We start from the raw sequence: 57,671 nt of genomic DNA on the forward strand, positions 1-57,671 counted from the left end.
TAAGAGTTTTCGAAGAAAACTTGCTTCGGAAGCATAAGCACAGAACCCCGAGAACAACGGGAAAAGCACTAAATCGCACATTGTTTCGTATCTAGTTTTCAGGGAGTAAATCCTTGTAAAGATTTGAAGCTGCATGTCCTTTCTAAGGTCTGATATTTTGCTGGTGATGGTTCACCGAAGATATCACAGCGCAAAAATCATGTTTGGTGGCGATAGCGGAGGGGTTCCACACGTACCCATCCCGAACACGACCGTTAAGCCCTCCAGCGCCGATGGTACTTGGACCGCAGGGTCCTGGGAGAGTAGGACGCCGCCAAGCAAACATCCTTACTCAGTTTTATACTGAGAGATGTGTTGACTACTAGTTAATATTCCCTGATAGCTCAGTTGGTAGAGCACTCGACTGTTAATCGAGTTGTCACAGGTTCGAGTCCTGTTCGGGGAGCCATATGCTCTCATAGCTCAGTAGGTAGAGTGCATCCATGGTAAGGATGAGGTCACCGGTTCGATCCCGGTTGAGAGCTTAGATATTGCAAGGCCCGTTGGTCAAGGGGTTAAGACACCTCCCTTTCACGGAGGTAACAGGGGTTCGAATCCCCTACGGGTCACTTTAGTATGGAGACTTAGCTCAGCTGGGAGAGCATCTGCCTTACAAGCAGAGGGTCGGGGGTTCGATCCCCTCAGTCTCCACCATTATTTATTTCGTAAATATTGGATATACTATATATGAAGATAATACTCATCATATAAAAATGTTGGGGATTAGCCAAGCGGTAAGGCAACGGACTTTGACTCCGTCACGCATAGGTTCGAATCCTATATCCCCAGCCATTTATATGAGCCATTAGCTCAGTTGGTAGAGCACCTGACTTTTAATCAGGGTGTCGAAGGTTCGAGTCCTTCATGGCTCACCAGTTAATCATATGCGCGTGTGGCGGAATTGGCAGACGCACTAGACTTAGGATCTAGCGTCCTTGACGTGGGGGTTCGAGTCCCTTCACGCGCATTGATTTTTTGCGGACGTGGCTCAGCGGTAGAGCATCGCCTTGCCAAGGCGAGGGTCGCGGGTTCGATTCCCGTCGTCCGCTCCATATTTTGCGCCCTTAGCTCAGCTGGATAGAGCGTTTGACTACGAATCAAAAGGTCGGGAGTTCGAATCTCTCAGGGCGCGCCATTTACTATCGGGATGTAGCTCAGCTTGGTAGAGCACCTGGTTTGGGACCAGGGGGTCGCATGTTCAAATCGTGTCATCCCGATTGTATTTGCGGGTGTAGTTCAATGGTAGAACTCCAGCCTTCCAAGCTGGTAGCGTGGGTTCGATTCCCATCACCCGCTTCATTATACTTATTGTAAAGCCTGATCTTATGGATGGGCTTTTTTTTGTATATCTACTCCCCGTCGGGTCACGCACGAGGTCTATTTTTCATATGCACTTGTTGTAAAAAATATCTATAATTAGAATTAGAATGGATCTCTTCTCAAGGCGCGTTTGATGTGATGATAAAGGTGTAGAAATACGAAGTATAACTGAATATTCTATTCGAAAATTGTCAAAAAACCTGTATTTTCTATCACAAAACTAAAGATTTTACCTGATTTTTATTGTATCATGTTATGAAGGTGTCAATTATGACGGACGATTAACTTTGTATTCAGCTGGAGATAGGAGGATATGCATGACAGAACTTATGGCAACCGCGAACAAAAACAATTCAAATAATTTGTTGCGTCGGGATGTGAGGTTTCTAGGTAATATACTTGGTGAGGTTCTGGTACATCAAGGAGGGAACGAACTCCTGAACGTTGTTGAGAAGATTCGCGAGACGAGCAAGGCTTTACGTGCTGAGAATACGCCTGAATTGTTCCAGGAGTTTATGAGCATGATACAGGGGCTTGATTCGGATCGACGTCATCAAGTTATTCGTGCTTTTGCGATTTATTTTCAATTGGTGAACATCGCAGAGCAGAATCATCGGATCCGCCGTAAGAGGGATTACGAGCGTTCTGCGGGAGAGGCTGTACAACCGGGTTCTATTGAGAAGGCTGTACAAACATTGAAGGATAAAGGTTTTGGCTATACTGAGGTACAGAGCATCTTGGAAACAATGTCCCTGGAGCTAGTCATGACCGCGCATCCAACCGAAGCTTCCCGCCGAGTTATTCTTGATATACATAAACGTATATCTGAGGATGTTATGCTCTTGGATAATCCAACCCTTACGCATCGTGAACGTGAACAGCTGCGTGAGAAGCTCCTGAACGAGGTCATAACACTCTGGCAAACAGACGAACTGCGTGATCGTAAGCCAACCGTGCTCGATGAGGTAAGGAATGGAATGTACTATTTCCATGAAACGCTGTTCCATGTACTGCCGGATGTTTATGAAGAGCTGGAGCGCTGCCTAGAAAAGTATTATCCAGAACATCGCTGGCATGTGCCTACTTATTTACGTTTTGGCTCCTGGATTGGCGGAGACCGGGATGGGAACCCTTCCGTAACGGCTGACGTTACCTGGGAGACCCTTAGAATGCAGCGTAAGCTTGCTCTGCGTGAATATCAGCGTATTTTGATTGAATTAATGGGTAAACTGAGTTTCAGCACGAATATCGTTACCGTTTCTGAAGAGCTCATGTCTTCTATTGAAGAGGATCGTCAGAAGGTAGTTCTGAAGAAGGCGGATATTTGGCGGAATGAGAAGGAACCTTATCGCATTAAAATCGCCTACATGCTTTCCAAGCTGAATAATGTGCTTGATGACAACAAAGTCGGCCAGTCAGACCGTTACGCTTCACCGGAGGAATTGATTAACGACCTGAAGCTAATTGACCGCAGCTTGAGATATCATTATGCGGATTATGTCGCAGACACTTATGTGAAAAAGATTATTCGCCAAGTGGAGCTGTTCGGCTTCCATACCGCGACTTTAGATGTTCGTCAGCACAGCCAAGAGCATGAGAATGCTATGAAGGAAATCTTGGCTCATATGAACATTGTAGATGATTATTCTGCTCTATCTGAGGAAGAGAAGATCGATTTGCTAGCCGGCTTGTTGAGCGATCCACGACCATTAACTTCTTCACATTTCAGCTATAGCGAGAGCACGCAGGAATGTCTTGAAGTATATCGCACGATCTACAGAGCTCAGAAGGAATACGGCAGAAACTGCATTAACAGCTATCTGATCAGTATGACCCGAGGTGCTAGTGATCTTCTCGAAGTAATGGTCTTTGCCAAAGAAGTAGGTCTCTACCGCAGAGAACCAGATGGCACTGTGATTTGTACCATTCAATCTGTGCCACTATTCGAGACTATTGAAGATCTACATGCAGCACCAGCGATCATGAAACGCTTATTCGAATTGCCGGTATATCGCAATTGTGTATCCGCGATGGAGGATCTGCAAGAGATCATGCTGGGTTACTCGGATAGCAACAAAGACGGTGGAGTTGTTACAGCAAACTGGGAGCTGCTCGTAGCCATGAATGAAATTACTGCAGTAAGCCAGAAGTACAATATAAAACTCAAGTTCTTCCACGGACGTGGAGGAGCGCTTGGTCGCGGCGGTATGCCGCTAAACCGCAGTATCATGGCACAGCCGCCTCATACCATTGGTGGAGGCATCAAGATTACGGAACAAGGAGAAGTTCTCTCCTCACGTTATTCCCTGCAAGGAATCGCGTATCGAAGTCTTGAACAGGCGACGTCTGCTCTTCTGACAAGTGCTATGGTTGCCAGTGTGGAGGCACCGGCTGAAGAAGAGGCTTGGAAGGAGATTATCGTATCGATCTCAGAAGCTTCTCTGAAGAAGTACCAAGATCTTGTATTTAATGATCCTGACTTCTTCAATTTCTTCAAAGAATCTACCCCGCTGCCTGAGGTTGGTGAGCTGAATATTGGATCCCGACCTTCTAAGCGGAAGAACAGCAATCGCTTTGAGGACTTACGTGCCATTCCTTGGGTATTTGCTTGGACACAGAGCCGTTATCTCTTCCCTGCATGGTATGCTGCTGGTACAGGCCTACAGAGCTTCTATCAGGGCAAAGAGGAGAATCTGAGGGTGCTTCAGGATATGTATAAGAACTTCCCGTTCTTCAGTACATTGATTGATACCGTACAGATGGCGGTAGGCAAGGCAGACATGAACATCTCGAAGCAGTACACATCTATGGTACAGGATGATGTGATTCGTGCACGTGTCAAAGGCAAAATTCTTGAAGAATATGAACTAACAAAGGATCTACTTCTAAAAATTACAGGGCAGCAGGATATCCTTGATAATGTGCCTGTGATTCAGGAATCCATTCGCTTGCGTAATCCGTACGTTGATCCGCTAAGTTACTTGCAAGTGCAGCTGCTTACTGAGCTTCGTGCATTGCGTGAACAAAACGGAGACGATTCTGAATTACTCCGGGAAGTGCTGCTTACCATTAACGGCATTGCCTCAGGGATGCGGAACACAGGCTGATAATAAACATCTAAACATTGAACTGGGTTCAATCTTCGGGAGCTCTCTTATCTTAAGTAGAGAGTTCCCTATTTTTTTGACAATTGAAGTGGAAATGATTGATTTTTAACTGCACATGAATTACGATTTGAATGATGTATTTTTTGGGATATGAGCGGTACGAAAGACCCATCAGCAAGTCTGGGGGAATATATGGTGGATAATTTGGAGAATAGGTTGGTCAATCTAATACTTAAGGGTGATCAACGGGCTTTCGCTGAGCTTGTGGAATTGTATAAGGATAAATTGTTTCATTTGGCTTATCGGATGCTGAACAATAGACATGAAGCAGAAGATATTGTGCAGGAAACTTTTTTGAGAGTATACCGGAATATGGAGAAATATGATCCAGAGCAGAAATTCTCGACTTGGATCTATCGGATTGCAACGAATTTATGTATCGATAGACTCCGGAGAAAGAAACCTTCCTACTCGCTCGATGCCGAGCTTGGAGATCAGGAGGGGACTGATGGATACGCCATGATTCCAAGCGATAACCGGACCCCTGAGAGTGAAGCGCTGTTGTCTGAGACGCAGCGGATTATTCGTGATGCAATTGAAACGCTGCCTGCTAAGTACAAGTCGATCATGGTACTACGCTATTTACAGGATCTATCTCTACAGGAGATCAGTGATATATTAGGGATGCCTGTCACAACCATTAAGACGAGAGTACATAGAGGCCGTGAATTTTTGCGTAAAAAGCTAGAGTTCAAATTGTAGCCGATCAATTTTGTATAGCACGATAAGTTTTATGAAATTGATCCGGCTCGTTTTTTTAAAAATGATGCATAAATTATTGAAACGTTCTTAAATATGCTTCGTATTTAATGGAAGCAAGTCTTATGTCTGTATAATTCATACGGCAAATAAGACTTAAAGATCTAGAGGAAAGGATATGCTCATATGGACTGCAAGGAAAGCACCTCTTTAATGCATGAATATTTAGATGATGAACTATCGGTGTCCCAAAAGAGCGGGCTCGAGAGTCACCTGTCGACATGTCCCGACTGCCGCATGCGGTTTAAAGAGTTGGAACAGACGGATATGCTGTTATACGCAATGAGACATTATTCACCGTCTGCTTCAGATGAGCTGACTGATCGGATCATGAGTGCTGTACCACAACCCAAGAAACAGCAGCCATGGCTGAAGTGGGTCAAAAGACACCCGGCCCTAACTGCTGCAGCCATTTTTGTAATCGTGATGTTTTCCAGTACGATCAGCTTTTGGGACCAGAGTAACCAGTTGATTGTCAGTGGAGATGATCTAGATCAGATTGTGATCGAAGGGAACGATGTCATTGTACCTGAGGGCAAGTCGATTACAGGGAATTTGACGGTCGAGAATGGGACTGCAAAAGTATACGGTAATGTGGAGGGTAACCTCACGATTATTGATGGTCATTATATGACGGCCTCTACAGCTCATATCTCAGGACAAATCAAGAGTATAGATCAAGCGCTGGACTGGATTTGGTATAAGATAACAGACGTGATGAATGTCGTAGCTTACCGCTAATAAATGCTTACAATAGTAGAACATTCCTTTATAAAACCAGAGAGCCTCTGTTATGAGGGCTCTTTTTTTAATATTTTCAGGGTATAATGATAATAATTGGGAAAGGAATAACGAGCTCGCTTGCAACTTGCACTTTATCGTTATAACCTAGATATGATGAAGAACATACTACAACTAACTCTATAGAATGAGCGAATGATCAGGTCACCTATCATGCCAGAGCCCTTATAAACCATAAAGGACCATGAAGAGCTTAGTTCGATCTATCTTACAGATATATGAATGTGGACATTTACTCAACTAGGGAATATCGGGGGCAATCGCATGAACTATTTTGCGGATTTGACATGGCAAGAGGCCATTAAGGATATTATAGATATTTTAATTGTAGGGTATATCATATACCACATTATCCTGCTTGTTCGCGGGACCCGTGCTGTACAGCTGTTGAAGGGTATACTTCTGCTCGTTGTCGTGTGGGTAGTCAGTACCTGGTTTAACCTCTACACGCTGAAGTGGCTCATGAACCAGTTGTTTACATTCGGGGTGCTGGCACTATTTATCATCTTCCAACCGGAGCTTCGTCGTGCACTCGAGCAATTGGGCCGCGGCAAATGGTTTAACCGGATTACAGCGGATGATGAGGAGTTCAGTCGTTTTACGAATGAAATTATTAAGGCTGTGAATTATTGCTCTCGTCGCAAGATCGGAGCACTCATTGTGTTCGAACGGGAAACGGGACTGAATGAATATACAGAATCAGGGATCAAGATGAATTCAGTTCTTAGCTCCGAGCTGCTGATTAACATCTTTATTCCAAACACACCGCTTCATGATGGAGCTGTTATTTTGCAAGGGAAACAGATTGCAGCCGCTGCCTGCTATTTGCCTTTGTCAGAGAATCCGTTTATCAGCAAAGAGCTCGGAACGCGGCACCGTGCAGCGATAGGGGTAAGTGAAGTGGCAGATGCTGTAGCGATTGTCGTGTCTGAGGAGACAGGACAGGTATCCTTAGCGATTAACGGACAAGTGGTGAGGGATATAAAAGAGGAATCCTTGATCTCTAAACTGCATGAAGAGCTACGTCCTTCTTCAACACTGAAAGAAAAGAGGCACTCGATCTGGAAACGGAAGGGGGGCCAGGGTAATGGATAAATGGTTCAACAATAACAATTTTACCAAAATATTGGCGCTGGCTATCAGTTTGCTGCTGTGGGCGATGGTTCATTCGAACGATGTTACACCTACTCCGACAACGACAGCATCTGTAGAGCCTCGAGTGATAGATAATATTACGATTGAGCCTTATGGCATCGATTCATCCAAGTATGTTCTTACGTCAGTAGATGCAACCGAAGTCGAGATGCAGGTCAGGGGACAACGCTCGGTACTGACTTCTGTTTTTACAGATGAATATAAAGTCCGGCTGGATCTCAGCAATGTGGGTCCAGGAACGAGCACGCTACCGCTAAGCCATGTGGTACCAAACGGAGTGGAGTTTGTTAAGATGGAGCCTTCTACGGTGACGGTAACTGTCGAAGAGCTGGGAACGAATACATTTGATGCGAGTATCGTACCTACAGGTGAGCCAGCTGCAGGATATTTGGCAGGAGACCCGGTAGTTACGCCTGCGGAGCCGGTTAAGGTTACTCTTCCCGAGAGCCAGCTGGCAGCCGTAGGCAAAGTCGAAGGGACAATCGATATTGAAGGGGCAACGGATACGGTAAGTGAGAAGAGAGTGCGCCTCAAAGCCTTTGATCTCGATGGAAATGAGATTGAAGGAGCTGTAATCGAGCCTGAGTCGGTGGCTGTAGAAGTGCCGATTACGGAGCAGTTTACCAAGGTCCCATTTAAGGTGCATTACACCGGACAGCTTCCGGATGGCCTGACCTTATCTCAAGTGAAACCGAATGTAAATGAAGTAACTTTGTATGGAAATCAGGAGCTGCTGGCAGGAGTCGAGAACTATAATGGAGTGACTTTGGACCTTAGCCAGATCTCGGAGGCGGGGACACATACAGTTAACGTGGACTTGACGCCGCCCTCCGGTTTTGAGAAAATCGAGCCGAGCTCCGTGCAATTAGAGGTGACGGTTGCATTATCCGATGAAGTGCAGGATACGGAAAAGGTGATACGGGATGTCCCCATCGTAATTAAGGAGCCAGGCGGCAGTCTGGAAGCAAGTGTTACGAGGCCAAGGGACGGGTTGAAGGATATCACCATTTCCGGACCCAGTAATATGCTGGATAACATAGACGCGACGGATCTAGAGCTAATTGCAGATGCGAGTGATTTGGCGGAAGGATCACATGAAGTGACCTTGCAAGTCAATGCACCGGATTATGTAACGGTCAAGAATTCATCGGCTGACCTCACCATCGAGGTTCAGGTGAAGGACACCTCTACCGAAACGACCACTCCGCCAACCGAACCCGATGCAGGATCGGGAGAGGAAGAGGAGAACAGTGGTACAACGAATGGGGAGGACAATGAGGACGAGTCAGATCCGAGCCAGGAAGGGAACGGTGACCCGGATGATTCCGGTGCAGATACCGATGCATCCAATCCAGCATCTTAACAAGAGCTTACTGCCATTTTTACAGTAACAATGTATCAGCCATTATTATTTAATATTATGAATTGCACGAATTTGAATTAGATTCACATTTTTTCTAAAGCAAGCTTGCTAATTGACTATTCACATATGACAAAAAGGAGTTCAGGAGAATGGGGAAATATTTTGGTACTGATGGAGTCAGAGGGGTTGCTAATAAAGAATTAACGGCAGAGATGGCCTATAGCATTGGACGCTGTGGAGGATATGTACTCGCTGGAGGCGTAGACCGTCCGAAAGTGGTCATCGGGATGGATACACGTATTTCAGGGCTCATGCTGGAATCGGCGCTCGTTGCAGGCCTCCTGTCCATTGGTGCGGATGTTATTCGTCTTGGTGTGGTTTCGACACCAGGCGTAGCATATCTAACACGCACACTCAAAGCAGACGCAGGAGTCATGATTTCTGCATCTCATAATCCGGTGGAAGACAATGGAATCAAATTCTTTGGGGGAGACGGCTTCAAGCTGTCTGATGAGACAGAGAACAAGATTGAGGAATTGATGGATGCTTATGAAGACACCCTTCCTCGTCCGATCGGCAGCGGTCTGGGCACGGTTACGGTCGACGAACAAGCGAAGTTTACTTATCTTGAGTACCTCAAAACAACGGTATCTTCCCAATTCGACGGTTTGAAAATTGTACTGGATTGCGCTAACGGTGCTGCGTATGAGCTGGCTCCGAAGCTTTTCGCTGATCTTGGAGCCGAAGTGATTACAATCGGTGTTGAGCCAGACGGACTTAACATCAACGAGCAATGTGGCTCTACACACCCTGAGAAGCTCAAGGAAGAAGTGATTCGCCATGGGGCGGATGCAGGTCTTGCCTTTGACGGCGATGCAGACCGATTGATTGCGATTGATGAGACGGGAGCCGAAGTGGATGGCGACTTTATTCTGTGCATTTGCGGCGATGCAATGAACCGTGCAGGTAAGCTGCATGATGGAACGATTGTATCCACCGTAATGAGTAATATCGGTTTCTACAAGGCAACTGAAAAATTAGGACTTAAAACAGCAAAGACTGCGGTCGGTGACCGTTATGTGATGGAAGAAATGCGCCGCGGGGGCTATAATCTGGGCGGTGAGCAGTCGGGCCATGTTATTTTCCTAGACTACAACACGACGGGTGACGGTATGCTAACCGCAATCCAGTTAATTAATACGCTTAAAGAATCGGGCAAGAAGCTGAGTGAGCTGAAAGGCCTGATGAAGCAATATCCGCAAGTGCTGGTCAATGTTCGTGTCGAAGACAAGAGCAAGTATGAAGGCAATTCGGTTATTGAGGAAGCAATCGCTATGATCGAGAGCAAGCTGGGCGACAATGGACGTGTACTGGTAAGACCATCCGGGACAGAATCTCTGATTCGTGTTATGGCAGAAGGACCGGACCGTATAGAGCTTGAGCAGTTCGTTGAGCATATCGCGGGTGTAGTTAAGAAGGAACTGGCAGGATAACCTGGTTGTCCTGCTCTTAAAATAAGCCCGTGTGACTAGTGTCTAGTTTCACGGGGTTGTTTTTTGGGTATTTATGATGAAATTTGCTTGGAGGTATATTGCTCCATTGCAAAACTGACATCAGATGCATATAATGAGTTGTGTGATTCAGACATAGAAAGTGAGGATCGAGGTTACAACAGCATTACAAGCGCCAGAACTTGTTCCAGTGTACGGAACCATTGTTATGTAAAACAATGGACAATGGTCAAGTTGACGAGGTGGGGGTGTTCGAATTGTTCGGCGGGGACCTCCCGGTAATCCACCATACCGTAAATCGAGAACGGAAAAGAAACAGGCGACTGTTTTTACAACGAATCGATAGGTGAAACAAAATTAGAATGTGCACGAGGAGAGCATACTTCAGCTTTACATGAGTGATGATATGCGTCATCGTGACATTGATCATAGGATAAGACGGAAGTCATTTCATACGATATTAAGGCCATCTATTGAGCTGGCCAGTTCCAGAACAACATACTGGTTCGTGCTATGTAGCTTGCCGTATAGGGTTAGTCACCCGCATATCAGACTATTGTTTACTCATGTCTATTTGCATGCTGTTGGTGCATTTCTCCCGTCATGTTCAAACATTCGAATCGGAGGAATTTTACCTATGTGTGGAATCGTTGGATATATTGGAACTAAGAATACGCAAAATGTGTTGATCGAAGGACTGAAGAAGCTGGAATACCGTGGTTATGACTCTGCAGGTATTGCCGTGTTCACTCCAGAAGGTCTGCAAATTACGAAATCTATTGGTCGTCTTGCGAACCTTGAAGCTAAGCTGGAAACAGCTCCGCTGCAAGGAAGTGCAGGAATTGGACATACACGTTGGGCAACTCATGGTAAACCATCGGATGAGAACTCTCACCCGCATACAGACAACAGCCTTAAATTCTCTGTAGTTCATAACGGGATTGTAGAGAACTATCTGGAGCTGAAGGATGAGCTGATCAGTCAAGGCTGTGTATTTACTTCGGAGACAGATACTGAAGTTATCTCTCACCTGGTTGCTCGTGAGTACGATGGTGATATCGTGAAAGCTGTTCAAAAAGCGATCACATACATGCGTGGTGCATTTGCACTCGGCGTTTTGACAGAATATGAGCCGGATAAATTGGTTGCTGTTCGTCAAGCAAGTCCGCTGATTATCGGTCTTGGTGAAGGAGAGAACTTTATTGGCTCCGATATTCCGGCTATTCTCGAATACACTCGTAACGTGTACATCCTGAATGACGGTGAAATGGCAGTCCTGACACAGGATTCTGTCGAACTGATGACAATTGAGGGGAATTTTATTTCTCGGGAAATGATTCGTGTCGACTGGGATGCGGTTACAGCTGAAAAAGGCGGATTCGATCATTTCATGCTGAAAGAAATCTATGAACAGCCTAAAGCTTATCGTGAGACGATGCTGGGCCGGATTTCTGCAGATCACAAACAAGTATTGCTTCCTGATCTGAACTTGACGGAAGAGCAAATTAAGAATATTAAGAACATCCAAATTATCGCCTGTGGTACGGCTTACCATGCAGGTCTCGTTGGCCGCAGCATGATTGAGCATCTGGCTCGCATTCCAGTAGAGACCGATGTTGCTTCCGAGTATCGTTACCGTTCACCAATCGTGAACTCTGATACACTCGTTATCGTAGTCAGCCAATCGGGTGAAACAGCAGATACCCTTGCAGCGCTTCGTGAAGCACAGGCTAATGGTGCCCATGTACTTGCGATCACTAACGTGGTGGGCAGCTCCATCGCTCGTGATGCAAACGACGTGCTTGCAACACTGGCAGGTCCTGAGATTGCTGTTGCTTCTACGAAAGCTTACACTTCTCAGCTGATTGCATTTGCTCTGTTCAGCTTGTACCTCGCTCAAGTGCGTGGCACTCAAACAGAAGAGACGGTAGCAGGCATCATCGCTGCGATGCAATCTCTGCCTGAGCAAGTGGAGAAAATGCTGGATCAAGCGGAGACTATTAAGGATTATGCTGAGCAAATCTCCAGCCATAAGAACCTGTTCTTCATCGGCCGCGGCGTAGACTACGCTGTTGCTCAGGAAGGTTCCCTTAAGCTGAAAGAGATCTCTTACATCCACTCTGAGGCGTATGCAGCAGGTGAATTGAAGCACGGTACGCTTGCATTGATCGAAGACGGTATTCCGGTAATTGCCCTGGCAACACAAGAGGATGTACTTGAGAAGACAGTAAGTAACATCAAGGAAGTAAAAGCACGCGGTGCAGACGTTATGGTGATTACGCATGAAGAGCATGTTGCGAACCTGCTTAAATCCGTAGACCAAGCATATGCAATTCCGAAAACATTGCCGATCCTGACACCAGCACTTTCCGTAGTGCCGCTCCAGCTTCTGGCATACTACGCATCTCTTGCCCTCGGTCTTGATGTGGATAAACCACGTAACCTGGCGAAGAGTGTAACAGTAGAATAATTTATTTTATTAAATAAATTCACCACACGCTTTTTTTAATACAGTTAGCAGCAAAAACAGTTGTCCCGAAAGGGGTAACTGTTTTTTCTTTTATCTTATAAAGCATTTTCTCCCGAATATCTAGCTTATGGTCCGACTGACATGCGCAAAGCCATTGACGGTCGACAGTCTGGTAACCCCCATGTAAATCGAAGGCTAGCTGCAGCTAACGGGCAGGGCATTATCTCTGATATCGTTAATTTAATTTGTGGTCGATAAGATACCTTTAAGGAATAAAAAGAAACCTTAGCGATATAACCGTCGGCTAAGGTTTTTGCAGTTGAATACTATTGAATACCTCTTACTCTTTCTGATGTTCGAGAAGTTCAATGAGCAGCTTCAGCTTGGAGGACGTATCCATATAAGCATAGATGTATTGTCCAGCGGCATCTTCCCCTTTTTGCAGAACGGGCATGTGCTCACGCTCCATCAGGAGGATCTTCTCTTGCATTCCTTCAACGAAAAAGGCGATATGATGAAAGCCTTCGCCATGACGGTCCAAGGATTCACGCCAAGTGGACGGATGATCGTCCGGCTCGATGAGCTCCAACTGAATCGATCCCATATCCAAGAATGCAAGCTTGGCACGTCCCTCGGTCGGCTTCCCTCTGAACTCCGTAAGTGTAATTCCAAACTCATCTGACCAGAACCAACTGCGATTATCGATGCCGAAGAAATCGGCATACGCTTGACTCGCTGATTCAATATCATGGACGAGCAACGCTATTTGCGCAACGGCAGTTGTGCCTAACATGCTTTTAGTCATGCTAAATGTCTCCTTCGTTACCGTCAGAACCTTTCGTTAATCACGATTTGATCCGCTGAAAAACGGTTCGTAGCGTACGCAGGTTGTTCCGCATATCCTGTTGCCACCATAACGACAGGAATAAAGCGTTCTGGGATATTTAATTCTTCTCTAAGTGCATCCGCGCTGAAGCCACCAATAGGGCATGTGTCAATCCCGTGAGCTTTTGCTGCCAGCATGAGCTGCATCGCTGCAAAAGAAGCATTTCGTATGGCATCGTGTACGCCGGCGGTTGCGACATTCTCGTAATAATTGTTGATATCATTCACCATATTGTTCACGACGTCTTCCGTCATAGCCCCCGACCGAACCATTTCGTCATATACAGCTTCCGCATTTTTATTCGCCTCCATGTCACCCAAGACAATAATGACGGCTGAAGCGTCCGCCACTTGCTGTTGATTGTAGGCTGCGGGCAAGATGCGGTTCTTATTATCCTGATTCTGAATCACGACAAATTTCCAGTGCTGAAGATTCCATGCCGATGGTGCTGAACCCGCGGCTTCTATAATGGTTTTTAAGGTAGCTGGTGGAATCTCCACACCCGGTTGATACTTTCTTACGCTCCCGCGTTCTTTCATCACTTGAATAACACTCTGCTCCACAGCGTTTACCATAACCGTTACACCTCATCATTTTATTATATTAAAATAGTTTTAATCCGACGAAACATCCCGTTAAGCTGGTTTCCGACAGTATTCCAAACCTAACTGGTAAGCTTGCTGCAGCAAACCTTGACGATACTCTGCATTCTCATTCAAGGTATCGTACAGGATTTCGACTCTGGAGTCCGGAATGCCCGAATAGCTGGCGATCCCTACATTCAGATGCTGGCTGAGCATCTTGTCGTACTGTCTTTTCTCAAAATGTTCCGGCGGAGCTCCTGCAAGACCGAGCCATAAAACTTGCCGATGATGCAACTGATTCGCTCCGTATGCAAAACCATTATTCCAAACCCGATCGATATACCCCTTGAGCATGGCCGGCATGCTGTACCACCAGATCGGAAAGATATACGCGAGCGCATCATGCTTCCTCATTCGTTCCATTTCCGCTTCCACTTCGGGCGAATAGATTTTGCGGCTGTCTGACCAATCTGGTTCGTCGGCTTCCCCTAATACCGGGTTAAACCCGTGCCGGTGCAGATCCAGCACCTCCGATTCATGCCCAGCGTCCTTCAATCCTTGGACGAAGCGCTCCGCGACTGCAAAAGTCAAAGAACTTGTTCTCGGGTGGCATACAACCGATAAGATCCTCATCGTGAAATGAACCTCCTTTCTTAGGATGTGTGCTGCAGAGAAGCTAACCCATAACAAGCTAGCCACACTTATTACTTTACTTATGGTAAGTTATAATTTTACAAAGGTCAAGTTAAAATTACCAAAGAATCAATTCAACTTGACTAATTGTTCATTTAAACTTTATGATCATGGAGATTATGTCTCACTCATTTATAAAAATACTGGAGGTAATAAGCGTATGGGGGAGATTCGTAATGCCGAACGTACGCGAAACAATATATTCGCTGCGGCACGTAAAGAATTTTTCGAAAAAGGATATACAGGAGCTCGTTTGGAGGCCATAGCGGCGGGCGCCGGCGTGAAAAAGCAATTGCTTTATCACTACTTCAAAGGTAAAGAAGACCTGTTCGAGGCCATGTTAGAGCAAATGCCGGATAAAGAACCGGGGTGGGCTTCCATGAATCCTACCGATCCTGTTCATATTGCGGAGCACCGGTTTAAAGTCAATGCCCAGCTTAGGATGGATTTTTTAAGATTTACCACCTGGGAAGCTCTCGAGAAACAGCCCGAACAGCCTAACCGAAAGAAAAAGAGAGAGGCTGCGCTTCAAGCCTATGTGGACGATATGAAAGCCAAGAAGGCGGCCGGTCTGGTTCCCGAAGATCTGGATCCGGTTATGCTGACGCTAGCTCTTATTTCTTTATCCAACTATCCTCTGATCTTAGGCGATGTTACTAAAATGGTTACCGGGAGCGAATCTACCGACCCGCAATTTCAAGAGAATTGGGCGAACTTCCTTACGCAGCTCAGCGCGCGAATTTTTAGGGAATAGATCCGTTTTTAACGTCTCACTGACACAAATGAATGTGAACAAGCCTTGATGACGACCGCTGTTCAGAATATGAGAAAGATGGCCCTACACTTGGCCAAGCAGGCTATTTGAGGGCGATCTTTACGATTTGGTCTACCAATTCAATCATTCTCCATCACTTGCAGGAGTGTCTAACTAAAAACTCTCACAAGAAGCTTTTTTCTCTTCAGTCTGGGACACAACCTCAAGGTTGTGTCTTTTATATGCTTGGCGTGTCCAGAGGCACGCATCTCCAAGGTGGTGAAAATCCGGTCGCGGGAGGGGCAAGGTGTTCGTTCAGAATGAAAGGGGTATTTCATGAATATTACGAAGTATATTGAAGAAATTCTAGTTGATAGATTTGCTCAATTTGGATTTAAATATGAGAAATCGGATTTTAATTGGACTTTTATAAGAGAGAATGGTGGGGTAAAGGAATACATCGAAATTGAAAAAAGTGAGTGGTACAAAAATGCAATAAGATGTGAGTACCGAAAGGGCACTTCTTCTAGAAATACGATTGCCTTTCTGAGAGATCGGATAGAACAAGTCCATGTTTATTCAGATGAAACGACTCTAAGAGAAGAATTAGAATCTATAGTAGAGGTAACAGAAAAATTTGCTATGGATTGGTTTGAAACCATAAAGGTTGGGGTTAAAAGTTCTCCAGATAATTTTCTAGGAAGTGAGTGAAATATTACAATACAGTCTTTTATAAGTGAAAATAATATTGACTTGAACAATCCCCAATCAATATTGACTTTAGACAATTTACTAAAAAAGGAGATATCGAGAGAGGATATATATTCAGTTAGCTACTGTTTCGGGGAGATTACAAGACATCATCTCGGGGGAGAATGGGATGTTCATTCAGAAGATGGACCTTTTTATAAAGAATATCGCAGGCTCAAAAGAAATGACTCTCAAACCATATAATCTGGTCATGAAGACAATGGTGACTCCTAATGAGTTAAGTTTATTGTATTTTTTTGAAATTTTCAAAAATGCAGCTAATGAAATGAATTAAATCAATATAATTGGAGAAATATCTATCTGAACAATTAGAGCAAGCGTCATGTTTATCTTTATATCCCTATTACCTTTACAGTCACAGTAGTTTAAACTATCATGAAATGGTGGGGGTGCTGAGATGAGCAACAATAAAATTACCTCCGACCTGCTGCGCGGACATACCGATACGATGATATTACGCTTATTATCCGAGGCTGATCGTTACGGATACGAAATCGTCAAATTAATTGCAGAACGTTCAGGCGGAGAATATGAACTAAAGGAAGCGACGATGTACTCCAGTGTTAGGCGGCTTGAGGCAGATGGCGATATTGAATGGTACTGGGGTGATGAATCGCAAGGTGGAAGACGGAAATATTTTAGAATCACCGATAAGGGCAGAGAAACGTATCATCGTAATATAGAAAACTGGGAATATGCGAAGCGAGTTCTTAAGGACTTATTATGAGGAGCTGATCGATCCTATGGATGAGAAGTTGGTCAATTATTTAAATGCCGTGTTCGCACCGTATGATGGGGTCAAGAGCGTGGAGGAACTGAAGAATGATCTGCTCCATGATCTGAATGACCGGTATCGGGAACTCCAAGAGCAGGGCAAGGACGAGCAAACGGCCTTCGAGATGACGATCGATAGTATCGGTGACATCGAACAAACGGTACAGGAGGTAGCAAGCCTGTCACGCACGCTGGAGAGGCAGGTGCTCACGAACTTCAGTGCGAGTAATTTATCCAAGAGCGACTTTGCTGATGTTAAGGTACATAAAGGAAAATTTGCGTCGAGTGCACTGCAGGGATCTGACTTCTCCAACGCGGATTTGACGGGAAGCACGTTCTCGAGCAGCGATGTACGAGATGCTAATTTTGATGGAGCGAACCTGACGGACTGCAACTTTTCATCACTTGATCTATCCAATGCGACCTTTAATCAATCCGTTTTGGTACGGACCAATTTCAGCGTTTCCAGCTTGAATGGTGTGAGGTTTGTCGGGGCAAGATTGACGGACGTTAAGCTCATCACAACCGATCTTAGAAAGACGACATTTGAGAATTGCATCTTCGTTGGGGTGGATTTCAAAAATTCAGACCTCACCGGACTTTGCTTTGACGGACAGAGCTTTACCGGTGTCCGATTTGAGAAGTGTGCTTTAGCGGGTGCTTCATTTAAAGAAGCGATCTTGCGAGATGTTTCCTTCCAGCCCGGATTTACGTTGACTAAGAAATATTACCGTATGATGAAGACGATATGCTTCGACAATGCGGTGATGGATAAATTGACTTATGCGGCACTCAAAGGTATGGAAGCGGACTTATCCAAAGTCATCGTTAGATAAGCCTTATTAGATATGCCTTATAAAATAAAGCAGGCAAACAGCAGAATTGAGCAATAGCCGATCAGCTGCACAGGATAAATGAAAGGCCGACCTACATGATTTGCAGGCCGGCCTTTCATTTATTCATGACCGAACGAAGACGAGCCCTGAACAGATATGAAACGCATTATTGTTTATTACATCGTGCTCGTATCAATTACGAATCTGTACTTCACATCTGAAGCGAGAACCCGCTTGTACGCTTCGTCAATCTGATCGGCCGATATGACCTCAATCTTCGGAGCGATATTGTGTTCTGCACAGAAATCGAGCATCTCCTGTGTTTCACGGATGCCGCCAATCATGGAGCCTGCGAAGGAACGGCGATGCCCAATGAGAGACATGACATTAAGGGACAGCGGCTCTCCAGGCGCACCGACGTTCACCAATGTTCCGTCAAGGGTGAGCAGAGAGAAGTAAGCATCCATATTCAAACTAGCGCTTACCGTATTAATAATTAAATCAAAGGTTCCCGCCAGTTTCTTGAATGTCTCCGGATCACTTGTAGCATAGTAGCTGTCTGCGCCAAGCTGCAAACCATCTTCCTTTTTCTTTAGAGATTGGGACAGAACGGTGACTTCAGCACCCATCGCATGTGCAATTTGAACCGCCATATGACCAAGACCACCCATGCCAACCACAGCGACTTTCTTGCCGGGAGCGGCTTCCCAGCGGCGAAGCGGCGAATAAGTGGTAATCCCAGCACAGAGTAGTGGAGCTGCTGCATCAAGCTCAATGTTGTCCGGAATCCGGACGACAAAGCCTTCCGTAACGACAATATGGGTAGAATATCCTCCTTGTGTAGGTTCACCATACTTGTCCACGCCCGCGTAGGTAGGGATATTTCCCTTAAGACAGTATTGCTCTTCTCCTTTACGACAGTTCACACAATCCCCGCACGAGTCAACCATACAGCCAACGCCTACCCGGTCCCCGACTTTATATTTGGTCACTTCGGAGCCTACATCGGCTACGATTCCTGCAATCTCATGTCCAGGTACGAGAGGGTAGTTCACTTCTCCCCATTCACCGTGAGCAGTATGGATATCGGAATGGCAAATACCTGCATATTTAATTTCGATCAGGATATCATGGGTATCGAGATCCCGTCTTTTTATTTCAGCTGCTCTAAAGGATTGATCGGGACCATCTACAGCCCGTGCTTTAGCCGTTATCATAATTGTAACCTCCTAGAGTATAATTTTTATTTTCAAGAGACAGGCCCTATCCAAGGAGAAAGTAAGCTTACTTGTTTAAGGATATCTTTAATTCATTCTCTGCCTTAGAAACCTCTCTTGCATGTCCATGTTAAATGTTATAGTTAACTCTAAGTCAAGCCACAAAGATCGAGTGTGCAGCAAATTCGTTCCTAAGTCGCAGGATTTGCTTTGACAGTATCTCTAGTCCTTGATAGAATTGCATAGACTTAGAGTTAACTCTAAGTCTATGTTTAAGAGAATGGGAGAGTAGTGGATTCGCATGAAGACATATACGATTAGTGAAGTTGCCAAAGAATTGAACCTTACCCCTTACACGTTACGTTATTACGACAAGGAGGGGCTTTTGCCTTTTGTAGAACGTGCAGCCGGTGGAAAAAGATTGTTTAAGGAATCAGACATGGAATCATTAAAAATTATTGAATGTCTCAAATCTACCGGGATGCCGATCAAAGAAATTAAAAGCTTTATTGACTGGTGCTCGGATGGAGATGCGACGTTACAGCAGAGACATGATATGTTCATCGAACGAAGAGCCACGGTAGAAGCACAGATGGAAGAACTGAAGAAGACAATGGAAGTCATTGAACATAAATGCTTATATTACAAGACCGCACTTGATGCCGGAACAGAAGATATTCATAAGACTAAAAAAATGGTGATTACACAGTAACCCAAAGAAACCACCTGAGATGAATTGTACCCTCAATGTCAGCATTGTCTAACTTTGGGGGACACTTCGATCCAGGTGGTTTTCGTCTTTAAACTCGGAAATAGACAGGAACTTGAGAGTACTGCATAGAAATAAGGAGAGGAACAATATACCTTCAATCTAGGCAAAGGAATGGATGTGTTCGGATGCAGAAACGAATCCTGCTGGTAGAGGATGACGTGGAAATCAATCAATTAATCGCAAGTGCGCTTGGACAGGAGAACTATAAAGTAGACACCGCCTTCGATGGAGAAGAGGCGCTGGCACTTTTTCATTCTATAGAACCGGATTTGCTCCTGCTTGATTTAATGCTGCCTAAGCTGAATGGAATGGAGCTGCTTAGAGCGGTAAGAGAGACCAGTACCATCCCTGTGCTGATCATCTCGGCCAAAGGAAGTGATCTGGACAAGGCGCTCGGTCTCGGATTCGGTGCAGATGATTACATCAGCAAGCCATTTTCGATGATCGAATTAACGGCCAGAGTCAATGCAGCGATTCGCAGATCGACGCAGTATCTCCCAACAGACATCAGTTCCCTTCCATCCATACTCCATTACAAGGAGCTCTCTCTCGACCTTCATTCTTTTACTGTACAGCTACAGAATAGCACTGTCCAGCTGACCTCCAAGGAATTTCAAATATTGAAGCTGCTGATGAAGAATCAGAGCCGAGTGTTTACGAAGGAGCAGATGTACAATCTGATCTGGGAAGACGAGTATTATGGTAATGAAAATGTCATTAATGTTCATATTAGAAGACTTCGCGAGAAGATTGAAGAGAATCCTTCCGAGCCTAAGTATATTCGTACCATATGGGGCATCGGTTATAAGCTGGGGGAGTAACCATGGTGAACTTCCTATATGTCATTATTATCCTATTAATTGGTGTCGTCGTTATTCAATATTTGTCCCGAAGGAGATTGAAGGAAGCGATAACCGACATCAGCACAAAAATGGATGAAATTATTCGGCTGGAGACGGCGGAAAAGGTACTGCTTCCTACCGGAGAACAGGAGCTGCAGCAGCTGCTAGTCCAGGTCAATCGTCTGCTCGATCATAATCAGAAGCTAACCGCGGATTATATCAAGGCCAAAGACAGCTTACGCAAGCTGATTGCCAATATGTCTCATGATCTGAAGACGCCGCTCACTGTGATATTGGGATATGTAGAGAAATTAAGATACGCGGATCACCTAACGGACGAGGACAGGCACGTCCTGATGGGACGGCTCCATGATAAGGTGTGGAGTCTGACAGGGCTTCTGAATCAATTTTTCGATCTGGTTAAGCTGGAATCCGACGATTATGTTGTTCCTCTGAGCAAAATTTCACTCAATGAGATATGTAAGAAGAACATTTTGGATTTTTACGAGCTGCTCTTGGAGAAGAAGCTTCAAGTCGAGGTGGCCATCCCGGAACATCCATTATATATTTTGGGCAATGAGGATGCTTTGAACCGGGTCATCAGTAATTTAATCTCGAATTCAATCCGGTATGGAAGTGATGGAGGTCTCTTTGGCTTAACACTGCAAGAGCAGGATGGCACGGTGAGCCTGGAGGTGTGGGATAAGGGCAAGGGAATCGACGAGCACGATCAAGCCAAGGTGTTTGAACGGCTGTATACGCTGGATGATGCTAGAAATCCACAGTTTCAAGGAAGCGGGCTCGGACTCAGTATATCTAAACGTTTAACCGAAGCGATGAAGGGAACCATTCATTTGAACAGTAGGCCGTATGAGAGAACAAGCTTTACTTGCCATTTTAAACAAATTACATATTGATCTGGATCAGAGGAGAGGTGTTCAACGAGGAGCAGCTCTTTTTTGATTGATGTACGACAGAGATCATTTTACTCCATTGAACAACTCCTTTTTGTGAAACTTAAGAAATAAGTAAGAAATGGGAAAGAAAAAAGCAAATGTGACTGATTATGATAGAAGTAAGAAGAGGGACGCAGAAATAGAGGAGGAAAGAGAAAATGGATGATGTGGTGATGACGGAACAGTTAACGAAGAAATCTCGTGGCCGGCTGCTTGTATCTGGTGTGAACCTTCACCTCCGAAGAGGTGAGATATATGGCTTTCTCGGACAAAACGGAGCAGGTAAAACAACGATCATGAAGATGCTGACCGGCATTATGCGACCTACCTCAGGTGAGATTATGTTATTTGGCAAAAAACTGACTTCGTCAGAGAAATCTGGACTGAAGCGGGTAGGAAGCATTATCGAGTACCCGATCTTCTTCGAACACTTGACGGCGATTGACAACTTGCAGCTTCACTGTGAATACCTGGGCTTTTACGACAAAAAAGCAATACTGCAGGCGATCGATATGGTGCATCTAAATGGGCAGGAAGGAAAAATGGTCAGTGAATATTCGCTGGGGATGAAGCAGCGCCTGGGCATTGCAAGAGCAATGATCACCAAACCGGAGCTCATTATTCTCGATGAGCCTACGAACGGACTTGACCCGATCGGTATTAAGGATATGAGGGATTTAATCCGGATGCTGAATAAGGAATATGGAATATCCTTTCTCCTGTCCAGTCATATTCTAGGGGAGATTGAGCAGGTAGCAGACCGGATTGGCGTTATCAAGGATGGGAAGTTAGTTAATGAAGTGAATCTTGAAGACATTCGGAAGATGCAGACCAATTATATCGAAATTACGACCAAGGATGTGGACACGGCTGCTTTTTTGCTGGAGCATAAACTCCAAATTAACAACATGAAGATAATGAATGATCGTCAGATACGGATCTATGATCAGCAGATCGCCCAAAGTGAGATTTCGAAAATGCTGATTCTGCATGACGTGGATATTGAGGCCATTCAGAAGCATAGTCATTCCCTGGAAGACTACTTTTATGGACAAATTCACGGAGGTGGCAAAGTTGGTTAAGCTCATGGCACTCGAATGGAAGAAGCTGAAGCGCAAGATGGTGATCAGCGAGGTTGTCATCTATACGTTAGTGATCATGTTTATGCCGATGTTGTTAGTAAGAACGCTCCCTGATTTTGGGCAAAGCTATGAAGCTATGACTACACTTATGATGTCGATTCAAATGGGGTTTATTCTGTTCGGAGCTTCACTCATTAATCAGGTAGTCATTGAGGAATACAAATATAAGACGATGTCTCTATCCTTTGGTTACCCCATAAGCCGGAGAAAGCTAATGCTGGCTAAGGTTCTGTTTATCGCGGCTTTTGTGTTTATCTGTACTTTCGTGTCTTGTATCTTGTCGGGAGCAGCGACCTTCCTGCTCAATCAGAGCTTGCACTTTATTGAAGGACAGCTGAGTTCAGCGGATATAACAGCCTACTTCAGTCGCAGTTTGATCCAATCCGTTATTATCACCCTGGCTAGTCTCATCCCATTCTTTATCTTCGGCGTTTGGCTGAGAGCCACTATTCCCGCGGTTCTATGCGCCATATTCCTGATGCAATTTCAAAATTTCGGGTTTCTGCTGGATATGGACCTTCATACGAATCTAGTGAACATCGTGTTATGTCTGCTTGGGTTGGGAAGTGTATACCTGGCGATTGCAACCGTAGATACCCGTATAGGGGAGATCTAAACCGTAATATAAACCAATAGCGATGATCTTCCAAATTGAAGATGATCGCTATTTTTCATCACAGGTAACATAATATGGATTTCTCAATCCAATAGGAGAACACTGTATTTGGGTTATGCTCCTCATAGCTCTTCATCCGCAAGTAGAGCTCCGCTCCATCGGACACATCATGCCACAAATCCGTAAAGACATAATCATATGCACCGGAGGACAGCTCGCGCTCCGCATACTCGAATGCATCCGCTTGAATGATGCGAATCTTATGTCCATGAGCAAACTGAGGCAGAATGTGCTTCTTGAACAGTCTAATGACATGCTCATTCGCTTCGACGATGGTGACGCTGCTCACGTTATCTTTTATGGAAACCATATAAGCGTAATAGCCGAGACCAAGACCGAAGGTCAGCACATTGCCAAAAGCCGCTTCAACCGGCTCCTTCATCGTTTCGATCTCATTCGGCGTAATGGTCATCCAGATCCGGTCATTTTCGAGAACGGCAGGGAACCTGAATTCCTCATCGAAAAAGCCGATCTGCGGAAGCTGCCTTCCCTCCTCCGTACGAATGATGTCATTGCATACAAAGCCCTCGTAAGGCTTGTATCGCTCATATTTTAACCGGCTGTTACCGATCTGGACGTTAGGGATCTCAATATTCTTATAGTAGGGATTATTGTAGTATTCACTCATATCCAGCTTATGCGTCATACGCATAAAATAATGGTCAAACAGCTCTTTATGATAAGCATGCTCGTTAATATCAAGTCCGAACGCTCCTGCCAAAATCACGTTAAAGGCATATTCTTCAGTAACACCGTACGCCGTAATTTCCTGAATCTCCTCTGAGGTGATAAGATCAGGCGCTTGATTCAGATAATGGCTGAGCAAGGCAAAGACGGTTCGGTTATCCTCTTCAATTTGAGTCCTCGTTTCTTTATCTCGTTCCATATGCGCTCCTCTTCAAAAGGGATTCATTAATTCATTAATCGGATGAGTATTTCATCTTCTAAGTCATTCATCTTAAAAATAGTTAAAGCGGTGAATCAACGATTTGGTTACGGTACTCTACAGGGGATAGGCCGAAATGTGCGCGGAATACCCGGTGAAAATAAGAATAGCTGGCAAAGCCGCATATTTCGGCAATATGCTCCAGCGTCATCTCGTTGCTGTATTTAATTTGTTCCACGGCTGCCTTCAGCCGGATCTCAATAGCGTATTGGATCATGGTTTTTCCATAATGCTCTTTGAATAAACGAACGGCACTCGATAGACTGAGCCCCGCGTAGCTTGCTGCTTCCTCCAGCTTGAAGGTGGTTGTCGCATGCTCCTCAATGAATCGCCTTAGCTTTAGCGTAGAGGTTCCTTTTAGTCCAGTCTGTACATTTTCGGAGATCGCTCTGTCGATGTATAAGCATAAGCCGCGAAGCAGGACATCCTCCAGCTCCGTGTTCTCCTCTAATGAACCCCGTCGTCTTTCTAATAGCAAATTGCGCCATAGTCCGATAAGCTTCTCATCCAGACCAACCCGGCTGACGGCAGGACGGGATCTTCTTCTGTACCACCAGTCATCAATCCAGGGTCCTTGGCAGAACAGATAATAGTCTCCGCTGGATAATCGGCCCTCGTTCGCCGGCTCTTCCACGACAAGATGATAGTCATCTCCCGGCTTCAGCAGCAGAAGGTCTCCAGTGGTGAGCGTGTGCTCTTGACCCAGTGAATACACTTTGCAGCTTCCTTCCGTTTGCAGCCGAAAGAGATAGTGGGGCAATCCGCTTTTTGTATTTTGAATGAACGGCTTGTAATGATAGGAATAATCGCATAGGAGCAGGGTTGTATCCACGGGAACTTTAAACCTCCTGTCAAAATAATGAGCAAATAGTTCATGTTATGATCATATTGGATATGTTCATTTTAGCCCAATTCGACTTACAATGTAACTAGTTCGATTCAAACGAATGTCGGTGACCCGGATTTACGAAAGGGTTTTAGTAAACACCCCAGTTTGGATGCGAACCATTGTAAAAATTAGCGATTTAGTGCATATGCAGATGTTTAAGTTATTTATCCTACGACAGAAAGAGGTAATAGATCATGAGAAAGATCAATATCGGGCTACAGCTGTACACACTTCGTGATGAAACCGCAGCAGATTTCAAAGGAACACTTAAGAAAGTAGCTGACCTTGGATACGAAGGTGTTGAATTTGCCGGTTATGGTGACATTCCTGCAGAAGAAATGAAAGCGCTTTTGGACGGTCTCGGTCTTAAGGGCTTCAGCAGTCATGTGTCCCTTCATGCGATGCGTGCTGACCTGCAGAAGGAGATTGATTATCTCAAAACCATCGGTGCTGAGTATATGATATGCCCATTCCTCATGCCGGAGGACCGCCCGGAAACGGCGGAAGGCTGGACAGCATTGTTCACTGAGCTTGAGCAGATTGGTAAAGAGGCTCGTAAGCAAGGCTTGATCTTCGGATATCATAATCATGATTTCGAATTCCATGGCACGGTTGGAGACAGCAATGCCTTTGATGCCATGTTCGCCGAGACTTCCCCTGAGGCGGTTCAAGTTGAGATGGACGTATGCTGGGTACAATTCGCAGGTCAAGATCCAATCGAGTACATTGGTAAATATACAGACCGCCTGCCATTGCTGCATCTGAAGGATTTCTCCAAGGACGAGCAGGGTCAAATGAAGACTCTTGAGCTGGGACAAGGCTCTGTTAATCTGCCAGCTGTTATTGAAGCAGCGGATCAAGCAGGAGTAGAGTGGCTGATTGTAGAACAGGATGTATGTCAGAACCCACCGCTTCAGAGCATTGAGAACAGCTACAATTGGGTAAAAGAGAACTATCTTAGTAAATTGAGCTAATTGCTCAATTCTGTCTTTTCAATCAACTACTAAACTTACTAAATTCACTAAAGGAGATCCAACATGACAAAAATCAAAGTTGCCGTATTCGGCTGTGGTGCTATTGCTGAGCGTAGACATATTCCAGAGTATGCGGCGAATGAACAAGTAGAGCTCGTTGCATTTGCAGATCCGATTATTGAGCGTGCAGAGAAAATGGCAGAGACTTACGGCGGTAAAGGCTATGCGAGCTATGAAGAGCTGCTTGCAAATGAAGAAGTGGATGCGGTAAGCGTCTGCACACCGAACTATCTGCATGCTTCTATGGCGATTGCAGCAGCTAATGCTGGCAAACATGTGCTTGTCGAGAAACCGATGGCTTGCACAGCTGAAGAAGGCGAGCAAATGATTGAAGCGGCGAAGAAGAATGGTGTGTTCCTGATGGTAGGACACAACCAGCGTCTCATGCCGCCTCACGTGAAGGCCAAGGAACTGCTTGAGTCCGGTAAGCTTGGTAAAGTCCTTACTTTCCGTACTTCTTTTGGTCATCCAGGTCCGGAAGCATGGAGTGTAGACGGCGCTGGCAGCTGGTTCTTCCGTAAGGAAGAAGCAATTATGGGCGCGATGGGCGACCTGGGCGTACACAAATCAGACTTTATTCGTTACCTGTTGAACGATGAGGTATCCGAAGTTGCCGGCTTTATCAGCACATTGCATAAGGAAGGCACGGAAGTGGACGACAACGCTACCTGTATCCTGCGTATGAAGAGCGGAGCAGTAGGCACATTGGTAGCCAGCTGGACCCAGTACAAGGGCGGGGACAACAGTACCGTATTGTGGTGCGAGAACGGCGTGATGAAGATCGGAACAGTTAACGGTGATGAGGTTATTGTTGAACTGACCAATGGTACGGTTGAGACGTACAAAGTTGGTGCCATGGCTACGAATGAAAAACAAGTACCAAGTGGTGTTATCGATGCCTTTGTTGAATCCATCGCTACCAATACGCCGCCTTCTATCTCTGGAGAAGAAGGACTGAAATCTCTGAATGTCATTCTTGCAGCGTTTGAATCGCAGAAGACAGGTCAAATTATCAAGCTGTAACAGAATTAATGTAGTAATTTAAGACTCCTGCAGTTAAACCTGCAGGAGTTTTTTTTACTGCTATATCAGAGACTCAGTCCAGTCCACTGCCAATACGTAAAGTAAAACAGCATCATGATCAGAATATAGATCGGCATGAGGAACAGACTGATTCTCAAGAGCTGACGGGCATCGTAGGAGGCTTCATTTTCCTCGTAAAATAAGAGGAGTGCCTTCGAGCTTACTGGAAAGGTAACGCAGTAGTTCAGACCAACGAGACTTAGAAAAACCGTCGCTGCCGGATTCAGTCCCATACTCTCACTAAACATCAGTAGGCCAGGAATAAAGACGATTGCGCGTGTCGTATGTGATGTAATGTATAAATGGCTTGTGACCGTAACCAGGAGGATCATAAGAACGATGAGCCACTCTGGAGCATCTGCAATTAGATGAAGGGTATGCATCATTCTGTGCTCGATCCAGCCAATCACTCCGGTATCCATCAACACCTGTCCGAGTGCAGTTGCACAGGCAACGAACATGATCAAGCTTAGCGAGACGGATTTCATTCCCTCCTTCCAGCCAATAACTCCGTATTTTGGCATCATAACGAACAGGGCACCAGCCATCGTAACAAAGGCGATATCGAAGCCGTGAATGCTTTCCGTTACCCAGCCGATGATTAAGAGGGGAATGAGGATTAGCATCTTTTTTTCTTTATCATTAAAAGGCTGTACCGCCTTGTCATAATCCTCCTGAGTCTGCTGACTTGGATTCTCTTCTTGAATGATATCCTTCGGCCACAGAACCCACTCAATAATACAAACTGTACAGGCTGTAATGACAAGGGTAAATGGAACTCCCCAGACAAACCACTGAGTGTAGGATATCGACTGATCTGTGGTGCTCTCCAGCAAACCGATTCCAATGAGATGAGAGCCTGCTCCGATCAGCGTAGCGGAGGTACTCATTAAAATAACAACGGGGGCCAGGACAGCGAGTACTTTTTGTTCTTTATTAGAAAATGAACCTCCCAGCTGCTGAAGGATCGGCAAGGATAGTGCTGCTCTTCCTGAAGTCGAAGGGATGAAGAATGCAGTGACTGCAAAGAGGCAGCTTAACCTATACAGAACACCACCCTTATTACTGGAGTGTTTCAGTATAAGGTTAGTCCATCTTGCCGTCATACCTGAATTCTTCGCCGCTGCGCCAATAATAAAGGAGCCGGCCATGAGCCACACGACTTCTTCTGCAAGTGAATGGTACAGTAATTCGGGTTCAGCCGCATTCAATATAATGACAAACATCGTATGAGACAGGGCGATGAATCCAGCAGGTATCTTGGTTGTAATCCATAAGATCATGGCAGACAAGAAGACGAATAGAGCAGCCTTTCCTTCGTAATCCAAGCCATTCATAAACAGGATGACAATTAGCATGATTAGGTGTATACCGCAGGAGATGCGTGACTTAGGGGATGCTTGGATCCATGCGAGAGTATTCGTAAGCTTACGCTCTATTGTAGAGATCATCGCCCGCCTCGTTCACGATATTTTTTGTGTGCAATCCCTAAGCCAATCGTAACCTGTCTTAATACGCATTCCGTGCTGTCCTCGATCCATTTTGGTGCTTTTCTCATGGCCTCTTCCATCGATACAGGTCTTGGAATAATGCTGCTGTAGGCATCTATTCCCGCCTGATAATTAAGGGCTGCTCCCTTGCCGATCGTCCCAGTGAGGGCGATGACGGGAATGTTATTCTTCTTAGCGATTCGGGCTACTTCTGAAGGGATCTTACCATTTGGCGTTTGGAAATCAAGACTGCCTTCTGCCGTCAGCACGACATCTGCATGTGCAATTTTTTCTTCGATCTGGATATAGTCCTTGATAATACTGAATCTGGGGTGAAGTCGTGCACCCGTAAATGCAAGCAGTCCTGCCTCTAATCCTCCTGAGGCGCCTCCACCGGGAGTTTTACGAACATCCGTCTCTACAGCTTCCTGGATGAGACAAGCATAATGCTCAAGTGCGTTGGATAGTATATCGATCTGTTCAGGAGTCGCGCCTTTCTGAGGTCCGAACACCCGGGCAACGCCCTGATCTCCGCACAGGATATTATTCCAATTACAGGCGACATCGATTGATACGTCATGAATTCTAGCATCCAGGGCAGAGGTGGATATCGAGCTTACCTTTAACAAGTCTTCTCCGCCATGAACATGGATCGCTTCACCAGCTTGATCTAAGAACTGTACACCGAGTGCCTCGGCCATACCCGCTCCTCCATCCGAGGTACCGGAGTCTCCGCAGCCTATGAGGATATGGTCCACGTTCAGGTCGAGTGCGCCACGGATTAACTCCCCTACACCAAATGTCGTCGTCTTCAAAGGGTTACGCTGTGTACGGGGAACTAGCCGTAAACCGCAGACTGCAGCCATCTCTATGACAGCTGTCCGTTTACCGTTTTGCTCATAAACTCCAAAATAGCTGTCTATTCGCTCACCTACAGGACCGGTTACATGTTGTGTTATTAGTTTCCCTCCTTTCAGATTAACAATCGTTTTCGCAAAACCTTCACCTCCATCAATCATAGGGATCACGTCCATTTGAATCGAAGGGTCGAATCGCTTAACCCCGCGCTTCATGGCGCTCGCGACCTCTTCGGCATCGAGACATTCCTTAAAGCCCGACGGTACAATGACAATTTTCATTTATAATTCCTCCAATGAAGAACATTTTTGTACTTCAGGATTTGTGTAAAATCCTTGTTAAATAATGTACATTTCGTAAATGAGAGATCCATGAGAGGAGCATTAGAAATGAGATAGAAATAGGAAGGAAAATGAGAAGAGGGTCATTATAATAAGAGACAAGCTGCCAATTACCATAAATTATTTTACCGATTCTGAGGCTGGTTTTTGATATACTGTATATTTGGAAACAAATAAAAGAACCGAAGAGATTCTCTTCGGTTCCTGTACTTGATGATTAACGGGAGGTATAACCTGCATCCGCGTGAATGGTCGTACCCGTAATATAGGAAGCCGCATCAGATGCCAGCCATAGACTGGCCTGAGCGATTTCACCCGGTTGTCCAAAACGATTAAGCAGGCTCAGCTGAGGCGCATATTCTTCTTCAGTGAACCCGAATTGTTCTAATGCACCACGAAGCATAGGTGTGTCGATCGCACCAGGAGCTACCGAGTTTACTCGGATATTTTGAGCGCCGTATTCCAGTGCAGCTACTTTGGTCATGCCCACTACACCGTGCTTGGCTGCAACGTAAGCGATATTGTTCGGCTGAGGACGGTAACCGCTTACGGATGAAATGTTGATGATGGAACCGCCATTTCCTTGTTTTACGAGCTGTTGCAGTTCATACTTCATGCACAGGGCAGCGCCTTTAAGGTCGACGGCCATTAAGCGATCCCAATAAGCTTCATCAAATTCAGCCGCCGGTTTGTCGTCAGGTGTAAGTGCTGCGTTGTTGACTGCAACATCAAGCTTGCCATAAGTATCAACCGTAAACTTAACCATGGCCTGTACTTGCTCCGAATTAGAAACGTCAACTTTGACGAAGGCTGCTTCGCCGCCGTCTGCTTTGATGGACTCGGCTACAGCATGTCCTTTTTCTTCGTTAAAATCTGCAATGACGACCTTTGCTTTGGCTTCAGCAAATAGTCTGGCTGTGGCTTCGCCCATGCCCATAGCGGCACCTGTGACGATGGCTACTTTACCTTCTAATACAGGGAATGTCATATATATGCCTCCTAGTAATCGCTTTATTTTCTCTTCGTCTTCACTATATATGGAGAATTTGTGACTATCAATGAACAGTCATTCCTAGTGTGTTTGTTACTGTACAAATCCATACTCTTTGTATAGTGTGATTTTCAAATCATGTATTTATAAGAACCGAGGTGCCATACCATGACGGGAATAGATAAGCGTGTCCAGCGCTCGAAGGATGCGATCAAACAAACTTGTCTGGACCTATTGTTCCACAAACCGTTTGACCAGATTACAATTTCTGAAATTGTGCGTATTGCGAATTATAATCGAGGAACCTTTTACGCCAATTTCGAAACGAAGGAAGATCTGCTTGAGGAAATAATTAAAGATGTCCTTGAAGAGATGGTTCATCAGATAAGGCATCCTTACAAATCCGATATAAAAGTGAATCTCCATGAAATGCCAATCGAGAATATTACCTTGTTCTCGTACTTCAAACACAATGCAAAACTGTACAAAATGCTGCTGAGTGACCATATCCGGGTGGATTTTCGTTATCGTATGGCGAAGGCCATCGAGGAGCTGTTTATTATGGAATATGTTTATGAGCTGGATGAAGGGACCCATGTGGATCCGAAGTGGCTGTACATTTTCCGGGCACACGGTATAGCTGGATTTATCATTCGCTGGATCGAAGAGGGATTCAAGGAATCTCCGGATTATATGTCTGAGCAGATTGTAGAGTTGATGCTTGTATCAACCAAGACCTTTTATGTGAAAAAGTAAATGGATGTCATCTGATATCGTGCAGACGTAAGAAGACATAAAAAAAGACATCGAGCTCTGCATGGTAAATGCACAGTCTATCGATGTCTTTCTGCTTAAAGAAAAGCCAATCTAAAATTGATTATTCCGGTTTCTCACTATTCGTGGTGTAGTACAGACGGAAGATGATGTCTTGATTATGATTACCGAAGCCGGAGCCAAACAATGTGACACCGCCAATATGTTCAGCATCTTCTTTGACAGCAATACGGAAGGACCAATAGCTGTTACGGATGCCGATATCATCAATCGTGACGTCCGACAACTTGATGCCGTCCATGAATGTGCCTTCTTTTTTTATAATGAGATGCTTCAGTAAGCCGTACTGATTTACACTTTCAAACCACCAAGGCGGGTTCAGCTTGCCTTTGCCCCCAAAATCTCCAGGGCTTGTCCACATCCCTACCTCGACACCATTCACAATAAATGTAATATCAGATGGCCAATGATTATTGGTCAGCGGAGCTTCAGAAGAGATCTCCATTGATATTTCCAATTCTTCAGGAACCTCGTCGCCCATCAGATAGTTTGGAATTTTATACTCGACATAACCTTGTCCGAACCACAATATTTTGGCATTGAGACGATCCGGATCGAGAAAATAGCGTGGATCATCAAAAATGCCAATGACGGAGTCCCGGGTGCATATTCCGCAGGTAGGCTGGATCTGTACATCAGTAAAGTGACCAATGGATATTTCGGTCTTACGAATCTCTCTCGGAATGACATCCTTGATCGGGAATGCGATTTCAAGATTGTCCATACTGAGGGAGCATACCTTCTGGGCGGCACCGCCCTTGCCAGGAGCCATCGTTGATTCGATGATTCCGGCCTTCTCCAGTTTCTTTACATGCATAGTCATAATCGCACTGCTAAGCCCTAGCGCTTCTGCTAGTTCTTTAATGTTCATTGATTTCTGTGACAAGAGATGAACGATTTGAATCCGTACATTACTGGAGATCGCCTCAAATATATGCAAATTCTGTTCAGTTAAATCAATTCTCAATGTTATTCCTCCGAACGGCGATGATTTATTAATGTATATGTAAATCATACATGTAGAACTTTATAATATATGATTCTCCGCACGTTCACAAGGTATTATTCGACTAAATAAGAGAAGATTAAGGAAAATATAAATGAATAATGAAAATGTAATTGACAGGGGAAACAATTCATTCTAATATTTAGGTAAATTAATGAATGTATATATGAATTAATAAACAAATGTGTAAATCAATTCGATGAGACAGGAGATTGACATCCATGGGAAATGAAATTCAATTTGTTAACCCTATTATACCTCAACGGGCTGATCCTTGGGTATACAAACATTCAGATGGCTATTATTATTTTACAGGCTCCGTTCCGGAATATGACAGAATCGAAGTTCGCAGAGCGAAGACGATTCAGGAACTGGGAGAGGCCGAGCCGGTTGTAGTGTGGCGCAAATATGATGAAGGTATGATGAGCGCAAATATATGGGCTCCCGAAATTCACTTCATAGATAATAAGTGGTATATCTACTTTGCCGCAGCCAGAACAACAGAGACGGTGGAAGGGCTGTTTGATCATCGGATGTTTGTCTTGGAGAATGCTTCAGAGAATCCATTAGAAGGCGAATGGACGGAGAAGGGCCAGATCAAGACGAAGTGGGAATCCTTTGCACTGGATGCTACGTCTTTTGAACACAAAGGTAAGCGCTATCTCGTGTGGGCTCAGAAGGATCCTGATATTGTCGGGAACTCCAATCTTTATATAGCTGAGATGGAGAATCCATGGACTCTTAAAGGAGAACAGGTTATGATTGCCGAGCCGACTCATGATTGGGAGAAGATCGGATTCCTCGTAAATGAAGGGGCTGCTGTGTTACATAGAAATGGCAAAATTATCATCTCCTTCTCAGCGAGTGCTACAGACTATAATTATGCTATGGGACTGATGTACGCAGATGAGGACAGCGATCTTCTGTCGCCGGACAGCTGGACTAAGCTGCCTGATCCTGTATTTGTTACCAATGAAGAGACAGGACAATACGGACCGGGGCATAACAGCTTCACTGTTTCTCCGGACGGGTCTCAGGATATCATCATTTATCATGCAAGAAACTATAAAGAGGTTGAAGGCGATCCATTGTACGATCCGAACCGTCATGCACGTGCCCAAGTATTCGGCTGGAACGAAGACGGGCTTCCGGACTTTGGTGTTCCTGTTCCCGATGGTGGGGTTGTAAGCCGCTAAATCAGCGGCTTACAAATAAATTTGCGTGTAATGGATAAAAGTGGTTGACAATGAAAGCGCTATGAATTATGCTATGTTTACAAAAACATTAATCATTAACATAAATGTTATTAATGTTTTTATGCCTGTAAGGGAGCACTCCTAGGCAAGCTCCTCCGCAGCAGATCAGCAACCTTGAAAGTTAAAGTAAAAGGCAGCCCATGATTTAAATCTTTGAATACGGTTTCATGAAAACATTGATTTTGAAAAGCACTGGGGGGTTCTTAAATGAATCGTAAAAAAGGTCTTTTGACAATCGTTTCTATGCTTCTGATGGTTATCGTTCTTGCTGGCTGCAGCAGTGACGATAAGAACACAATTACTTTTTGGACACCGTTAACTGGTGAAGACGGAGCTTATATGGATCAGCTCGTTAAAGAATATAATGCGACTGAACCAGAAATGAAAGTAAAACATGTAATTACCTCTGATATGTATACGAAATTATCCACAGTAATTAACTCCGGTAAAGGAATTCCAGATTTGGCGATTATCCATGCAGACCGCGTACCTGGTTATGTGAAGCAGAATGTACTTGAGCCAATGACAGGCATCCTGTCCGCACAGCCTGAAATTAACGAAAACAACTATCTGCCTCAAGCATGGTCAACAGGTACGATCGATGGAACGCAATACACAGTTCCTCTGGATATCCACGCGAACGTAATGTACTACAATAAGGATCTGCTTGCGAAGTACGGTGCAGAATCCTTCCTTGATGATAACAATGTAACAGTAGAAGAAATCCTGTCTCTCCAAGGGAAAATGGAAGAGGGAGATTATGTCGTCAATGATGCACTTCTGGGTTGGGCTATGCTCGGACAGCTGCAGAACTTAGGCGGCGATGTACAACAAGATGGTCAACCGGCCGTAAATACACCTGAGATGAAACAAGCGTATGAGTCCGTTAAGCAAATTGCAGATGCAGGCCTGATGACTCCGTTTGGTGAAGATGGTTACCTGATGTTCCAGTCCGGCAACGTTCTGTTCTCCACAGATGGAACTTGGAGTTCAACCGCTCACGCTGGTGTGGAAGGCTTGAACTTCGGTGTGACGAATGTATACTCTGCAAGCCCTGATAAATTTACAAACCGTTCTTCTTCCCACTTGTTCGCGATGCTGACTAATGAAGCAAGAACAGATGAGAAGGAAGCAGGAATCGGCAGCTTCCTGGAGTTCATTCGCCAGAACTCCATTGAGTGGGCCAAAGCAGGACAGATCGTAGCAAGTAAGCAAGTATTTGAAAGTCCTGAATACCAGGATTATATGCAATCCTTCTTTACAACAGACGAGAAGCAAATTGAATCTCTGTACATCTACACTTATGAATATTATCCATATGTAGCTGAAGTCGTAGATAAGTACTCTAATGATATCATTCGAGGCAACGTAGATATGGATGAAACCTTACAGACGATGCAAAAAGAAGTCGAGGATAAAATTGCTCAAGGCAGCACCGGGGCTCAGTAAAACAAACGACTAAACAAGAATATATAGGATGAACTGAAGATGACTCAGGGTTCAACATTCATCTTTAGTTCATCGATTTAGTACAAAGTAATGTGCCATTTATGGCACATTACTTTTCCAAAAGGAGAATTGAAAGGCTATGAAGAAGAGATCCTTTGCCCCTGTTTTCTTTGTTGGGCCCCATCTTATACTATTTCTGATCTTTATTCTGATACCGACGATCTACGGTATTTATGCTTCGTTTACTCAGTGGAATTTAATCAATGACCCGGTTTGGGTTGGTCTTGATAACTATAAAACGATTCTTTTTGATAGTGAATCTACGTTTAATTATCAATTTTACAATGGTTTGAAGAATACACTGCTCTTTGTTCTTTTAAGTGTTCCGATCTTGATCGTAATCCCTCTGATGATTGCTGTGGCACTGGAGCATAAAAAAGTGAAATTGAAGGGAACTATTCAATCGATCATTTATATTCCAGGCCTCATTTCTATTTCTGCAGCTGCACTGATCTGGTCACTCATATTTAATAAGCAGTTAGGTGTTACCGGTAATGTATTCGGATCGGATACGGTCTGGGCTACAAATCAGCCGTATGCTTGGATTATTATCATTGTCATTACCGTTTGGGGCGGAGTTGGAGGTAACATGATTATCTACCGTGCCTCTATTAATGGTGTTTCCAAGGATTTGTACGAAGCTGCTGAGATGGACGGGGCAGGTTCTGTTCGCAGATTTTTCAGCATTACATTGCCGTCTATTCGTTTCCCGCTTATTTATACCTTTGTTATGACAACTGCCGGCTCCTTTAACGTATTTGGTCAGCCGCTCATGATGACTGACGGCGGACCGCAGCAGAGCACACACGTACTTATGATGTACATCAGACAACTCGCATTCGGTTCAGGTGAATCCTTGGCTGGTATGGCATCTGCTATGGCAGTGCTGCTGGGTCTCGTTATTTTGGTTATTTCGGCATTGCAATATTATGTAATGAACCGAAATGCGAACTAGGAAGTGGATACGGAAGGGGCAGATGGTTCAAAATGAAAAAGAAAATCAATATTTCGAAATATATATCGTACCTATTTCTTATAGCGATTTGTGTCATTTGGGCGATTCCTGTTCTATTTGGGATTACGACATCGTTTCGTTCCCAGACGGAAGTGGTTTCGACCGGCTTCAGATTGCTGCCGGTTGACTGGGACTTCAATAACTATGTGACCATATTGGAGAATACGTCTACTGCTCCGATCTTGCGCTGGTTAATGAATTCTTTGTTTATTGCGATTTCGCACACAGCACTCGTTATTGTCATTATCTCGATCACAGGTTATGGCTATACACGTATGAACTTTAAGGGAAGAGACGCTTTGTTCTTTACCTTACTCGGGATTTCGTTCTTCCCAGCGGTTGTAAACCTGATTCCTTCTTACAAGATCATTGAAACACTTGGCTGGGTAAATACGGCATGGGCGATGATTATTCCGGGTCTTGCCGGTATGGGGAACATCTTCTTGGTAAGACAGTTTATGAAGGGCATTCCACACGACCTTGATGAATCTGCTCGCGTGGACGGAGCCGGTGATTTCAGAATTTATTTCTCTGTCATACTGCCGTTGGTTAAACCGGTACTGGTCGTTTGCGGCTTGTTCTCATTCATCGGTTCCTGGAATGACTTCCTATGGCCGGTTATCGTATACACGGATGTTGAGAAAATGCCGATTACGGCAGGCTTGCTCTTGCTTCAAGATATTTATGGTAACTATCGCCTGATTGGACAACTCATGGGATCTGCAATGCTTGCAATTATTCCTACACTAATACTATTTATCTTTGCACAGAAATACTTTATGCAGTCCATTAACCTGAACTCAGGTATTAAAGGTTGATTGAGAAGACTGCTGAATAGGACACCGTTCAAGTCCGATTCAAAGTCCAAGCGAAAAGAAGCCTTCTCCATAACGGAGAAGGCTTCTTTTCGCTTGATCTATATATTATCCCAGATAGATATCTCTTGGAGCACATTCTTTTATCGTCTGCTGGTTAACCCGGTGCTCCTCGATGTAGGAGTCAATAATATGCCCTAATTTCTTTACAATTTCTTTCTTGGTTTGATGTATGTAATTCTCAGAACAGAACGCCGAGCAGACGATGGTCCCATTCGCATAAGATTTAGTATCCATGGTGATCGTATTTAGTTTCTCCTTATATAATCTTTTGACAGGTCCGTTCTCTTCCCGGATTTCGTAATAACGGTTTGTCTCAATAAGCAGCTTCCAGGGAATCACAAGCAGTTTGAATTGATCGTTTTTTTAACTCAGCAGATATTTTATAGATTTGAATTGGTGCGCTCATCGTGGATTAAAACCTCCTTATATCGGAACAAGACCCTTTTTATATGATTTGTAACAAAGACTATTAATATGGAAATTATATCATCTGAAAGGATCATATCCCAATGTAATATATGGTAATCTACGGTTTTCTATATGAGCTGTTACAACGTCGAAAGCAGCCCAATCCGAAAACTAAGAGCTGCTCTCGTACTCATCAGTTGGAGGGAATCAGTGAAGTGAAGGTGCCAGCACAATAGCCTCATACGGCTTCAGAACACCACTCTTGAGATCAATTATTTCATTCGGTTCTTTGTAATTCCCTATAAGCAGGCGGGGATCCGAGAGTCGTTCTATATCATTCGAATCAAGGGAGTAAGCTGCTTCTTCCTCTGAGAAGTTAAGCAGAACGAGCCAAGTCTGATCCTCAAATAAACGCAGATACGCAAAAACTTGAGGATGATCGGTTAGAATTGCCTTATACTCTCCGTAGGTGAGTGCAGCATGGTTTTTACGAATATTAATAAGCTGTCGATAGTAGTTTAATACGGAATAGGGATCTGATTCCTGTTCCTTGACATTAACCTCCTTGTAATTTGGGTTTACTGGGAGCCAAGGCTCGCCGGTAGTAAATCCAGCATGAATGCTCTCGTCCCATTGCATAGGGGTCCGTGCATGATCTCTTGCTTTTCTTCGAATTCGCTGCATGATCTTCTCTTCATCTTCCCCTCGTTCATTGACCATGACATCGTAATAGGCAATTGCCTGCTGCTCTTTGATATCATCAATCGAATGAAGCTTAGGATTGTTGGTCATCCCGAGCTCATCACCTTGCAGCATAAAAGGGGTTCCTTTTAACGTATACAGCATGGTACCGATCATTTTGGCGGATTGGACCCTGTACTTACCCGGGTGGCCAAAGGTATTGACCAGCCGGGGCTGATCATGATTGCTGAAGTAAAGTCCGAACCATCCGCCGGGGTCGCCGACGTTTTTTTGCCATTTCTGCATGACCTCCCGCAACTCGTCAAGTGTCCATTCTTTTTGTTTAAATTCATCTTCTGGAAGATTACCGAGCGTAGTAGCTTCAGGAGAGATGACCATGGACAATTCTTTGCGATCCGGGTGTGTATAGTCGAGTACATCCTGCTCACTGATATAGGACATTTCACCCGCAGTGAAAATATCGTAATGAGAGAACACTTTCTCATGCATTTCCTGCAAATAATCGTGAATATTCGGTCCATTCTTAATGAAGGGCTCACCGTTCGATTGCAGTCTCGATAGATTCGAGTCAGGGAAGGTTTGATCCTTGGAGATTGCATTCACTGCATCGATACGAAATCCGTCAATGCCTTTATCCAGCCAGAATCGCATCATCTTATACATGCTTTCGCGCAGATCAGGATTGTCCCAATTCAGATCCGGCTGAGTCGAGTTATAGAGGTGCATGTAATATTCCTCATTCTCTTCATCAAAGGTCCAGGCAGACTTGCCAAGATAAGAGGTCCAGTTGTTAGGAGGGCCGCCGTCTGCTCCGGCAGGTCTCCAAATGTAGTAATTCCGGTAACGACTATGCTTGTTAGAGCGTGATTCTCTGAACCAGGGATGCTGATCGGAAGTATGGTTTAAGACCAGATCCATGAGAAGTCCCATCTCTCTGTTGTGAACCTCCTCCAGCAGCAGATCAAAATCACTCATCGTTCCGTATTCAGGCTGGATCGCATAATAGTCGGTAATGTCATAGCCATGATCAATGTCCGGCGATTTGTAAATGGGATTCAGCCAAAGGGCGGTTACTCCTAAACTCTGCAAATAATCTAGCTTGGAAATAATTCCAGGCAGATCTCCGATCCCATCCCCGTTACTATCTTTAAAGCTGCGCGGATAAATTTCATATATGATGTTTTGCTTCCAGGCTTTTTTGTACTTGATATGCATGAAATACCCCTTTCCAATTCAATTGAGTATTGCATAGAGTTAATACCCGAAAATGAACAGGGAAAATCGTCAATGGTACGCCGGCAGATTTGTAAGCAATGGCTGGTCTTTTGGATGGATGTCTAGAGTGAGCGTCATCTTCCAATTAAAGAATGATTATGAGGGTTTGGGGTTAAAATACAATCGATCCTATACAATCCATCACAGCAGGGAGTTTTTTAAATTGTGGGAAACCCTATTATCCTATTTCCCTGACGGGGGAATGTGGATCCAGGCAGCTGTCGTATTCGTCCTTCCGGTTGTAATGATGAAGGCTGCTGCTGACCTTAATCGTTATGTGAAAGCAACGAACCGGAGCAAGAAGGCGAACACCTCCTCCGGTCAAGTAAGCAGTTCTCCCGAACAAGACAACAGTTCCGGTCAGAGTAAAGAAGCTGAACAGACAGAGCAGGAATCCAGTCAGCCGCTCACGGGGAACTACGATTCAGATATGCAGCTGATACAAAAGAGCATCGGCGACAATTCTGACGTGCATATCAGGGAATTTGTCATTAAGGGCTTGAACAATCGAGCTGCCATTATCTATGTAGATGGTCTGACGGATCCTGATCTGATCAACACCCATGTCCTTGCTCCGCTGATGAGAGAGGGAATACCCCAAGATGAAGCAGAGAAACTTCATTCGAGTGAGGATTTGGAGAAATATTTGCAGCAGCAGCAGCTTCCGGTCATCGGAATGATGGAATCTAAACAGCTCGGTATAACCGTGGAGAAGATGCTGGCAGGCTATGCGGGTTTGCTCGTTGACGGAGCTTGTGGCGTGATGATTGTAGGCTCCCCCAAAGGCAAGCAGCGAAGTGCGGAGGAGCCTTTGTCAGAGGCTCTGCTTCGTGGTCCGAGAGTCGGCTTCACGGAAAAATTGAATGATAACACAGCACTTCTGCGGCTGCATGGTCGAAATAGCAGTCTCCAAATTACCCAGCTCGAAGTAGGAAATCGTGTGAAGAAGGATATTGTCATCGCTTATATGAACGATATTGCCGATTCGCAGCTGGTAGAAGAAGTTCAGAAACGAATTGAACAAATCAGCATTGATGACCCGCTCGAATCGGGATATATTGAGCAGCTGATTGAAGATAACTGGCTCAGCCCCTTTCAACAGACCCAAAACACCGAAAGGCCGGACAGAGTCATTGGTGCTCTATTGGAGGGACGTGTCGCTATTCTTCTGGATGGAACTCCCTTTGCCTTAATCGTACCTGTATCCTTCAGCATGCTGCTGCAGTCACCAGAGGATTATTATGAACGCTGGGTTTGGGGAACCTTCATCCGGCTCATTCGCTATTTGGCTGCTCTCATCGCTTTGCTTGGACCTGCGATGTATATCTCTTTTATATCGTTCCATCCGGGGCTTATTCCTACCAAGCTGGCACTCACCATTATTAATACAAGGGCTGGTGTTCCCTTTCCTTCGATCATCGAAGCACTGATTATGGAGGTCGCTATTGAGATTCTAAGAGAAGCAGGAATAAGACTGCCTAAGCCGGTCGGACCCGCGATGGGTATCGTTGGCGGTCTCATTATCGGGGAAGCAGCCGTCCAGGCGGGCATTGTCAGTCCGTTTCTGGTCATCATCGTAGCAGTAACGGCAATATCCTCCTTCTCTATTCCGATGTATAGTGCCGGCATTATCATCCGAGTGCTCCGTTTTGGAGCCATGTTCAGCGCAGCGCTATTCGGACTATTTGGGGTCATTATGTTCTTTTTGCTGCTATGTAGTCATCTTGTAAGACTCAAGAGCTTTGGTGTTCCATATACCGCTCCGATGATCTCCTACAAGCCATCCGACTGGAAGGACTTTATCGTTCGAGCTCCCATGTTCATGATGAGCAAGAGGCCCAGCACGACGAGGGGCAAGGACCGGGATCGCATGAAATCATAAACTTTGGCAAATAGAAAAGAGTGATGGCCTACAATGAGCAGCAATCTGAAAAAGGCAGAAGATCAAATAACAACGACCCAGGCATCGGTTTTTGTAATCAACTACATGCTTGGGGCCGGCATCCTGACGATGCCAAGGACGATGGCCAAGGCGGTCGGAACACCGGATGTCTGGATTTCAGTTCTCTTGTCAAGCGTAATCACCTTTGCTGCAGGCATCATTATAGCGCGTTTATGCATGAGATTTCCCGGGAAGACCGTGTTTCAGTTCACGCGCGAGATTACGGGGAAATGGATTGCCTATATCATCTGTTTTTGCATTATCAGCTACTTTGTCACCATTTCCGCCTTTGAAATCCGGGTGATGGCGGAAGTTACCCGGCTGTATCTGCTGGAAGCAACCCCGGTATGGTCCTATGTCATGATTTTTATGTGGGTGGGCTTTTATTTGGTAATCGGCGGAATTAATCCGATTGCGCGGCTGTATCAGATTATCCTGCCGATTACACTGGTCATTTTTGTCGTTATCATCCTGCTCAGTGTCCACTTGTTCGATATCAACAACCTAAGACCTGTACTTGGAATGGGAATCATGCCGGTCATAAAGGGGATCAAGCCCTCATTGTTTTCATTTACCGGATTTGAAGCCATGTTAGTCGTCGCGGCCTATATGAAGCATCCAAATAAGGGAGTAAAAGCAGTCGTTTACGGCATATCAGTACCGCTGGTCGTATACTTGATTACCGTCATTATGGTCATTGGCGGCTTGTCGCTGGATGGCACTTTAACCAAAACCTGGCCCACGCTTGATCTGCTGCGCAGTTTTGAAACCGAAGGTCTTATCTTTGAGAGGTTCGAATCTCTACTGCTCGTTATTTGGATCATGCAGATTTTCTCAACGTTTACCATTACACATTATGCTGCCTCCCTTGGTGGTGCCCAGCTGTTTAAAGGACGTAAAATTACACCTTTTCTACTGCTGCTCTTGCCCGTCAACTATGTCATCGCGATGCTGCCGAAGGACATTAATGAAACGTTCATCCTTGGTGATATTCTGGGCAATTTCTCACTGGTGCTGTTCTGCGGACTTCCACTAGTTCTTCTCATCATTAGTCTCATACGTAAGAAAGGAGGGAAGCAAAGTGAACAACCTGCGTAAAGCGCTCAAGCTGATGGCCATATTTATCCTGACCGTCTGCTTGTCGGGCTGCTGGAGCAGCCGGGAGATTGAGGATTTGAGAGTATACGTTGGCGTCGGACTGGATGTGGCGGATGAAACAAAATTTGAAGAAGAGGTCAATAAGCGCGGAGGACATTATCCTAAGAAGAATGTGATAACAGCTACGGTACAAATTGTGCCGGGAACGAAATCGCAGACATCTCAGGGACAGAGCGGCCAGGCAGGTGAATCATACCTTAACGAAAGACTCACCGGCGATTCCCTTCTGCAAATATTTAGGCAATTCTCGCTGAGAAGAGATCGCCCTCTGATCGGCCATCATTTGAAAGTAATCGTCATCTCTAGTGAATTGGCTGCGAAATATAGCTTGGAGCAGCTGCTTGATTTTATATTACGTGATAATGATATCCGGCCCAGTACCCTAGTTCTGATCAGCCAGCAAAAAGCGATTGATGTGCTGAGTGCCAGTCAGCCAGGTGAAGTTCCGGCCTTTAATCTGAGAGGGCTTGTCCGTAATCGGCAGCGTACGAACCGGATTCTGCCTGCCGTTTCACTTGGGAAGCTGGAAGGATTAATGCAGTCCAGACAAAGCTTTGTATTGCAGAATGTCATCATGGCAGAGAATGAATTGAAATTTGTCGGCGGTGCGCTTTTTGAAGGAGATACGAATAAATATATTGGCAGGCTGAATCAAGTGGATATTGAAGCGATTTCCTGGATAGAGGGGAGTCCGGGCGGGGTGCTCAAGACTTATTCGGATAAGGGCGATACGATCGTATATGAGATTGCTTCAATTAGCAGCAAAATTACTCCTAAGCTGGAAGGAGACGAGCTCTCTATTCATCTTGATGTGAGATCAAAGGGAAGATTGATTGAGGATTGGAGCTATCCCGAAGAGCCCACTGATTCAGAATATATTGTAGAGCAGGAAAAGAAATTCAATGAAACTGTAAAAAATGAAATCAAAGTACTGCTGGACAAGCTGCAGCATACATATCATGCCGATGTAGTCGGTTTTGGTAAGGAAGTCCGTATTAAATACCCGGGATATTACAACAAGGTAAAGGAACGATGGGATGAAGTCTTTAGCGAAATTCCTGTCACTTACGATGTGGATTTGGAGATTGTGGATTATGGATCAACATTGGAATAACCAGAAGGAGTGGAGAGGATGAATCTGCTGCAGAAGCTGGCAAGAAGGATCATCTTAGGGAAGGGTTCCGAACAACCAACAGGTGCTTCAGGAATTACAAATGAGAATAGACCCTCTGAACCCCATCACAGTCTGGAGAGGAATCTATCAATGAACGAACAACAGCTTCGCCAGTCCTTCTCCCAATGCTCGGATGTGGTGTTTCGGAAGATTCCTCTTCCAAATTCGCAGGAGATCCTGATTGTATTTATTGATGGGCTGGTTGATACGAAGATGATTGATGAGAGCATTCTGGATCCGATCATCCTCGGCAGCTCGAAGGAAGGAGATGCGGCATCGGACCCGGAACAGCTGATCCTCACCCAGCGAATTCCTTCGGCAAACATGAAGAAGGTAGTCAGCTTCACGGAAGTAGAGAAGGGCCTGCTAAGCGGGAATGCGGCTATTTTGATGGACAAGATGCCTTCTGCGCTCATGATCGATATGAAGGGAGGATCCGGTCGAAGTATCGAGGAGCCTACCTCGGAAGGGAGTATTCGGGGACCAAGGGAAGGGTTTACGGAAACGCTGAGACAGAACACAGCCATGGTACGGCGCAAGATAAAGAGCCCCAAGCTCAAAATGGAGTCCATGGTCATAGGCGAATATACGCAGACGGACATCGTGATCTCCTATATCGAAGGCATTGCAAAGGAAACCGTGCTGCAGGAAGTCAGAAGCAGGCTAAAGGATATCCAGATCGACGCCATTCTTGAATCAGGCTATATTGAAGAGTTTATTCAGGATGCGCCATACTCCCCTTTCTCTACCGTTCAGAATACAGAAAGACCGGACACCGTGGCGGCAAGTCTGCTCGAAGGAAGAGTGGCTATTTTTACAGACGGCACCCCGTTTGTACTGATCGTTCCATTTACCTTTTGGGCCGGCGTGCAGGCAGCAGAGGATTTCTACAATCCTTATCTGTACGCCACAGCTACCCGGATTATCCGTATTCTTTTCTTGCTGGCTTCTTTGTTTCTCCCTTCGGTATTTATAGCCATTGTCAATTTCCATCCGCAGATGCTTCCGACAAGCCTTGCACTCAGCTTCACCCAGGCGAGAGAGGCTTCTCCATTTCCCATGGTGATTGAGGCCTTCATTATGGAAGGTGTATTTGAGGGGCTTCGGGAAGCGGGTATACGGCTGCCGAAGGCGATTGGTTCGGCGGTCAGTATTGTGGGTGCACTCGTTATCGGTCAAGCTGCCGTTCAGGCAGGCATCATATCAGCGCCAATTGTCATCGTCGTGGCGGGTACCGGCATCGCCTCCTTTACCGCACCGCGCTACAATGTTGGATATGCGTTTCGGATGCTGCGCTTTCCACTTCTTCTCTGTGCAGGGGTGTTCGGATTGTACGGCATCACCATCGGTACGCTGGCGATGCTGCTTCACATGGTCAGTCTCCGCTCCTTTGGTGTTCCGTATATGAGTCCGTTGGCACCGGTTGCTTCGGTGAATATGCAGGATATGATCTGGCGTAATCCACACTGGGCGATGAATAAGAGACCGAATCTTATCGGCTCCCGGAACCCGATACGTACTCCAAAGGGCCAAAAGCCCAAACCGTAAGTCAGGAGGCGATTTGGATATGAGAAAAGCATACAGATGGCCGGCGGTAATCGCCATGCTTCTACTAATGACTGGCTGCTGGGACAGCAAGGAGCTGAATAATCAGGCTTTTGCTCTGGGTGGAGGCATAGACTATGTTCCGGACCAGGGGTATAGGGTAACTAATCAGTTCGCGCTGATCTCAGGCGGAGGTGCGGAAGGGGGGGACAAGCAGCAGGATTATACAGAAGTAGGGGAACCGAAAAGCACGATTTATGAGGCTTCCAGCTATGTCCAGAATAAAGTATCCCGCATTATTAACAGAGGACATCGAAGGACACTGGTAATGGGTGAAGAGCTAGCCAAGATCGGTTTGAAGGATGTTATAGATATTTATAGCCGCTATCCGGAAACACCGCTCAGATCAGACATATTCGTTGTAAAGGGAGGGCTTGCGTCTGATTTTCTGAAGAGCAAAACTCCGTATGGAAATCAGGCTGTCAGAGAGTATTACAAGCTGCATCAGTCCCATCGCGAAGTGGCGGATATTACCTTTCTTAATTTGCTTCGCTCTGTTAACTCGGACTCTATGGGAGGTGCCGTTCTCCCTGCTGTAGAAAAAGTACCAGAAGCCGAGGGGAAAAAGGAAAAAACGGTCATGCCTTACCGCTACATCGGAAATGCGGTGCTCGACAACAATTTGAAACTGCGCGGGTATTTGGATAACCAAGAAGTCGGGTATTTAATGTGGTTTCTCATGAGAGAACGAAGCGTTTCGGTTACCGATCTGACCAGTGACATCGGCGGGGAGGGAGCGATAAGTGCAGAGATTAAGAGCTTGAAGAGCAGATATCGTCCGACATTTGAAGGCGACAATGTAGCGATGCATTTCAAGCTGAGTGGGGATGCTCATATAAATGAAAATAATTCTGGACTCGATCTGTATAATGCAGAGGTCATCCGGAGGATGGAATGGGAAATAGGTCAAGAGATTGTCAAGGATGAACAGGAGCTGATTCGCAAAATACAGAAGGAGCTCAGAACAGATGTTTTAAATGTTGGTGATTACTTATTCCGCAACCATCCCGAAGAGTGGCGTAAGCTGCAGCCACGCTGGGAAGAGCTGTTCCCTGATATGAAAATTACAGTGGAAGCGCACGTTACCATTAAGAGCTTTGGCGTTACCGGTGCTTCCCCACAGCTCAAGGAAGAGGAAGTGGAGCAGAAGGGAACAGGCAGCGAGAATGCTTCATAAAATAAACGAGAAATCGGCCCTTAGCGGGCCGATTTTAATTTATGCCGGATCAGGCTGATGATGAAGAGCAGGAGTGGAAGTCCAATATATAGAGGGATCCAGACATAAGGCGTAACGACCTGGAAGCTGATAATGCTGAGATGTTCTGTCACATTGTTGTCCAGTGTCATGCCAAGAATCATGATCAGTAGAACGGCTGGAAGCATAAGACGGCGCCCTTTCTTGAGACGCAGCAACATTTGAATGCCTGTCAGCGCAGCATACATTTTAATAACGAGTTTGAAATATGCTGTGCTGATCATGGTTACGACCGCAAAGGGATTCAGATTTGTAATAAAGCCCTGAATGTTGACCATGCCTGACAGGGAGTAAAATGGGTAGACGAGACGCTGAAACAATACATCGCCAAACACCGTAATCGAGAAGATATCCAGCAGCAGGATGAGCAGGAAGACAAATGCCGTTGAGATCAGAGTGGCCTTCCATACCTTGCTTTTCTTATCTACCATCACCCATATCATGGCAAGGGCAATGCTTTCTCCATAGGTTTGTGTAATTCCCTGAAGGATTGTCGTCTTAATGACAGGGTCCCATCCCTTCCATAAGAGCGGCTTCAGCATTTCCCAATTAACAATATCAGAGAACAGAAGGAAGATCAGCTCAAGGAAAAACAGCCCCAGCAGGATGGGAAGCAGAATCTGTCCGAGCCGGGATATGTTCTCTATGCCAAGTATGAGCCCATATAAAGCGAGTGCGCCGAACACAATAATAAGGACAAGCGGTGGAGTGTTGGGAAGAATGGTGGTCGGCACCAGATCCCTCAGATCACCAATAATACGGGCAGCATCCAGAAGAAATACACAAGGATACAGCATGGCGATCGGAAAGCCGATCCATTTGCCGAATTGGCGGGGGAACCATTCCACCAGTGTCAGCCCCGGGTTAAGCTGCATAATCCCCAGATACATGGCAACCAGCATGATTCCGATAATGAAAGACAATAGGGTAACCATCCAGGCATCTCTTCCCACGGTCGCTTCAAAGGCATAAATTATGGTCGTGCCAAACTGAAATAGAAATGTAATGGAGAACAGCTGGTATGCTGAGATTTTAGTATTCATGTAGTAGGCTCCAGATTCAAATATATATTTCTATTATGTACATTAGAAGTGGGCTGTAATCTTGTTCTATGAAAAAGAACCCCTCGCCAAAATGGCAAGGGGTTGCTAAACACTTGATTCGCTTATTTCATGCTACCACTTTAAAGAGCTTCCGAACACGAGACCATTGCTGATCAGTCTGCCTGGTGAAGTGACAGTATTACCATTCGCAACCATGCCCGAGGAAGCACCGCCATCCATATTCATCGCCTGATAAGCTCCCAGCTTCAGCATGATATTGCCCCACTGTTTGATCGTAGCCCCAGGGACGGTTGCCAGTACAATCGTTCCGTCCTTCTTGATGGCAATCCCGCTTCTCGCACCGCCATCCGTTAGAATTTTGGAGCTGCTGAACCCTTCGGCTGCCGGATTTACGGCAAGCTTGCCGTCTTTTACTAGTCTCGGACCTGCACCAATAGCCGTATGGACATTAGACCAGTTGATATCTTTATTATCCTCATTATAGTAGCTGATGCTGTAGTCTACATAGCTTCCTTTTTTGAATCGTGCAGCAAGCATGTCCTCCTCCTTGCCTGTAAATACAAGCACATATCCGTCGCTTGGAATGGCTGCATTTGTATTTGGCGCGACTTTGTTAACGATTCCTTTGCGAACCGTAATCGCTGTCCCGTAGGAGAAGCCTACATTTGCCCCACGTTTCGGTGTATACATAACGGCAGATGTTTTCCCTTTGGTCGGTGTGCGATTAACGAAGTAGACATACCAGCTCTGTGCTCTATCATCTGCAGCCTTGACGGTACCGCGTACGCGAACGCGAAGTGTATCCATAATCGCAGATCCATCCCACTTGAAACCGATGGTTGTGCCTGTATTGCCTATATGCTCAATAATCCCATCGCTGATGATCATGCCATAAGGATCGGGAATACCACCGTAAGCTTCAAAATAGGTTCCATTTATAGCAGCAGATGCGTTATATGCTCCGGCAATGGAAGACAGCGATTTGACCGCGCCTACTCTATGATTGGCAAGACCGGCAGTGACTGGTGTTCCTTTTGGCAAGGTGACGGTCTTCACGCTGAAGGTTCTGCCTGACACACTGACTTTTTTCGTCGCATAGACGGCCTTGGCTTTAGAAGCTCCTTTTGTGACGGTCACAGGCAGCTTGAGCTGACCTTTGTAGCCTGGAGTGACGACCTGGATTAGAATGTTCGTAGAACCCTGCTTTACAGGGATAACAACACCTTCCTGATTGACACGGGCGATGGCTTTGTTGCCTGAAGCATATACGACCTGCACTTTTTCCGACATTTTAAGCTTGTTTTGAATCGACTCACGCTTATCCAAGGATAAAGTAATGGATTTGGTTGGATAAGTTAGGGTCACAGCTGTTGTCTGACTGCTTGCTGCTTGTGCTATTCCCGAATAAGAGATGCCTGAGGAGACAGGGACTGCCAGAGCTAATGCAGCCGTAAGCAGAAGAGCAGCTGATTTTTTGGCATAGGTTTTGGTAAAACTTTTCATGATGCAGATATTTCCCCCTTATGTATGAAAAATAAGTATGCTACTAGGTTGTTATCGGTAGAGAACTCCAAAAAACTTACATATTCTTCAAAATGGTAGAAGAGTTGTGCATAGCTCCATCTGTATGCTATGATTTGGTTACCAATAGTAAGTAACAGAATATTAGGAGGTTTAACAGCATGAAAGTAGAAATTTGGTCGGACTTTATGTGTCCTTTTTGTTATATAGGTAAACGTCGATTTGAGGAAGCGCTTGAGTCTCTTCCGTTTCGTGAATCCGTAGAAGTGGTGTACCGCAGCTTCGAATTGAATCCGAATGAAGCAGTGGATACTAATCAGACAACGTATGAATCGCTCGCAAGCAAATATGGAACAACAGTTGAGCAAGCCAAAGCGATGACAGCGAATGTGGTAGAGCAGGCACAAAGTGTAGGGTTGAATTATAATTTTGATCGAATTAAACCGACGAATTCATTTGATGCCCATCGTCTGGCTCATTATGCAGCGAGCAAGGGCAAAGACAAGGAAATGGTGGAGCGGCTCCTAGCTGCTTATTTTGTAGAAGCACAGCATGTCGGCAGTAAGGAAGTGCTGGTGAAGCTGGCTGTAGAGCTCGGACTGGATGGCGAGGAAGTCAGAGCTGTGCTTGAAGGAGATCAATACAGTGAGGAAGTCCGCAGTGACGAGAGACAAGGGGCGCAGCTTGGCATTCAAGGGGTTCCATTCTTCGTTATTGACCGCAAGTATGGCATCTCCGGGGCACAGCCGCTCTCTGTGTTTAGTCAGGCACTCACTCAGGCTTGGTCCGAAGGCCAGCCGCTGCAGGTGATCGGGAATACCGAGGATGCTGCTGTATGCACCGATGATTCCTGTGTGATTCCTGGAGATGAGAACAAATAACAACATATCAATAATTCAGCGATTCGGGCTCTTTCTAGAGCTCGGATCGTTTTTTATTAGGTAGATTAAAATGAAATCCGAAATTTACAGGCATAAATCCTGATAACGCTTACTATATATAATGGTGTAAGAGGTTATGCTACACTCCAGTAGCTGTCAGGAACACTTGTTACTCGGAGGAACCGCATCAATCCTCACCTTACAATCAAGGAGGTACTTGTAGTGGAGAACAATAAGGGCTCAATTCCGCTGGGTGTTATTTTATGCCGGGACTGCCACAATGAGCTTGGCGTACAGGAAACAAATCGTGTACAGGTTTTTTATTCAAACTGCGGATCAGTCCACTGTAAGGAGAAGCGATTGAATTCGGAATATGAGCAGTATCTTGACGGTGATAATCCATAACTCATCATTCTTAGTGATCTCACTATAAAATACGCGGGCAATAAAAAGAGCAGAGGGCGGCATTGAATGCGCACCCTCTGCGTTTTTTATTACTAGATGGAAGAGGCTTCTTTTTTGCTGGCTCGTTTCTCTGAGAACATGATTTTAAGCAGCGGTGGTGTTACCAGGGTTGTTACAATCACCATGATAATGACCGAGGTGTAATACTCGGTAGCAAGCAGTCCCGAGCTGAGACCTGTTCCTGCGATGATGAGAGCAACTTCTCCCCTGGAGATCATGCCTGTTCCTACAGCAAAGGAAGAATGTCGGTTGAACCCGGTCAGACCAGCACCCAGCGCGCCGCCTAGCAGCTTGGTTATAATCGCAATCACACTGATGACGATAATAAATCCAATCTGAGATCCGACTCCTTCAAAGTTGACATTAAGCCCGATATTTACAAAAAACACAGGGACGAACAAGCTGTAGGCGATGGGCTCCAGTTTGTTCTCTACCGTATGCTTGTAGTCGGTTTGCGAGATGGCGATACCTGCAGCGAAGGCTCCAATAATCCCCGCAACGCCCATCCACTCAGCGAAATAGGAGAAGGCAAGTGCGATAATGACACCGGCAGAGATGACCGTTTCAGCCACCTTCAGCTTCGACAGCCATTTCATAAGAAGTGGAACAGCCCAGATGGATGCTGCAATAATAACGACAAAGAACAGAACCTTCTTGCCGATCAGTGTCCCGATGCTGACAGATTCTCCAGCTCCGAGTACACTCATCATGACAGCTAAGAGGACAACGACGAGAATATCGTCGACAACGGCAGCACCAAGAATCGTCGTGCCTTCCCTGGAATTAAGCTTGTTCATCTCCTTAAGCGTTTGTACAGAAATGCTGACGGAGGTTGCACAGAAGAGCAATCCGAAGAACAACGCATGATGCTGATCCATGCCGAAGGCGACAGCTGATCCATAGCCGCCAAAGAAGGGGATGATAACCCCGCCAACCGCAACGGCAAACGCCGCCTTCCAGTTTTTTCGCAGCTGATCCAGATCGGTTTCCAGACCTGCGATGAACATGAGGATGAGTACTCCAATCTCCGCAAATTCTTGTATGAATGAAGTCTGATGCACCCATCCAAGTACTGCGGGTCCGAGGATAACCCCGGCGATCAATTCCCCCAGTACAGATGGCTGTCCCAGCTTCACGGACAGATGCCCTGCCAGTTTGGTGAAGATAAGAATGAGTACAAGATGCAGAATAAACTCCATAGTGATCTCCTTTCTAAGTTCAATTGTAGAGTCTGCGAGCGAATCACAACGAAGTTATCATAAAGATATATTGTCCGGACAGCACGGGTTGTAATCCAATCCAGGACAAGAAAAAAGACATATCTGGCGTAAGGAGCCGTTGATATGCCTCAAAAAAGACAGAGAGATACCTGGTGTGCCAGACTCCCCCTATAAATAAAACTACGTATGTGATTGTGAGCAATAACTCAGCTTATTATACTGCTTGCAATCGAGATTGAAAAGACATGTTTTTTCGGAAGGACGATTATATAGTATAAATCTATGCTATGAAACAGAAGCTAGAACCCGTATAGAGTGATTGTTCGAAGTGTTGTCACTTAACACCTAGAGTATGGCAGTATATAATTATAAATAGCATTTACTCACAGAGGAGGATACGCGTAAGTATGGGCAAAAATCTCGGGGAAGGCGGATACGTCCCGACGAGCAAAAAGAATTTCGCGGGAATTATTTTAACCGTTTCCCTTATCGCAAATATTATTATTTTGGTACTATTCTTCGGTCCCGTCGGCTACAGTGGTGAAATCAGCTTTGATTATACGATTCTTCCAAGAATCAATGCGGTCCTGAACAGCTTTACTTTTATTTTTCTGGTCGCAGCCCTGATTGCCATCATGAAGAAGAATATTACAATTCACAAGGGCTTTATTCTTGCTGCATTTACTTCCACACTATTGTTTTTGATAACCTATTTAACGTTTCACTATATATCGCCTGAGTCTGCCAAGTTCGGGGGAGAAGGGATCATTCGCCCTATATACTTTACGATTCTGATCACCCACAGCTTCCTGGCGGCTGTAATCGTCCCTCTAGCCTTGTTCTCCCTGGTATGGGGCTGGACGATGCAGGTGGAGAAGCATAAGAAGATTGCACGCTGGACGATGCCGATCTGGCTCTATGTAAGTATTACTGGGGTTATCGTTTATCTGTTTATGGCACCTTACTATTAATAAAGAATATGAAGAGGCCGGAATTTCCTTCTGTCTGGAAGGAGATTCCGGTCCATTTTTTGTTTAATGTTAAGGACATGCTACAATAGAATCTCATTGATATTTCGTCATAGAGGAGGGAAATGCACCGTGAAGAAGAACAGACTCGGTTCATCAGATCTTTTTGTAAGTGAGATTGGACTAGGCTGCATGTCGCTCGGGACAGATGAGAATCAAGCGGTATCGCTTATTCATGAAGCACTCGATCGCGGCGTTAATTTTCTGGATACAGCGGATATTTATGATGATGGACGAAATGAAGAAATCGTAGGCAGTGCACTGAAAGGCCGCAGACAGGATATTATTCTGGCTACCAAGGCAGGGAACGTTCGTGTCCCCGGACAGTCCGGTTTAACCTGGGATCCAAGTAAACATCATATCCTGTCCGCGGTCAAAGAGAGCCTGCGAAGATTGAAGACGGATTATATAGATTTGTACCAGCTGCACGGAGGTACGATAGAAGATAACATGGAAGAGACGATTGAAGCGTTTGAACAACTGAAGCGGGAAGGTGTGATCCGTTATTACGGAATATCCTCAATTCGGCCTAATGTAATCAGGGAGTATGTTCAGCGTGCTCAGATTGTCAGTGTCATGAGCCAATACAGCCTGCTCGATCGCCGTGGTGAGGAGGAGGTGTATCCCCTGCTTGCTGAATATGGAATCAACGTAATTGCGAGAGGACCGGTTGCGAGTGGTGCGCTTGCCGATGGCAGAGATGACAAAGCAGCAAAGGGCTTTTTGAATTATTCAGGGGATCAGATTACTGATATTCGTCATCAGCTTCGTCCTCTAGTGAATGAGCAAAGAAGTATGTCCCAAACGGCTATTCGTTATGCACTTCATCATCCAGCGGTAGCGACTGTCATTCCTGGTGCAAGCTCGCGGACGCAGCTGCTTGAGAATATTGGTGCCGCAGAGGCCCCTCTGCTCACAGAGGAGGAATACGAACTGCTTCGAGAAATGACCAGTGCTAACCTATATACGCAGCACCGTTAAGGGTCAGCTGATATATTATATAACGAGAACCATAAGAGAGGAATTTGCAAAATGGAGAGAATACAAACAGAAGAACAATACAGAGAGCTTATTCAAGGAGATAAGCTGACCGTCATCAAATTTGATACGACATGGTGCCCGGATTGTAAAAATATGGACCGGTTTATTGGCGATGTCATCGACCAGCATCAAGATAAAGAGTTCTACGCTATAGATGCAGAGAAGCTTATGCCGGTGGCCGACGAGAACCAGGTCCGGGGTATTCCAAGCCTGCTCGTATTCAAGAACGGAGAGAAGATTGCTCATCTGCATAGTAAATGGGCAAAGACTCCTGCTCAGGTGTCGGAATATCTTGAAACACTAGAATCCAAGCAGTAAAATAGTCGATTTCGTACCCGATGAAGAGCCCTCCCTGCTGTGTGATCGAACAGCAGGGAGGGCTTTTTTTACAGAACGAAAACAAAGATGACCAGAGCAAGTCCGAAGCGATAATAGGCAAAGGTCGACAGCTTGAGTCTTTTTAATAAATGAAGAAAGGTTCTTATAGCGAGCATGCCCACAGCGAAAGAGGTAATCAGTCCGGCTGCAAAATAAGGGATATCGCTGACAGACAAGTAGGATGCGCTCTTCATGAGATCTAATAGAGTTGCAGCAAACATGATCGGTACGGAGACGAGAAAGGTGAACTCTGCAGCTGCTGTATGGCTGACTCTGGCTAACAGCCCGCCGGATATCGTTGAACCGGATCTCGAGAAACCGGGCCATAATGCGAGGATCTGAAATAATCCGATCGTGAATGCCTGCTTATAAGTAATATCGTCAATCGTAACCGCTGTGGGCTTCTTGTGCCATTTCTCAGCAGCGATCATCAGCAGGCCCCCGGCAACCAGGCTGTAAACGACCGTTTCGGGTCCGAACAAGTACGCTTTGATGACATCGCGCAGCAGCACGGCGGCAACTCCAGCAGGCACCATCGCGAGGAAAATATGGAGCAGGTTCAACCGCGGAACCGTGCGGTCTAACGGTTTGATTTTGAATAAACCAATAAAAGTATGCCAATATAATACGACAACGGCAAGCACTGCACCAAGCTGGACAACAACCTCGAAGGTTTTTACACTTTCCTCATCGGTAGATAAGCCAAGCAAGTGAGCAGTCAGGATCATATGTCCGGTTGAAGACACAGGTAAGAATTCAGTCAGGCCTTCAATAATCCCCATAATAATGGAAGATAAAATATCCACGGCATGTCCTCCTTAAGTCACTTGGGATGTGTGAATACGGGCTCAGAGCAGGAATTGATCTTTATATACTACTCGTCTCACCGGGAAGACAGAACCAGTAGTAATTGTTGTTTTATGTCGAAACTAGTCACTTTGCACGTCGTCATTTTGTGATATGATAGGTGAAGCAATCTCTCTTTTGTGTAAGCGCTTAGAATAGATATAGGGGTGAATCCTTTGCTGTCATGGCTTGTACGGCTTAACAATAATACGAAGCTGAAGCACAAGCTTCTGATGAGTTACGTTCTTGTCGTCATGATTCCTGTGCTGATTATCGGCATAGGGGTGACTTATTATTTTCGACAGCAGGCGATGGATCAGGCAATAGAGCAAGCTCGAAACAACGTAGACCGGATTAAGAATCAGGCCTCCACATTTCTCAGGGTGCCGACAGATATATCTAATCTCCTGCTGTTCAACAAGGAGCTGGAGACCGTTGTGAATACGGAATACTCGAGCATTCTTGAGCTGACGAAGACTTACCATGCCTTTGATCTGTTCAATGAGTATCTTCAGCAGTACCGAGAGCTGTCTGCGATTCGATTCTTCACTTATAATCCGACCCTCGTGAACAATCTGGAGTTTATCCCGGTGACGGATCAAATTGAGGATACCCAGTGGTTTAATCAAGCCGTTCATGCCAGAAGTATCGGCTGGTTCTATGTACCTTCGACTCCGGATAATCCGGCGGATGCCCTGGCGCTGGTCAGAAGGGTGCATTTTCCTGAATATCAAAGTCAGGGTGTGCTGATGGTACTGATTAATCGTTATGAGATCAACAACATATTAAGTCAGGAACCCTTTGACACGATGATTGTTGACAGTCAGGGATATATTGTTGCAGCCAAAGATATAAGCTTGGTCGGACAAACCTTCGACAGTTTGGATATCGAAGTGGATCTTAACAGTCAAAAGACGGGAATTATTGATACAGATGTCAAGAATGAGCCCTCCAAAATTATTGTTGATGAGCTGCTGCCGGCATCGAGCATGAATGGATTTCAAATTGTATCGGTCTTCTCCAACAACTGCATTGTTAATGATGCGAATAAGATCAGCTTGATCGGCATGCTCTTTATCGGTTTGGTGCTGCTGGTAGCACTGGTATTTGTCTACGTTATTTCGTTCTTAACGACAAAGCGTATGCTTGGATTAAGCCGCCAGATCAACCGGGTCGCCCTCGGGAATTTGAAAGTCGTATCCAATATTGATGGGAACGATGAGATAGGTCAGCTGTCACGTCAATTTAATTCCATGGTGTCGAGCATTAATCAATTGATGACTCAAGTCGTGGAGACCAGCGAGCAGAACAACCGGCTCGAGATCGCCCAGAAGGAAATCAAGCTCAAAATGATGGCAAGCCAGATCAATCCGCATTTTCTCTTTAATGCGCTGGAGTCCATTCGGATGAAAGCCCATATTAAAGGTGAGGTCGAAATCGCGAATATCGTTCGGCTGCTTGGGAAGCTGATGCGCAAGAACTTGGAGATCGGCAGTGGACATACAACGGTCAAGGCCGAGATGGAGATTGTCCAATCTTATCTGCAGATTCAGAAATTCCGTTATGAAGATCGCCTGAATTTCGAATTGCGGCTGGACAAGTCTGCTGATAAAATATACATCCCTCCGCTGATCATCCAGCCTCTCGTTGAGAATGCGATTGTACACGGGCTTGAGAATCAGGAAGAGGGCGTTAAGGTTGAGGTCGAGATTCAGAATATGGACGAGAAGCTGCTTAAGATATGCGTAAAAGATAATGGCGTCGGCATAACCGAGGAACGGCTAGCGGAAGTGCTAGCTTCCATTGCCGGTCCGGATGAGGAAGAAAAGAGCCGGATTGGCCTAAGAAATGTTCATCAGCGATTGACATTGTCTTATGGCGAAGAGCACGGATTAAATATTCATAGTGAATATGGTGTAGGTACAGAAATTTATTTTACTGTTCCCAAAGGAGGCAGCCTGAATGTATAGCGTAATACTTGTAGATGACGAACCGATGATCAGAGAAGGACTGAAGACGATCATTGATTGGGAAGCACAGGGTTATGAAGTCATTGATACGGCTTCTAACGGACGAGAAGCTGTGGAGAA

The 57,671-nt window shown here is 45.3% G+C and carries 51 protein-coding genes, 11 tRNA genes and 1 rRNA gene (1 of these 63 running past the window's edge); 47 read left to right on the plus strand and 16 right to left on the minus strand.

The features are described 5' to 3' along the window. The first annotated feature begins 202 nt into the window (after positions 1-202). The 19 genes from rrf to glmS all read left to right on the plus strand — a co-directional run bounded on the left by rrf (position 203) and on the right by glmS (position 12,585). Positions 203-319 (plus strand): 5S ribosomal RNA (gene rrf / locus TCA2_RS21415). A gap of 53 nt (positions 320-372) precedes the next feature. Further along, positions 373-448 (plus strand) — tRNA-Asn (locus tag TCA2_RS21420). A 3-nt stretch (positions 449-451) separates the two neighbouring features. Continuing rightward, positions 452-524, plus strand: a tRNA-Thr gene (locus tag TCA2_RS21425). Between the two features lie 12 nt (positions 525-536). After that, positions 537-608, plus strand: a tRNA-Glu gene (locus TCA2_RS21430). Between the two features lie 9 nt (positions 609-617). After that, positions 618-693 (plus strand) — tRNA-Val (locus TCA2_RS21435). A gap of 63 nt (positions 694-756) precedes the next feature. Next, positions 757-831: transfer RNA gene (locus TCA2_RS21440), tRNA-Gln, on the plus strand. 7 nt (positions 832-838) lie between these two features. Next, positions 839-914, plus strand: a tRNA-Lys gene (locus TCA2_RS21445). 11 nt (positions 915-925) lie between these two features. Continuing rightward, positions 926-1,006, plus strand: a tRNA-Leu gene (locus TCA2_RS21450). Positions 1,007-1,016: 10 nt separating this feature from the next. Further along, a tRNA-Gly gene (locus TCA2_RS21455) sits at positions 1,017-1,091 on the plus strand. A gap of 6 nt (positions 1,092-1,097) precedes the next feature. After that, positions 1,098-1,174: transfer RNA gene (locus tag TCA2_RS21460), tRNA-Arg, on the plus strand. An 8-nt stretch (positions 1,175-1,182) separates the two neighbouring features. Next, a tRNA-Pro gene (locus tag TCA2_RS21465) sits at positions 1,183-1,256 on the plus strand. An 8-nt stretch (positions 1,257-1,264) separates the two neighbouring features. Further along, a tRNA-Gly gene (locus tag TCA2_RS21470) sits at positions 1,265-1,335 on the plus strand. A gap of 341 nt (positions 1,336-1,676) precedes the next feature. Next, positions 1,677-4,466 (plus strand): phosphoenolpyruvate carboxylase, encoded by a 2,790-nt coding sequence (ppc, locus tag TCA2_RS21475; RefSeq protein ID WP_047913654.1) that lies wholly within the window; start codon positions 1,677-1,679, stop codon positions 4,464-4,466. A gap of 195 nt (positions 4,467-4,661) precedes the next feature. Continuing rightward, entirely contained in the window at positions 4,662-5,228 is a 567-nt protein-coding gene (gene sigW, locus TCA2_RS21480; protein ID WP_193746105.1) for an RNA polymerase sigma factor SigW, read from the plus strand. Between the two features lie 183 nt (positions 5,229-5,411). Beyond that, positions 5,412-6,026 carry a zf-HC2 domain-containing protein gene (locus TCA2_RS21485; protein WP_047913656.1) on the plus strand — a complete coding sequence of 205 codons (615 nt, stop codon included), beginning with the start codon at positions 5,412-5,414 and terminating at the stop codon, positions 6,024-6,026. Positions 6,027-6,350: 324 nt separating this feature from the next. Then, positions 6,351-7,181, plus strand: coding sequence for a diadenylate cyclase CdaA (gene cdaA / locus TCA2_RS21490; protein WP_047913657.1), 831 nt, complete (start codon positions 6,351-6,353; stop codon positions 7,179-7,181). Further along, complete coding sequence (locus TCA2_RS21495; RefSeq protein WP_047913658.1) at positions 7,174-8,604, plus strand: YbbR-like domain-containing protein; 1,431 nt, start codon at positions 7,174-7,176, stop codon at positions 8,602-8,604. Before cdaA ends, TCA2_RS21495 begins: the two co-directional genes overlap by 8 nt. Positions 8,605-8,753: 149 nt before the next feature. After that, positions 8,754-10,097, plus strand: a complete 1,344-nt coding sequence (gene glmM, locus TCA2_RS21500) for a phosphoglucosamine mutase (protein ID WP_047913659.1) — start codon at positions 8,754-8,756, stop codon at positions 10,095-10,097. A gap of 655 nt (positions 10,098-10,752) precedes the next feature. After that, complete coding sequence (gene glmS, locus TCA2_RS21505) at positions 10,753-12,585, plus strand: glutamine--fructose-6-phosphate transaminase (isomerizing) (protein WP_047913660.1); 1,833 nt, start codon at positions 10,753-10,755, stop codon at positions 12,583-12,585. Between the two features lie 340 nt (positions 12,586-12,925). On the opposite strand, the gene TCA2_RS21510 is transcribed toward glmS, so the two are convergent. From TCA2_RS21510 to TCA2_RS21520, 3 genes are read right to left on the minus strand one after another with little or no spacing between them, the layout of a single operon-like run. Continuing rightward, the gene (locus tag TCA2_RS21510; RefSeq protein ID WP_047913661.1) at positions 12,926-13,390 is read right to left on the minus strand and encodes a VOC family protein; all 465 of its coding nucleotides are present in this window, start codon (positions 13,388-13,390) and stop codon (positions 12,926-12,928) included. A gap of 23 nt (positions 13,391-13,413) precedes the next feature. Then, entirely contained in the window at positions 13,414-14,046 is a 633-nt protein-coding gene (locus TCA2_RS21515) for a nitroreductase family protein (RefSeq protein ID WP_047913662.1), read from the minus strand. Between the two features lie 60 nt (positions 14,047-14,106). Beyond that, positions 14,107-14,688 (minus strand): NAD(P)H oxidoreductase, encoded by a 582-nt coding sequence (locus tag TCA2_RS21520; RefSeq protein WP_047913663.1) that lies wholly within the window; start codon positions 14,686-14,688, stop codon positions 14,107-14,109. 220 nt (positions 14,689-14,908) lie between these two features. Between TCA2_RS21520 and TCA2_RS21525 the strand changes: the two genes are divergently transcribed. From TCA2_RS21525 to TCA2_RS21540, 4 genes are all read left to right on the plus strand, one after another. Then, positions 14,909-15,502 carry a TetR/AcrR family transcriptional regulator gene (locus TCA2_RS21525; RefSeq protein ID WP_047913664.1) on the plus strand — a complete coding sequence of 198 codons (594 nt, stop codon included), beginning with the start codon at positions 14,909-14,911 and terminating at the stop codon, positions 15,500-15,502. 336 nt (positions 15,503-15,838) lie between these two features. Then, positions 15,839-16,213, plus strand: a complete 375-nt coding sequence (locus TCA2_RS21530; protein ID WP_047913665.1) for a hypothetical protein — start codon at positions 15,839-15,841, stop codon at positions 16,211-16,213. A 457-nt stretch (positions 16,214-16,670) separates the two neighbouring features. Then, positions 16,671-17,000, plus strand: a complete 330-nt coding sequence (locus TCA2_RS21535) for a PadR family transcriptional regulator (protein WP_047913666.1) — start codon at positions 16,671-16,673, stop codon at positions 16,998-17,000. 16 nt (positions 17,001-17,016) lie between these two features. Continuing rightward, a complete protein-coding gene (locus TCA2_RS21540; protein WP_047913667.1) occupies positions 17,017-17,883 on the plus strand; it encodes a pentapeptide repeat-containing protein in 867 nt (288 codons plus the stop codon). 176 nt (positions 17,884-18,059) lie between these two features. On the opposite strand, the gene TCA2_RS21545 is transcribed toward TCA2_RS21540, so the two are convergent. Further along, positions 18,060-19,100: an NAD(P)-dependent alcohol dehydrogenase gene (locus TCA2_RS21545; protein ID WP_047913668.1), complete on the minus strand. Its 1,041-nt coding sequence runs from the start codon at positions 19,098-19,100 to the stop codon at positions 18,060-18,062. A gap of 301 nt (positions 19,101-19,401) precedes the next feature. Between TCA2_RS21545 and TCA2_RS21550 the strand changes: the two genes are divergently transcribed. The 5 genes from TCA2_RS21550 (at position 19,402) to TCA2_RS21570 (ending at position 23,428) form a co-directional block, all read left to right on the plus strand. After that, entirely contained in the window at positions 19,402-19,812 is a 411-nt protein-coding gene (locus tag TCA2_RS21550) for a MerR family transcriptional regulator (RefSeq protein WP_047913669.1), read from the plus strand. Between the two features lie 185 nt (positions 19,813-19,997). Beyond that, entirely contained in the window at positions 19,998-20,693 is a 696-nt protein-coding gene (locus tag TCA2_RS21555) for a response regulator transcription factor (protein ID WP_047913670.1), read from the plus strand. 2 nt (positions 20,694-20,695) lie between these two features. Next, positions 20,696-21,631: a cell wall metabolism sensor histidine kinase WalK gene (locus tag TCA2_RS21560; RefSeq protein ID WP_047913671.1), complete on the plus strand. Its 936-nt coding sequence runs from the start codon at positions 20,696-20,698 to the stop codon at positions 21,629-21,631. Positions 21,632-21,828: 197 nt separating this feature from the next. After that, the gene (locus tag TCA2_RS21565) at positions 21,829-22,752 is read left to right on the plus strand and encodes an ATP-binding cassette domain-containing protein (RefSeq protein WP_047913672.1); all 924 of its coding nucleotides are present in this window, start codon (positions 21,829-21,831) and stop codon (positions 22,750-22,752) included. After that, complete coding sequence (locus tag TCA2_RS21570; RefSeq protein ID WP_238546479.1) at positions 22,736-23,428, plus strand: ABC transporter permease; 693 nt, start codon at positions 22,736-22,738, stop codon at positions 23,426-23,428. The genes TCA2_RS21565 and TCA2_RS21570 overlap by 17 nt, the downstream gene beginning before the upstream one ends. Before the next feature lie 58 nt (positions 23,429-23,486). Here the strand turns inward: TCA2_RS21570 and TCA2_RS21575 are convergent, their stop codons facing one another. Next, entirely contained in the window at positions 23,487-24,374 is an 888-nt protein-coding gene (locus TCA2_RS21575; protein WP_047913674.1) for a hypothetical protein, read from the minus strand. Positions 24,375-24,456: 82 nt separating this feature from the next. Further along, complete coding sequence (locus tag TCA2_RS21580) at positions 24,457-25,266, minus strand: AraC family transcriptional regulator (protein ID WP_047913675.1); 810 nt, start codon at positions 25,264-25,266, stop codon at positions 24,457-24,459. A 251-nt stretch (positions 25,267-25,517) separates the two neighbouring features. Here TCA2_RS21580 and TCA2_RS21585 point away from each other — a divergent pair, with 251 nt between their 5' ends. Together TCA2_RS21585 and TCA2_RS21590 are read left to right on the plus strand one after the other, a co-directional pair. Then, positions 25,518-26,297 carry a sugar phosphate isomerase/epimerase gene (locus tag TCA2_RS21585; protein WP_047913676.1) on the plus strand — a complete coding sequence of 260 codons (780 nt, stop codon included), beginning with the start codon at positions 25,518-25,520 and terminating at the stop codon, positions 26,295-26,297. Positions 26,298-26,360: 63 nt separating this feature from the next. Next, on the plus strand, positions 26,361-27,380 hold the full coding sequence (locus tag TCA2_RS21590; RefSeq protein WP_047913677.1) for a Gfo/Idh/MocA family protein: 1,020 nt from the start codon (positions 26,361-26,363) through the stop codon (positions 27,378-27,380). Positions 27,381-27,445: 65 nt separating this feature from the next. On the opposite strand, the gene TCA2_RS21595 is transcribed toward TCA2_RS21590, so the two are convergent. From TCA2_RS21595 to TCA2_RS21605, 3 genes are all read right to left on the minus strand, one after another. After that, positions 27,446-28,891: an SLC13 family permease gene (locus tag TCA2_RS21595; RefSeq protein ID WP_238546476.1), complete on the minus strand. Its 1,446-nt coding sequence runs from the start codon at positions 28,889-28,891 to the stop codon at positions 27,446-27,448. Further along, positions 28,888-30,069: a glycerate kinase gene (locus TCA2_RS21600; protein ID WP_047913678.1), complete on the minus strand. Its 1,182-nt coding sequence runs from the start codon at positions 30,067-30,069 to the stop codon at positions 28,888-28,890. The genes TCA2_RS21595 and TCA2_RS21600 overlap by 4 nt, the downstream gene beginning before the upstream one ends. A 277-nt stretch (positions 30,070-30,346) precedes the next feature. After that, a complete protein-coding gene (locus tag TCA2_RS21605; RefSeq protein WP_047913679.1) occupies positions 30,347-31,117 on the minus strand; it encodes an SDR family NAD(P)-dependent oxidoreductase in 771 nt (256 codons plus the stop codon). 171 nt (positions 31,118-31,288) lie between these two features. Between TCA2_RS21605 and TCA2_RS21610 the strand changes: the two genes are divergently transcribed. Next, complete coding sequence (locus TCA2_RS21610; protein WP_047913680.1) at positions 31,289-31,876, plus strand: TetR/AcrR family transcriptional regulator; 588 nt, start codon at positions 31,289-31,291, stop codon at positions 31,874-31,876. Positions 31,877-31,997: 121 nt separating this feature from the next. Here TCA2_RS21610 and TCA2_RS21615 read toward each other — a convergent pair whose 3' ends face one another. Beyond that, complete coding sequence (locus TCA2_RS21615; RefSeq protein WP_047913681.1) at positions 31,998-32,921, minus strand: transcriptional regulator; 924 nt, start codon at positions 32,919-32,921, stop codon at positions 31,998-32,000. Positions 32,922-33,181: 260 nt separating this feature from the next. Between TCA2_RS21615 and TCA2_RS21620 the strand changes: the two genes are divergently transcribed. From TCA2_RS21620 to TCA2_RS21635, 4 genes are all read left to right on the plus strand, one after another. Beyond that, positions 33,182-34,156, plus strand: a complete 975-nt coding sequence (locus TCA2_RS21620) for a family 43 glycosylhydrolase (RefSeq protein WP_047913682.1) — start codon at positions 33,182-33,184, stop codon at positions 34,154-34,156. Between the two features lie 267 nt (positions 34,157-34,423). Beyond that, positions 34,424-35,665, plus strand: coding sequence for an extracellular solute-binding protein (locus tag TCA2_RS21625; RefSeq protein ID WP_047913683.1), 1,242 nt, complete (start codon positions 34,424-34,426; stop codon positions 35,663-35,665). A gap of 139 nt (positions 35,666-35,804) precedes the next feature. Next, a complete protein-coding gene (locus tag TCA2_RS21630; RefSeq protein ID WP_047913684.1) occupies positions 35,805-36,680 on the plus strand; it encodes a carbohydrate ABC transporter permease in 876 nt (291 codons plus the stop codon). A 32-nt stretch (positions 36,681-36,712) separates the two neighbouring features. After that, positions 36,713-37,558 (plus strand): carbohydrate ABC transporter permease, encoded by an 846-nt coding sequence (locus TCA2_RS21635; RefSeq protein WP_047913685.1) that lies wholly within the window; start codon positions 36,713-36,715, stop codon positions 37,556-37,558. A 105-nt stretch (positions 37,559-37,663) separates the two neighbouring features. Here TCA2_RS21635 and TCA2_RS21640 read toward each other — a convergent pair whose 3' ends face one another. After that, positions 37,664-37,957, minus strand: a complete 294-nt coding sequence (locus TCA2_RS21640) for a hypothetical protein (protein ID WP_238546477.1) — start codon at positions 37,955-37,957, stop codon at positions 37,664-37,666. A gap of 276 nt (positions 37,958-38,233) precedes the next feature. Next, positions 38,234-39,943, minus strand: a complete 1,710-nt coding sequence (locus TCA2_RS21645; protein ID WP_047913687.1) for an alpha-glucosidase — start codon at positions 39,941-39,943, stop codon at positions 38,234-38,236. A gap of 223 nt (positions 39,944-40,166) precedes the next feature. On the opposite strand from TCA2_RS21645, the gene TCA2_RS21650 reads away from it, so the two are divergent. Genes TCA2_RS21650 through TCA2_RS26385 form a run of 5 tightly spaced genes read left to right on the plus strand, consistent with a single transcriptional unit; the run spans position 40,167 to position 47,059 of the window. Beyond that, a complete protein-coding gene (locus TCA2_RS21650; RefSeq protein WP_047913688.1) occupies positions 40,167-41,885 on the plus strand; it encodes a spore germination protein in 1,719 nt (572 codons plus the stop codon). Positions 41,886-41,918: 33 nt separating this feature from the next. After that, positions 41,919-43,043: a GerAB/ArcD/ProY family transporter gene (locus TCA2_RS21655; protein WP_047913689.1), complete on the plus strand. Its 1,125-nt coding sequence runs from the start codon at positions 41,919-41,921 to the stop codon at positions 43,041-43,043. Further along, complete coding sequence (locus TCA2_RS21660) at positions 43,027-44,217, plus strand: Ger(x)C family spore germination protein (RefSeq protein ID WP_047913690.1); 1,191 nt, start codon at positions 43,027-43,029, stop codon at positions 44,215-44,217. The genes TCA2_RS21655 and TCA2_RS21660 overlap by 17 nt, the downstream gene beginning before the upstream one ends. An 18-nt stretch (positions 44,218-44,235) precedes the next feature. Beyond that, the gene (locus tag TCA2_RS21665; protein ID WP_238546478.1) at positions 44,236-45,825 is read left to right on the plus strand and encodes a spore germination protein; all 1,590 of its coding nucleotides are present in this window, start codon (positions 44,236-44,238) and stop codon (positions 45,823-45,825) included. A gap of 19 nt (positions 45,826-45,844) precedes the next feature. After that, positions 45,845-47,059: a Ger(x)C family spore germination protein gene (locus TCA2_RS26385; RefSeq protein ID WP_052512258.1), complete on the plus strand. Its 1,215-nt coding sequence runs from the start codon at positions 45,845-45,847 to the stop codon at positions 47,057-47,059. Between the two features lie 20 nt (positions 47,060-47,079). On the opposite strand, the gene TCA2_RS21675 is transcribed toward TCA2_RS26385, so the two are convergent. Beyond that, positions 47,080-48,180: an endospore germination permease gene (locus TCA2_RS21675; protein WP_047913691.1), complete on the minus strand. Its 1,101-nt coding sequence runs from the start codon at positions 48,178-48,180 to the stop codon at positions 47,080-47,082. Between the two features lie 132 nt (positions 48,181-48,312). Then, positions 48,313-49,704 carry a phosphodiester glycosidase family protein gene (locus TCA2_RS21680; protein ID WP_052512259.1) on the minus strand — a complete coding sequence of 464 codons (1,392 nt, stop codon included), beginning with the start codon at positions 49,702-49,704 and terminating at the stop codon, positions 48,313-48,315. A gap of 179 nt (positions 49,705-49,883) precedes the next feature. On the opposite strand from TCA2_RS21680, the gene TCA2_RS21685 reads away from it, so the two are divergent. Together TCA2_RS21685 and TCA2_RS21690 are read left to right on the plus strand one after the other, a co-directional pair. Then, positions 49,884-50,603, plus strand: coding sequence for a DsbA family oxidoreductase (locus TCA2_RS21685; RefSeq protein WP_047913692.1), 720 nt, complete (start codon positions 49,884-49,886; stop codon positions 50,601-50,603). A 222-nt stretch (positions 50,604-50,825) separates the two neighbouring features. After that, positions 50,826-51,008 carry a GapA-binding peptide SR1P gene (locus TCA2_RS21690; protein ID WP_047913693.1) on the plus strand — a complete coding sequence of 61 codons (183 nt, stop codon included), beginning with the start codon at positions 50,826-50,828 and terminating at the stop codon, positions 51,006-51,008. 92 nt (positions 51,009-51,100) lie between these two features. Here TCA2_RS21690 and TCA2_RS21695 read toward each other — a convergent pair whose 3' ends face one another. Next, positions 51,101-52,267 carry a cation:proton antiporter gene (locus tag TCA2_RS21695; protein ID WP_047913694.1) on the minus strand — a complete coding sequence of 389 codons (1,167 nt, stop codon included), beginning with the start codon at positions 52,265-52,267 and terminating at the stop codon, positions 51,101-51,103. Between the two features lie 428 nt (positions 52,268-52,695). Between TCA2_RS21695 and TCA2_RS21700 the strand changes: the two genes are divergently transcribed. The 3 genes from TCA2_RS21700 to TCA2_RS21710 all read left to right on the plus strand — a co-directional run bounded on the left by TCA2_RS21700 (position 52,696) and on the right by TCA2_RS21710 (position 54,675). Continuing rightward, positions 52,696-53,259: a DUF420 domain-containing protein gene (locus tag TCA2_RS21700; RefSeq protein WP_047913695.1), complete on the plus strand. Its 564-nt coding sequence runs from the start codon at positions 52,696-52,698 to the stop codon at positions 53,257-53,259. A 129-nt stretch (positions 53,260-53,388) separates the two neighbouring features. Beyond that, on the plus strand, positions 53,389-54,297 hold the full coding sequence (locus TCA2_RS21705; protein WP_047913696.1) for an aldo/keto reductase: 909 nt from the start codon (positions 53,389-53,391) through the stop codon (positions 54,295-54,297). A gap of 51 nt (positions 54,298-54,348) precedes the next feature. Further along, the gene (locus tag TCA2_RS21710; protein WP_047913697.1) at positions 54,349-54,675 is read left to right on the plus strand and encodes a thioredoxin family protein; all 327 of its coding nucleotides are present in this window, start codon (positions 54,349-54,351) and stop codon (positions 54,673-54,675) included. A gap of 68 nt (positions 54,676-54,743) precedes the next feature. On the opposite strand, the gene TCA2_RS21715 is transcribed toward TCA2_RS21710, so the two are convergent. Then, positions 54,744-55,517: an undecaprenyl-diphosphate phosphatase gene (locus TCA2_RS21715; RefSeq protein WP_047913772.1), complete on the minus strand. Its 774-nt coding sequence runs from the start codon at positions 55,515-55,517 to the stop codon at positions 54,744-54,746. 297 nt (positions 55,518-55,814) lie between these two features. Between TCA2_RS21715 and TCA2_RS21720 the strand changes: the two genes are divergently transcribed. Beyond that, positions 55,815-57,551, plus strand: coding sequence for a sensor histidine kinase (locus tag TCA2_RS21720; protein ID WP_047913773.1), 1,737 nt, complete (start codon positions 55,815-55,817; stop codon positions 57,549-57,551). Beyond that, positions 57,544-57,671, plus strand: the start of a protein-coding gene (locus tag TCA2_RS21725; RefSeq protein WP_047913698.1) for a response regulator transcription factor. It continues 1,411 nt past the right edge of the window; 128 of the gene's 1,539 nt are visible here — the first part of the coding sequence; its start codon is at positions 57,544-57,546; the stop codon falls past the right edge of the window. The genes TCA2_RS21720 and TCA2_RS21725 overlap by 8 nt, the downstream gene beginning before the upstream one ends.

The organism is Paenibacillus sp. TCA20 (assembly GCF_000732325.1).
GTDB lineage: Bacteria > Bacillota > Bacilli > Paenibacillales > Paenibacillaceae > Paenibacillus > Paenibacillus urinalis.

Coding starts and splice junctions, on each gene's coding strand:
- TCA2_RS21625 (WP_047913683.1), top strand. CDS start 34,424: ATGAATCGTAAAAAAGGTCTTTTGACAATCGTTTCTATGCTTCTGATG.
- TCA2_RS21575 (WP_047913674.1), bottom strand. CDS start 24,374: ATGGAACGAGATAAAGAAACGAGGACTCAAATTGAAGAGGATAACCGA.
- TCA2_RS21545 (WP_047913668.1), bottom strand. CDS start 19,100: ATGATAACGGCTAAAGCACGGGCTGTAGATGGTCCCGATCAATCCTTT.
- TCA2_RS21555 (WP_047913670.1), top strand. CDS start 19,998: ATGCAGAAACGAATCCTGCTGGTAGAGGATGACGTGGAAATCAATCAA.
- TCA2_RS21550 (WP_047913669.1), top strand. CDS start 19,402: ATGAAGACATATACGATTAGTGAAGTTGCCAAAGAATTGAACCTTACC.
- TCA2_RS21595 (WP_238546476.1), bottom strand. CDS start 28,891: ATGATCTCTACAATAGAGCGTAAGCTTACGAATACTCTCGCATGGATC.
- TCA2_RS21680 (WP_052512259.1), bottom strand. CDS start 49,704: ATGAAAAGTTTTACCAAAACCTATGCCAAAAAATCAGCTGCTCTTCTG.
- TCA2_RS21685 (WP_047913692.1), top strand. CDS start 49,884: ATGAAAGTAGAAATTTGGTCGGACTTTATGTGTCCTTTTTGTTATATA.
- TCA2_RS21605 (WP_047913679.1), bottom strand. CDS start 31,117: ATGACATTCCCTGTATTAGAAGGTAAAGTAGCCATCGTCACAGGTGCC.
- TCA2_RS21630 (WP_047913684.1), top strand. CDS start 35,805: ATGAAGAAGAGATCCTTTGCCCCTGTTTTCTTTGTTGGGCCCCATCTT.
- TCA2_RS21600 (WP_047913678.1), bottom strand. CDS start 30,069: ATGAAAATTGTCATTGTACCGTCGGGCTTTAAGGAATGTCTCGATGCC.
- TCA2_RS21720 (WP_047913773.1), top strand. CDS start 55,815: ATGAGTTACGTTCTTGTCGTCATGATTCCTGTGCTGATTATCGGCATA.
- TCA2_RS21715 (WP_047913772.1), bottom strand. CDS start 55,517: ATGGGGATTATTGAAGGCCTGACTGAATTCTTACCTGTGTCTTCAACC.
- TCA2_RS21635 (WP_047913685.1), top strand. CDS start 36,713: ATGAAAAAGAAAATCAATATTTCGAAATATATATCGTACCTATTTCTT.
- TCA2_RS21645 (WP_047913687.1), bottom strand. CDS start 39,943: ATGCATATCAAGTACAAAAAAGCCTGGAAGCAAAACATCATATATGAA.
- TCA2_RS21560 (WP_047913671.1), top strand. CDS start 20,696: ATGGTGAACTTCCTATATGTCATTATTATCCTATTAATTGGTGTCGTC.
- TCA2_RS21535 (WP_047913666.1), top strand. CDS start 16,671: ATGAGCAACAATAAAATTACCTCCGACCTGCTGCGCGGACATACCGAT.
- TCA2_RS21675 (WP_047913691.1), bottom strand. CDS start 48,180: ATGAATACTAAAATCTCAGCATACCAGCTGTTCTCCATTACATTTCTA.
- TCA2_RS21610 (WP_047913680.1), top strand. CDS start 31,289: ATGACGGGAATAGATAAGCGTGTCCAGCGCTCGAAGGATGCGATCAAA.
- TCA2_RS21655 (WP_047913689.1), top strand. CDS start 41,919: ATGAGCAGCAATCTGAAAAAGGCAGAAGATCAAATAACAACGACCCAG.
- TCA2_RS21695 (WP_047913694.1), bottom strand. CDS start 52,267: ATGGAGTTTATTCTGCATCTTGTACTCATTCTTATCTTCACCAAACTG.
- TCA2_RS21590 (WP_047913677.1), top strand. CDS start 26,361: ATGACAAAAATCAAAGTTGCCGTATTCGGCTGTGGTGCTATTGCTGAG.
- ppc (WP_047913654.1), top strand. CDS start 1,677: ATGACAGAACTTATGGCAACCGCGAACAAAAACAATTCAAATAATTTG.
- TCA2_RS21585 (WP_047913676.1), top strand. CDS start 25,518: ATGAGAAAGATCAATATCGGGCTACAGCTGTACACACTTCGTGATGAA.
- TCA2_RS21520 (WP_047913663.1), bottom strand. CDS start 14,688: ATGAGGATCTTATCGGTTGTATGCCACCCGAGAACAAGTTCTTTGACT.
- TCA2_RS21665 (WP_238546478.1), top strand. CDS start 44,236: ATGAATCTGCTGCAGAAGCTGGCAAGAAGGATCATCTTAGGGAAGGGT.
- TCA2_RS21525 (WP_047913664.1), top strand. CDS start 14,909: ATGGGGGAGATTCGTAATGCCGAACGTACGCGAAACAATATATTCGCT.
- TCA2_RS21510 (WP_047913661.1), bottom strand. CDS start 13,390: ATGACTAAAAGCATGTTAGGCACAACTGCCGTTGCGCAAATAGCGTTG.
- TCA2_RS21565 (WP_047913672.1), top strand. CDS start 21,829: ATGGATGATGTGGTGATGACGGAACAGTTAACGAAGAAATCTCGTGGC.
- glmM (WP_047913659.1), top strand. CDS start 8,754: ATGGGGAAATATTTTGGTACTGATGGAGTCAGAGGGGTTGCTAATAAA.
- TCA2_RS21485 (WP_047913656.1), top strand. CDS start 5,412: ATGGACTGCAAGGAAAGCACCTCTTTAATGCATGAATATTTAGATGAT.
- TCA2_RS26385 (WP_052512258.1), top strand. CDS start 45,845: ATGAGAAAAGCATACAGATGGCCGGCGGTAATCGCCATGCTTCTACTA.
- cdaA (WP_047913657.1), top strand. CDS start 6,351: ATGAACTATTTTGCGGATTTGACATGGCAAGAGGCCATTAAGGATATT.
- TCA2_RS21530 (WP_047913665.1), top strand. CDS start 15,839: ATGAATATTACGAAGTATATTGAAGAAATTCTAGTTGATAGATTTGCT.
- TCA2_RS21495 (WP_047913658.1), top strand. CDS start 7,174: ATGGATAAATGGTTCAACAATAACAATTTTACCAAAATATTGGCGCTG.
- TCA2_RS21700 (WP_047913695.1), top strand. CDS start 52,696: ATGGGCAAAAATCTCGGGGAAGGCGGATACGTCCCGACGAGCAAAAAG.
- TCA2_RS21620 (WP_047913682.1), top strand. CDS start 33,182: ATGGGAAATGAAATTCAATTTGTTAACCCTATTATACCTCAACGGGCT.
- TCA2_RS21540 (WP_047913667.1), top strand. CDS start 17,017: ATGGATGAGAAGTTGGTCAATTATTTAAATGCCGTGTTCGCACCGTAT.
- glmS (WP_047913660.1), top strand. CDS start 10,753: ATGTGTGGAATCGTTGGATATATTGGAACTAAGAATACGCAAAATGTG.
- TCA2_RS21515 (WP_047913662.1), bottom strand. CDS start 14,046: ATGGTAAACGCTGTGGAGCAGAGTGTTATTCAAGTGATGAAAGAACGC.
- TCA2_RS21710 (WP_047913697.1), top strand. CDS start 54,349: ATGGAGAGAATACAAACAGAAGAACAATACAGAGAGCTTATTCAAGGA.